The sequence below is a fragment of the Neisseria sp. S1 genome, assembly GCF_048060015.1.
GTDB lineage: Bacteria > Pseudomonadota > Gammaproteobacteria > Burkholderiales > Neisseriaceae > Neisseria > Neisseria arctica.
Genome location: NZ_JBLUPI010000002.1, coordinates 115,344 through 172,031, shown reverse-complemented (window position 1 = coordinate 172,031; position 56,688 = coordinate 115,344). Strand labels below are relative to the sequence as shown.

Here is a 56,688-nt window from a genome sequence, read left to right as displayed (position 1 = left end):
GGACAAGCCGATTATTGTTCAGTATTGGGATTATCTAACAAAAATCCTTAGCGGTGATTTTGGTGAAACCTTTCGAACGCGCACACCTGTTTTAGAAGATTTTTTCCACCATTTCGTTCCTACTTTGGAATTGGCGTTCTGTGCGATTACGATTGCTGCCGTGCTTGGTGTGTCTTTGGGGATTATTGCAGCATTAAAACGTGGAAGTTGGCTGGATTATATGTTGATGGGTGGGGCATTGGCCGGCTATTCAATGCCTATTTATCTCCTTGGGCCGATTCTTACCGGCATCTTTTCACATTATCTCGGCTGGCTGCCGGTATCCGGCGTAATTAATGTCATTAAATATATTGATGTACAGCCGATTTATGGTTCGTGGTTGTTAGGTGCTGCCGCATCCGGCGATATGGGGGCTTTATGGGATGTTGTGAAACATTTTTTATTGCCGTCCATAGCTTTATCAACCATTCCTTTAGCCATGATTGCCCGTATGACTCGTTCGGCCATGCTTGAGGTTTTGGGTGAAGATTATGTCCGTACCGCGAAGGCCAAAGGTTTATCTCCTACCCGCATTATTTTGGTACATGTATTGCGTAATACCATGATCACGGTGATCACCGTAGTAGGTTTGCAAATGGCAACTTTGATGGCAGGGGCGATTCTTACCGAAACTATTTTTAGCTGGCCCGGAGTAGGTACTTGGCTTCTCGACGGTTTTTTCAGCCGGGATTATCCGATTGTGCAAAACGGAATCTTATTAGTGGCTACTGCTTTGATGATAATCAGCCTACTGGTAGATATTACTTACGGTTTGATTAACCCGCGTATCCGTCACGCTTAAAACAGAATAAAAGGACACATACCCATGACTGTATCTGTACCGACACCTTCTGCCTTAGCGGTTAAGCCGCCGAGTGAATGGCAGCAGTTTGTTACAGCATTTTTGAAAAATAAAGGTGCGACGGCAGGTTTGCTGGTGCTTGCTTTACTGGTGCTTTCCTCAGTGTTGGCACCTTGGATTGCTCCTTATGATCCGAATATCCTGCACGCGGGTAAAGAGCAATTGCCGCCGATGTTATTTGGCGGAACATCCGAATTTATTTTTGGAACCGATGATGCAGGACGCGATACCCTGTCTCGGATTTTGCACGGAAGCCGTTATTCGTTATTGATCGGCTTGGCTGCAACCCTGATTGCAATGATTGTCGGTGTATTTTTGGGGTTGGCGGCTGCTTTTTGGCCGAAATCAGCAGGTAAGCTGATAATGTTGTGTAATGATATTCTGATGTCGTATCCCGGCCTTCTGCTGGCGATTATCATTGCCGCCATTCTCGGCCCTTCGATGACCAACACTATTTTGGCCATTTCCCTTGTATGTATGCCGCCTTTCATACGCATTACCCGTGCTACGGTGTTGGTCGAGTTGCAAAAAGACTATGTTACCGCTGCCCGCGTAATGGGGGCGGGTTTGCCGCGTTTGATGCTGATTACGGTTTTGCCCAATTGCATGGGGCCTTTGATTGTGCAGGCTACGATGATTTTTTCTACGGCTATTCTCGAGGCCGGAGCTATCGGCTTTTTGGGCTTGGGTGTGCAGCCTCCCTCGGCAGAGTGGGGAGCGATGCTCGGCAATGCGCGTCAGTATATTCAAAGTAATGTTTGGATGGCCGTTTTCCCGGGATTGGCGATTTTCATTGCGGCTTTGTCAATTAACTTGATGGGTGACGGCCTGCGGGATGCACTCGATCCTAAACTGAAGCAGGTGTCTTAATGGAAGCGAAACCTTTATTAACCATTGAAAACCTACAAGTAGTTTTTGGCCAAGGTGCGCGCGCATTCCGTGCGGTAGACTCCGTAAGTATGAATGTAGCGGCCGGCGACGTGTTGGCGGTAGTGGGTGAGTCGGGTTCGGGCAAGTCCGTATCTATGATGGCGCTTATGGGGCTGTTGCCGAATACGGCAGCTATTCATGCAGATAAAATGCTGTTTAACGGGCAGGATATGCTGAATATGTCTGCACGGGCCAGACGGCAAATCATTGGCAAAGATATCTCAATGATTTTTCAAGATGCCATGATCAGCCTGAATCCAAGTTTCACCATTGAAATGCAGATTGTAGAGGTGCTCAAGGCGCACTTGGGCTTAAAAGGAAAAGCTGCGCGCGACCGGGCAGTAGAATTGCTTGAGTTGGTGGAAATACCTGATGCGCCGAGCCGTTTGAAAGCTTATCCGCATCAGTTATCGGGCGGGATGAGCCAGCGCGTGATGATTGCCATGGCTCTTGCCTGCGAACCCAAATTATTGATAGCGGATGAGCCGACTACTGCTTTGGATGTTACCGTGCAAGCGCAAATTATGGATCTGCTGCACAGATTGCAAAAAGAACGCGGTATGGCCATGATTCTGATTACCCATGATTTGGGTTTGGTGGCACAGCATGCTAAAAATGTGGTTGTGATGTATGCGGGACAAGTGGTAGAGGAAAGTAAGGTGCCATATGTATTTGAACATCCAGCTCATCCTTATACAGAGGCATTGCTGCAGGCCATTCCTGAATTTTCTTTTGGCGAAACACGCTTGAAATCCCTGCCGGGGGTTGTGCCCAGCCAATATGACCGCCCTGCCGGTTGTTTGTTGTCGCCACGGTGCCCTTATGTGCGTGAAGCTTGTATGGTGCCGCCTAAAATGCTGGAAACACCATATGGACGTGTCCGCTGTATTGCCAATGATTTAACCCGATGGAAGGGAATAAAATGAACGAGCAGAATATTGTATTGCAGGCGCGTGAGTTGACCCGACATTATCCGGTGGGCGGAGGTTTAGGCAAGAGTAAGCAGGTAGTTAAAGCGCTTAACGGTATTTCATTCGAACTTCGCGCGGGTAAAACATTGGCCGTTGTGGGAGAGTCCGGATCCGGAAAATCTACATTGGCACGCCAGCTCACGTTGATTGAGTCGCCCAGTAGCGGAACTTTAGCGGTAAATGGTATCGAAACGGCCAAATTATCAGCCGGTGAATTAAAAAAAATGCGCACCGAAATCCAAATGGTGTTTCAAAACCCCTACGGCAGCCTGAATCCGCGCCAAACGATTGCTTTTCAGTTGATGGAACCGCTTGCTATCCATAGCAAGTTGAGTAAAAAAGAGCGTTATGAACGCGCTATGGAAATGATGAAAACAGTAGGTTTGCGTCCGGAACACTCTTCACGCTATCCGCATATGTTTTCAGGCGGCCAGCGTCAGCGTATCGCCTTGGCACGTGCCATGATGCTCAATCCCAAAATCGTGGTGGCGGATGAGCCGACTTCCGCACTTGATGTATCTATTCAAGCCCAAGTGTTGAATTTATTTATGGATTTGCAAGAGCAATACCATACGGCGTATGTGTTTATTTCGCATAATTTGTCTGTAGTTGAGCATATGGCAGACGATATTATGGTGATGTATTTGGGTAAAGCGGTGGAACATGGAGAAAGCCGTGCCATTTTTGAGCAGCCGTTGCATCCTTATACCCAGGCATTGTTATCCGCAGCCCCTAGCCTGAAAGAGCAGAAAGTACAGCTCAAGCTTGCAGGCGAGCTACCCAGCCCGCTTAATCTGCCGACCGGGTGTGCTTTGCATCAGCGCTGCCCATATGCCACGGCGAGGTGTGCAGCGGAAGAACCGGTATTGCGCGAATGGAAAGGCCGGAAAGTGGCTTGTTTGCGGTTGGAGGAAATCGCCGCATAGCTGATAAACCCGCCCATGTAGAAGCTATATTGCTATTTCGATACGGCGACTGAATCGGGCCATCTTACATTTGGATTTAATGCCGTCTGAACAAAGTTTCAGACGGCATTTATGCTTGCAAAGATGTATCGACAAGCTTAAAAGTTGATTGTATTGGCAGGAAAGTGCATAACTAAAGCCTATTTATATATTTGAAAAGTTGGTTTTAGCGTTCGTGGCAGTATGGAATACACGGTAGATAGGTTAAAATACTACCATTTCCAAACAGGGCTTACTTCATTATTTTGAGGTGAAGTTAATGGCTGCCAATTTTAAAAGTATCATTGAGTACTCCTGAGGTGAGAAAGGATTTTTGATATTTTTTATAGAGCGCGTTAGGGTAGCAGGTAGATTTGCCAAGTAAACATCTTGGTTAGGTGGTATGAACAAAACAATACAAGCCGTTTGGTAATTTCGGGTATTCCTGCAATAGTATGGGTTGGCTAAATAGCCATCTGAAAGAAAATTAATGAAATATAAAGACTTAAGAGAATTTATTGCTCAACTCGAGGCACAGCAAAAGCTTAAGCGTATTACCTTGCCGGTATCGCCGCATTTGGAGATGACGGAAATTGCCGATCGGGTACTACGCGCGGAAGGTCCCGCATTATTATTTGAAAATCCCGTAAGGCCAGACGGCAGCCGTTACGATTATCCCGTATTGGCTAATCTTTTCGGTACGCCGGAGCGTGTGGCCATGGGCATGGGGGCGGATAATATCAGCCAATTGCGTGAAATCGGTAAAACGCTTGCTTATCTGAAAGAACCCGAGCCGCCTAAAGGCATAAAAGACGCATTTTCCAAGCTTCCCCTTTTAAAAGACATTTGGAGTATGGCACCGAATGTGGTGAAGAAGGCGCCTTGTCAGGAAATCGTATGGGAGGGCGATGAAGTCGATCTGACCCGCCTGCCGATCCAACATTGTTGGCCTGAGGATATTGCTCCGTTGGTAACATGGGGATTAACAGTTACCCGCGGGCCGCATAAAAAACGCCAAAATTTAGGTATTTACCGTCAACAGCTGATTGGTAAAAACAAGCTGATCATGCGTTGGTTAGCACACCGCGGCGGCGCATTGGATTTTCAGGCACATAAAAAAGCTTATCCGGGTGTTCCTTATCCCGTAGCCGTTGTACTCGGTTGTGATCCTGCTACGATTTTAGGGGCGGTTACCCCCGTGCCCGATACGTTGAGCGAATATCAATTTGCCGGCCTGCTGCGTGGTTCGCGCACAGAGTTGGTGAAATGTATTGGTAGTGATTTGCAAGTGCCTGCCCGCGCCGAAATTGTGTTGGAGGGTGTGATCTACCCGGATGAAACCGCGCTTGAAGGCCCTTATGGCGACCATACCGGTTACTACAATGAACAAGATTATTTCCCCGTGTTTACGGTAGAGCGCATCACGATGCGTGAAAATCCGATTTACCACAGCACCTATACCGGTAAACCGCCTGATGAACCTGCCGTATTGGGCGTGGCCTTAAACGAAGTATTCGTGCCTCTGTTGCAAAAGCAGTTTCCCGAAATCGTGGATTTCTACCTGCCCCCTGAAGGCTGTTCTTACCGCATGGCCGTGGTCAGTATCAAAAAACAGTATGCCGGCCATGCCAAACGGGTAATGATGGGTTGCTGGAGCTTTTTACGCCAATTTATGTACACCAAGTTTATCGTGGTGGTGGACGATGATGTGGATTGCCGGGATTGGAAAGAGGTGATTTGGGCGATTACCACGCGTATGGATCCTGTACGCGATGCGGTGATGGTCGAAAATACGCCGATTGATTATCTTGATTTTGCCAGCCCTGTGAGCGGCTTGGGCGGTAAAATGGGCTTGGATGCAACCAATAAATGGCCGGGAGAAACCGATCGGGAATGGGGTAGGGTGATTGAACGGGATGCCGCTACCGTAGCGAAAGTCGATGCTTTGTGGCAAGAACTGGGCCTTTAAAAAAATACCGCCCGCCGTTATTCGGCCGGGCGGTATTTTTATGAGCAGTAAGTTTTTGGTATCGTTATCGGCGGTTTGCCAAACAGCGGAATATTTTTGGGTTAGTTGATTGCCTGAAAGTGATAAAGCCGTTTGCAGCAGTTTCAGACGGCCTGGCCCGAGCATATACTATCAATGTTTATGTTGTTGTAATAATGAATTATAAAGGTAACAGAATTGATGAATGAACGCGTATTGTTATTGCACGGCTTGCATATGCATGCCTGGGCGATGCGGCCCTTTGCCCGGTTGTTGGCCGGTTTCGGGTGTGATACCGATACGTTTGGTTATTATAGTGTATTACATAATATTCAAAGGCATACCAAGGCTTTGATTGATAAGGTAGAGGCCGATTACGAGAAAGACAATACATTAAAACTACACTTTGTCGGGCACAGTTTGGGCGGCTTGGTATTGCGTCATTTCGCGGCACAGCGGCCTGATTTGGTGCGTGGCCGAATCGTAACTTTGGGCACGCCGCATCAGGGTAGTCAGGCAGCGGTAAAAATTCACGATTGGGGACTGGGCATTCCGGTTTTGGGCGGGTCATTTCTAAGCGGATTGAATGGGGAGGTGCCGCCTTTGCCGGTGGGGATAGAGTTAGGCAGTTTGGCAGGTAATCAACCGTTGGGTTTAGGGCGTTTGTTGCGGCTTGAAGGAGAAAATGACGGCACGGTGGGTGTAGCGGAAACTTGTTTGGAAAACATGGCCGATCATGTGGTCTTGCCGCTTTCGCATACGGGAATGCTGTTCAGTAAGGATGCGGCGGCTCAGTCAGCTTGGTTTTTACGGCAAGGTCGTTTTATGCGTTAGGATATATAAAGTGAATGGTATGCAAAAACGCCGTCTGTTTTCAGACGGCGTTTTGCTTTCAAAAGATAACGAGAGACTTTACGGGTAAGCAATATAGGCATAAGCGGAATGATTGTGGATAGACTCGAAATTTTCGCTTTCCACAATATAGCCGCAAATTCGTTTGTCGGCGGAAAGTGCGGTTGCGACATCTCGCACCATATCTTCTACGAATTTCGGATTTTCGTAAGCCTGTTCGGTAACAAATTTCTCGTCCGGACGTTTCAGCAAGCCGTAAAGTTGGCAGCTGGCTTGGGCTTCCACACAGTCGATAAGCTCTTCGATGCCGACTTCGGAGGAGCACGATAATGTAACGGTAACATGTGAGCGCTGATTATGCGCACCGTATTGGGAAATTTCTTTCGAGCAAGGGCACAGGCTGGTAACGGGGACAAGCACTTTCAATGTATGGCGGTACTGACCGTTCTCGATTTCACCGGTAAGGGTAACGTCGTAATCGAGTAAAGATTTGATGCCGGAAATCGGGGCTGATTTTTGGCGGAAAAACGGGAAAGAGACGCTGATTTTACCGGAGTGCGAATCCAAGCGTTGCAGCATTTCTTCGGTTAACGCTTTTAGGCGTGTGAAACTCAATGGCTCGGTTTGCTCTTCCATTAAAGCCACAAAGCGCGACATATGTGTGCCTTTTTGATCGGCAGGCAGGAAAACGGTCATGGTGAGCCGTCCGACAGTCTGCTGCGTACCCTCGGCAGTAGTGATGCTGATAGGAAAACGTAAATCTTTGATTCCTACCTGGTTAATCGGCATATTGCGTAAATCGGGACTGGATTGCACGTCTGCAATGGCGTTCATGCTGATGGATTTCCTTAAGGGTAACGGCGGATTTGCCTGAACAATACCGCCCAAAATGTGTGCATACGGCTGAAAAACAAGGCCGTCTGAAAATGATTTTAGTTTGCCCGGCCGTTGCGCATGGCAACGTTTTTTTATAATTTTGATTATACGGCGGACCCGTGCCTTTATTTTTAAGGCCGTAGTAAATGCGAGATTATATCACTTGTGCTTTCAGACGGCATTGATTGTTTCTATTTTTCGGATAGTGGTAAAATCCCTTATCTTTATTTTACATATGGGTCGGACGTTATGAAATTTGCTACAGAAGCCATTCATTCCAGTTATGATTGTGATGAGCATAACCGCGCATTGATGCCGCCGATTTATCAAAACAGTATGTTTGCCATGCATGAAATCGGCGAGCAAATACCTTACCGTTACTCCCGCCTTTCCAACCCTACCCGAAAAGTATTGGAAGACACTGTGGCCGCTTTAGAGCACGGTGCGGCCGGTTTCGCTTTCTCCAGCGGCATGGCGGGAATCGATGTCGTGTGGCGTACATTTTTACGCCCGGGCGATACTATTGTGGCAGTAGCCGATATTTACGGCGGCGCATATGATTTGCTGACGGAAGTTTACGCCCAATGGGGCATTAATGTTGTTTTTGCCGATTTAACCGATCCGAATAATCTTGATACGGTTTTAGCTGAACACAAAGTAGCTATGGTCTGGTTGGAAACGCCTTCCAACCCTCTGTTGCGCCTGGTGGATATCGAATTGCTGTCGGCCAAGGCGAAGGCCGCCGGCGCTATGGTGTGTATTGACAATACTTTTGCAACACCATATTTGCAAAATCCTTTGGATATGGGCTGCGATATCGTGTTCCATTCTGCTACCAAATACCTTTGCGGACATTCCGATGTGCTGATGGGTATTGTAGTTGCTAAAGACCAAAAACATGCCTCGCGTTTGCAATCTATGATGGTAAATACCGGTGCCATAGCCGGACCGATGGATTGCGCGTTGGTATTGCGCGGTATTAAAACCCTTCCCGTGCGGATGAAGCAGCATTTGGAAAATGCGGCAGAGTTGGCCAAGCGCTTACAGGCCCATCCTGCCGTAGCCAAGGTCTTTTATCCCGGGTTGGCAGAGCATGAGCACCACGAGTTGGCCAAAAAACAAATGCGCGGTTTCGGCGGTGTCGTGTCGGTTTATCTAAAAAACGATACCAAAGCGGCAGCCAACAGCGTAATTAAAAATATGCAGCTAGTGAAAATGGCATCCAGCTTGGGTGGTGTAGAAAGTTTGGTAAACCACAGCTTTTCCCAATCCCACAGTGGTATGTCGCCTGAAGTAAAAGCAGGATTGGGTATTAAAGAAGGATTGCTGCGTTTTTCAGTCGGTATCGAGGATATCGAAGATATTTGGGCCGATATTTCGAAAGCTTTGGATACTAGCTTGGCATAATATCCGATGAATGTGCGGTGACAAATCTGTTGTTGTGCCATCAATATTTTGGCATTTAAACTAAACATATCCGGTTTGTCATCATTAATAAAAAATGCCGTCTGAAAATTTTTCAGACGGCATTTTTTCTTTTTAGCCAGGTTGGTATTTATACCACGGCTTCTTCTTTTTGTTTTTGGGGTTTCGCCAGATTTTCACGGCTTAAACCGAATGCCAGCAGCAGTGGGCTGGCAACCAAAATAGAAGAATAAATACCAAAAACGATACCGATCGTTAATGCCAGTGCGAAGCCGTGTAGGGCGGCGCCGCCGAAAATCAGCATAGACAATACCATCGCTTCGGTAGAGCCGTGGGTAATAATAGTACGGCTCATAGTGGCGGTAATCGCATTATCAATAACTTGGGGTACGGTTTTGTCGCGCATATTCGGTTTGCGGAAATTCTCGCGGATACGGTCGAATACTACCACCGACTCATTCACCGAATAGCCCAATACGGCCAGAATACCGGCCAGCACGGTAAGCGAAAATTCCCATTGGAAAAAGGCAAAGCAACCGAGGATGATAATTACGTCGTGCATATTGGCAATAATGGCAGAGACTGCAAAACGCCACTCGAAACGCATGGAGAGGTAAATAATGATACCGACAATCACCATGCCCAAAGCAATCAGGCCGTTGGATACCAGTTCCTCACCTACTTGAGGACCGATAAACTCAACTTGGCGTAGTGTAACGTCCGGGTTGTCGGTTTTCAGCAGGTTCATCACTTGATTGGAAAGTTGCGCTGAAGACACACCTTCTTTGTTGGGTAAGCGGATCATGATATGGCGGTTAGTACCCAGCGCCTGAACCTGTACCTCGCCTTCGCTGACAGTATTCAAACGTTGGCGTACCTGGTTGATTTCAACACCTTGTTGGTATTGCACCTCCATTACCGTACCGCCGGTAAATTCAACTGAGAAATTCAAACCGCGGGTTACTAAGAAAAACACCGAAAGGATGAAAGTGATCAGGGAAATCAGGGTAGTGAGCTTACCGTAGCTCATAAACGGAATGTCGCGTTTGATTTTGAACAATTCCATGTTTTACTCCTTACCGGCTGTGGTTTCGGGCTTCCATACCGCACCGATAGAAATGTTTTTAAGGTTGCGGCGGCGGCCGTACCATAGGTTCGCCATAGCGCGAGACACCACTACAGAAGAATACATTGAAGTGAGAATACCCAGACAATGCACCACGGCAAAACCGCGAACCGGACCCGAGCCGAAAATCAGCAAGGCGATACCGGCAATCAGCGAAGTGATATTAGAGTCGACAATGGTTGCCCATGCGTGTTGATACCCCATATTGATGGCTGCCTGCGGTGATGCACCTGCACGCAGCTCTTCACGTATGCGCTCGTTAATCAATACGTTAGAGTCGATGGCCATACCTAATGTGAGGGCGATTGCGGCGATACCGGGTAGGGTGAGCGTGGCTTGCAGCGCCGATAAGATGGCAATCAGGAACAGCAAGTTAGCCGATAGGGCGATAACCGAAAAAACACCGAACATACGGTAATAGATAATCATGAAAACGGCTACGGCCACAAAGCCCCAAAGGGTAGAATGGAAGCCTTTTTCAATATTTTCTTTACCGAGAGACGGGCCAATGGTGCGCTCTTCGATGATTTCCATAGGTGCGGCTAAAGAACCGGCGCGCAGTAGAAGAGAAGTATCATTGGCCTCGGCGGTACTCATGCTGCCTGAAATCTGTACGCGGCCACCGGTAATGACGGTGCGGATAACAGGTGCGGTTACGACTTCGGCTTTACCTTGGTCGATTAGAACCATTGCCATGCGCTTACCGATATTTTGGCTGGTCAGCTCGCCGAAAATCGTACCGCCGGTACCATCAAGATTGATGCTGACGGCAGGAGCGCCCATTTCATCAAAGCTGGGTTGGGCATCATTGATGTTGTCGCCGGTGAGCTCTACCTGTTTGCTGACCAAAGTGGGAACCGGTTTTTCCCCGGCAGTGTAAAGCAGGTCGTAGCCCGCAGGAATATTGCCGGCAAGTGCGGCCTGCATCAGGGCGGGGTCATCCGATACCATGCGTACTTCCAAGGTGGCGGTGCGGCCAATGATGTCTTTGGCTTTGGCGGTATCCTGAACACCGGGCAGTTGTACCACAATGCGGTCTGCTCCCGCCTGTTGGATAACCGGCTCGGCTACGCCCAACTCATTCACACGGTTGTGCAGGGTATTGATATTTTGTTTAACCGAATCTTCGCGCACTTTGTTTAAAACCGCTTCGGAGAGCGTAAGTACGATATCGTTGCCGTTCGGGGTGAGTGTGGCTTCTGGCAAAATGCGGCGCAATTCGGGCAGGGCTTTTTGTACATCCGCGGCATCTTGGAATGGTACGGTCAGGCTGTTGTCGTTTTGGCGTGCGGTGCCTGTACGGGTTTTCAAACGGCGTAGCTCGCGGCGGATATCGCCGGAATAGCGCTCAAATGTTTTTTGCATGGCCGTCTGCATGTCAACCTGCATGGTGAAATGCACGCCGCCGCGTAAGTCAAGGCCTAAGAACATCGGGTTGGCATTAATTTTCGCCATCCATTCGGGGCTGTCGGCCAAGAGGTTCAATGCGGTGATGTAGCCGTCACCCAGAGTGTTTTCGATAACATCGCGGGCACGTAATTGGGTTTCGGCATCGCGAAAGCGTACTTTAAGCGAATTGTCGGCGATAAACATACCGTCGTTGGCAATGCCCGCGGCTTGCAAGGCAGAGGCAACGCGTTGCTCGGTCTGTGTGTTAATCGCAATAGATTGGCGGTTGGTGGATACCTGTACGGCCGGCGTTTCGCCAAATAAGTTGGGCAGTGTGTAAATCACGCCCAAAATCAGGGTCACGGCAATCAGCAGGTATTTCCATAATGGATAGCGGTTCATGGTAAACCTTTACTGGATAAAAACGAACAGCCGCAGCTTATGGCTGTCGGCATTTTATATGGCGGCGGTTTCGGCGGGCCAAACTTCTGAAAAAGCTTGTCGGACGGCTGAAGTGCAAAAGCCGTACGGCTAAATTGAGGCATATCGAAACGGTGCATGGCCGATAAAATGTAAACAGCCACCGTGCGGCGGCTCTCAAAGGCGGCGGATTATGCCGCTTTGCTGGAAACGGCGTTGCGCTCAACTTCTACAATCACGCCTTTTGCGATTTCTACATTAAAGAATTTTTCGCTCACGTTGGTGATGGTACCGGTAAAGCCGGAAGCCAAAATCACGCGGTCACCGCGTTTCAATTCGGCCAGCATGGCTTGGTGTGCTTTGAATTTCTTTTGTTGCGGGCGCATGATCAGGAAGTAGAATACAACCAAAATCAAAATCAGCGGAGCAAACTGCATCAGCAAATTCGGTTGGGCGGCGGCGTCGGCTGCGTAAGCAAAGTCAATCATGTGTCGTCCAGTCTTTCTATTATAAATGGATAAAAATGCTAAGCGGTTTGTCTGTACCGCTTAAAATAGGCTATTCTAAAGGGATAGAGGTATTTTTCCAAGTAATTTCCATGATTATTAACCCTATTTATCCTGTTTGTCGGATGCCGTCTGAAAAGGGCGGGAGCAAGGAGCAAGCGTGCGTGCGTGGATAAGACGGCTTTTGGGCAGAAAGCCGCGCTTGTTGTGGATAGGCCATCCACTGTTTTTACAACATGATCCGGGTACGGATCATCCCGAAGCAGCGGCACGCATCGGAGCTATAGAGGCCGAGCTGCTCCGTCAGAAGATATCGCCGCGGATCCGCCGTGCGGAGGCGGCGGAAGTGACCGACAAACAATTGGCTTTGGTTCATACCAGTAAATATTTACAGTATCTTGAATCAGTTAGGCCGCAACCGGGCAAAATATACCGGCTTGACGACGACACGGTGATGAGCAGTGAAACGCTCGCTGCTGCGCGTTATGGTGCAGGTGCGGTCGTGCAGGCGGTTGATACGGTATTGTCGGGACGCTCCCCGCGTGCGTTTTGTGCAGTCAGGCCGCCGGGGCATCATGCTGAAAGTGCCAAAGCAGGTGGCTTTTGCCTGATTAATAATGTTGCTGTCGGCGCTATGCGCGCGATTGCCGAACATCGTTTGCAACGTATTGCGATTGTCGATTTCGACGTGCACCATAACAACGGCACACTGGAAATTTTTAAAGATGACCCGCGTGTGATGTTGCTGAATAGTTGTGCTCCTGATCTGTATCCGTTTCCTGATGAAGGCGTTGGCGGGCGCAATCCTCATATCCATAATATTTTTCTGCCTTCCGGCAGTGGCAGCCGTGAAATGCGTGAAGCTGTCCGCCGCTTGTGGTTGCCGCAATTGGCGTTATTCAAACCGCAATTGCTCCTGCTTTCGGCAGGATTTGATGCGCATCGTAAGGACGAGAGCGGTAGTTTGAATTGGCATGAGGCTGATTATGCTTGGCTGACGCATAAGCTGGTGCAGGCGGCGGGCGAAGAATGCCGCGGTGTGGTGTCGGTATTGGAAGGCGGTTATCATTTGGAGAGCCTGGCCAAAAGTGTGGCCGCCCACCTGTATGTGTTATCCGGTATGGGAAAACCTGCCTGTGCGGTTGCTTACGACAAATGGCTGCGTCGTACCGCTAAAAAAGAAGGCCGTCTGAAAAAATGATGGCTTGAGGGAAGAAGTTTCAGATGCCGTTTGAAAAAATTTCAGACGGCATTTTTATTTGTAGGCAATGGTTTGGCCGCTTCGGGATTTTTAAGCAGGTAGCAAATCGGAAAACTGCATACAAAATCTCAATATATCTTTATCTTTTATTGAAATCAGCGGCCGGAGTGCCGCAATTGTCCGTACATGGTTTAGGTTTGGCGTAATAGCTTTGATAAAACAGTGTGTTAGAATCGGTTTGGCAGCAGTGCGCTTTTTGCACAATAAATTGTTATAATCAAACCTTTTGCCGCTTTTATTCAGACGGCCTTTGATGTTTTCTTCCCCGAATATACTTATGATTCCGAATGCAATAAGCAGCGTTTGTACCGTAAGCCGTTTCAGAAACGGCAGTACCGAAAATACCGATGATATTCTTGCAGAAGAAACCCCGGTAGCATTGGTGTATAACGGAATCGCCCATGTGGTATTGATGGCTACTCCCGCCGATATAACGGAATTGGCACTTGGTTTTAGTCTGAGCGAAGGCATTCTGACCCATGTCGGAGAGCTTTACGATGTGGAAACCAAAAACGGTTGTAACGGTATTGAAGTTCATTTGGAGATTGCCTCGGCGTGTTTCCGGTTGTTGAAAGAACGTCGCCGTAATATGAACGGGCGTACTGGCTGCGGTTTGTGCGGGGTGGAAAGTTTGGAGGCGGTCAGGCCGGATTTGCCTGAAGTAGCGCGCGGCCATATCGTTCAAGCACAGGATATACAGGCGGCATTGCAAACCTTTGACAAATACCAGACCTTGCGCGCGCAAACAGGTGCGGTGCATGGTGCGGCTTGGGTAGAAGAAGGCATTATTGTCAAATTATTTGAGGATGTGGGCCGCCATAACGCGCTCGACAAGCTGTTGGGCTGGGGTGCGAAAAACAATATTGATTGGCAGCGGGGCTGGGTGTTGGTGTCCAGCCGTGCCAGTTATGAGATGGTGGCTAAAGCAGCGGCAATGGGCGTGGGACTATTGGCCGCAGTTTCGGCGCCCACAGCCTTTGCCGTACGTTTGGCCGAACAAGCCGGCATGACATTAATCGGCTTTGCCCGGGAGCATCAATATACGGTTTATACCCATCCTGATTATATTCAGACGGCCTGTTCCGGCGAAACAAAGCAGGCCGTCTGAAACGAGCCTTTGCAAAACACATACACAAAGAAAAGATTATGAGCACAATATCCATCAAACCGATTACCGAAATTCAAAAAGGCTTGTTCCATACACCGTTTTGGTTGGCACCCGAAAGCAACCTTTTTGCCGAACGCAGTACCCGTTTTCAAGAGTTGGCGCAAAATGAAGCCAGCGAATGGCGCGTGTATCTTGAATTATTAGGCAAGTTGAGTACGGCGCAGCAGGCGGTTTACGACAAACACAGCTTCGTGCTGCCCGATTTATACCAAGGGCAAACCATTTTGCCGCAAGCAGCCCTAGGCGAGGTGCCTGCTGATTTTTACGGTGTGTTGGCCGATTTAGTGGCGGAGACAGGCCGTATAGGTGTGACGAAAGCCGTACAGGCAGAGTTGGATAAATTAGCCGCATTGTCCCGTGAGCAAGCAGAAGAATTAGCTAGGCGCGTGTTAACCAAAAATGAAACCGATGCCGACCGCTCGGCTTTGGTATGGGTGCGGGCGGCCTTGCAGGTTATTTGGACGGCATGGGCGGCGCAATTGACCGAAGACCATGTTCCGCCGGTGGAAGAGCGCGTAAACTGTCCCTGCTGCGGCACAGAAGCGGTAGGAAGTGTAGTGTTGATTAAAACGGATTTGGCAGGTTTTCGCTATATGCATTGTCCTCATTGCAACAGCCGCTGGAATGCCCTGCGTGCAAAATGTACCACTTGCGGTGACAGCAGCGGCATGCGTATTCAGGAAATCGATCCGGAGGAAACACCCGGGCTCAGCCCGGTACTGACGGGCGCAAGAGCCGAAAGCTGTGAGGCGTGCCATAGTTACCGTAAGCTTTACCGGCAAGACAAACAACAATATGCCGACCCGGTAGCAGACGATCTAGCCTCGCTGGCTTTGGATATTTTAGTAGGTGAGTCAGGCTATCAGCGCGGAGGCGAAAACCCCTTTTTGATATTGGGTTCGGAATAATTTTTTTTATATTGGCAGATAAAACGCCGGTATATGCTGTTGGAAAGTAAAAGCGCGTAAGCCCGTTGTATCCGGCGGAAGATATGAGGTTAGAATGGCATAGCAGGATTTTTACTTATTCTTTGTGTCCCCGCTTTATTTTTTGGAGAACCGCCATGAGCGACCTCATCAAGCAGCCCGTATCCGACCGCGCCGAATATAACGCCTACTTTCCTTCGGAATATTCACTCAGCCTTTATACCAGCCCGAAAACCGATTTTAAAGGTTTCAAATTTTCCGAGCCTTATAAGGGGGAAAAATATAAAGTTTTGATGATTGCTACCGATGAGCGGTATGTAAAAATGCAAAACGGAAAACTTTTTTCTACCGGCAACCATCCGGTCGAAACGTTGTTGCCGATGCTCCATATCCATGAAGCCGGATTTGAAATCGAAGTCGCTACTTTATCGGGAAATCCCGTTAAGTTTGAAATGTGGGCGATGCCGAAGGAAGATCAGGCGGTAGCCGGTATTTTTGAAACTTATCTGCCGAAGTTACAGAAGCCGCATAAATTGGCCGATATTATTGAATCGGTAACCGATGAGGATTCTCCTTACATTGCCGTATTTGTGCCCGGTGGTCATGGTGTACTTAATGCTATTCCTGAAAGTAGTGAGGTGGCGCGTGTTTTAAATTCGATGCTGGATAAAAACCGCTATATCATCACTTTGTGTCATGGTCCGGCAGCATTGGTGTCATTGGCAGATGAGCAGGGCGCCTTCCCGCTCAAAGGCTATGAGTTGTGCGTATTTCCCGACTCACTTGACGAAGGTGCCAATATTGATATCGGCTATATGCCCGGTCGTTTGCCGTGGTTGGTAGCGGAACGCTTACAGGCTTTGGGCATGAAAGTAATGAATGAAGACATTACCGGTAAAGTATGCCAAGACCGCCAACTGTTAACCGGAGATAGTCCGCTGGCCGCAAATAATTTAGGAATCCTTGCCGCGGATGTATTGTTGGATGCCGTTACCAAATTGGATTAATGTTTCTTTCGGCGTGGTCGATGCGCCGCTTTCGTCACTATGATATCCGGTTATGATCATTATCATAAAATAAGGAGCCGTCTGAAAATTTTCGGGCGGCTTTTTTTATGAGAGCAACATAGATCATGATTTTATAGGCAATGCAAATTCTGCCGAACTGTCCGTCGGGAATGAAAGAAATATAATGGTGTTTTTTATATTGCGATATACAAATGCCGTCTGAAAAATTTCAGACGGCATTTTATTTCAATAAAGAGAATATTTAAGCTGCATAGTGTTTGCGGCGGGCGGCATCATATTCTTTTGCATAAGTTTCCAGAGCGCTGATACAGCCGTCGATATCATCGGCTCCTGCTAAAAATAAAATCGTACGCAACGTAGCGAGTTCCCTGTCTGGAGAGAGTGGGGCGCAGTAGTGATTGGGAAAGGCAAGCGGACAGAGCCACAGTTTTTCTTCGGGTCGGTAAATGCCTATAATTTCATTGCGGCTGCCGTTGCGGTGTAGCACAAACTGAATGGCCGAGCTGGCCGCAACGGTATGAACAGAGAACTCGAGATTCTGGATTTTCATGCGATATTCCTTATCCTGTTTAGCACTTTATCATGGGCGGCAATTGGGAATAAATCACCCATAGGGGCTGCCGATACAGCAGCCGGATAACAAAAAACACCCTGCATTTCGGGAAACAGGGTGTGATGCCCATATTTGCCGTCGAAAAATCAACAGCCGCATCTGCACGCGCATTCCACCTTGCCGGCAATAGGCAGGTTGGCATGGTTTCCCAACTCGTGATGCAGAGCTAATCTTATGCCTGCGTTACAGGCTTGTCAACATAGGCGTATCTCACTCAAGGCTACTGGCTCTGCCTAGCCTTAACGTTTGCTAACAGATATAATGCTTAGCCGACATTAAGACATTAAAGAGAGTTGTCCGAACGGTTCAAAAGTTTGGCAACTGCTGCGCTCATGCTATGAACAGTTTGATAACTTTGATTACCGTACTCTCGCCGCTTTTTGCCGGATTTTTTATAAGTGTGCCCAAACAATATCAGCCCTTATTGGATAAAGCCCTGTCGTGGCTGGTATATGCCATATTGTTGCTGATCGGCGTGTCGCTTTCCCAAGTTGAGAATTTAGGCGCGCAAATCAGCACTATTTTCATATCGACCGTTTGCCTGTTTATAGCCGTGATCGGGATGAATTTGCTGGTTTTAATGTGGTATGACCGCCGTTTTCCATGGAAGGTGGAGGGAAGCAACAAAAAAGCCGATATTAGCTTAACGGGCAGTATCAAGCAGCTCGGTTGCGTGTTAGCGGGTTTTATGCTGGGTAGGATACTCAGCCGTGATTGGCTGCCGCCGGAAAACTTGGGTACTTATTGCCTGATGTTGATGGTATTTGTCGTGGCGGTACAATTACGAAGCAGCGGTATTACCTTGCGGCAGGTGCTGATTAATAAGCGCGGCGTGCAAACCAGTATATTGATTACGCTTTCTTCTTTGGCAGGAGGTTTGCTGTTTGCCGCCTTGCAATCCGAAGTTTCATGGAGTAAAGGTTTGGCATTGGCATCTGGGTTTGGCTGGTACTCGCTTTCCGGCATTGTGATGACCGAAGCCTACGGCCCGATATGGGGTAGTGTGGCACTGTTGAATGACCTGGCCCGCGAATTTTTTGCTTTGGTATTTATTCCGTTGCTAATGCGCCGCCATCCGAGTGCAGCTGTGGGGGTGGGCGGTGCGACCAGTTTGGATTTTACTTTGCCGGTTATTCAACGTTCCGGCGGTTTGGCGGCAGTTCCGTTGGCCATCAGTTTCGGGTTTATCATCAATATTATTTCCCCGGTTTTGATGGTTGTTTTTTCCGCCATGAAATTTTGAATAACCGCACATCTGTGCCGCTTGCGTGAAGAAAGCGAATTTGGCACAATTTATTTCATAAAAATCAAAAGTAAACGAACCTATGCCACGCATCCAACGACATGAAAAAATCATTGCCCTCGTGCGCGAACACGGTTTTATGCCGATTGACCGATTGGCGCGCGATTTAGACGTTACACCGCAAACCATCCGCCGTGATATTAACCAGCTTTGCGAAGAAAACATTTTACGCCGTTACCATGGTGGTGCGGCTTTGGGCGAAGGGATGGAGGGAGATGATTATCTTGCCCAAAAGAATAAATTGCAAAACGAAAAGGCGCATATTGCCGATTTGATTGCAGCTGAAATCCCCGATAATGCTTCATTGTTTATGAGTATCGGAACAACCATTGAAGCAGTAGCAATGGCTTTGGTGAAAAATCATAAAAATCTTTGCATTATTACCAATAATATCCATGTGGCGGCGATTGTATCCGGGCGTAGCGATTATACGGTCATTATTACTTCGGGAGTGGTGCGCCCGGTAGACGGTGGTGTGACGGGCGTAGCTACGGTAGATTTTATTAACCAGTTTAAAGTCGATTACGCCGTATTAAGTGCGGCCGGTGTGGAGCAGGACGGCTCGCTTTTGGATTTTGACTATAAAGAAGTTAGTGTGATGCAGGCGATGATGGAAAATGCCCGTATGCGCTATTTGGTGTTGGATCACCGTAAATCGGGGCGGAATGCTTTGGTAAGGATGGGAGACGTTACCGAGTTTGACTGTGTGTTCAGCGACCGCAAACCGTCAGACACTATCCGTCAAAAGCTGGATGAACATGGCGTACGCTGCCATATTGCCGAACGGGATGTTTGAAAAGATTCATACTGTGCTTTAAATTAAAAAATAAAATGTAAATAATGCCGTCTGAAAATATTTTTCAGACGGCATTATTTATCTTGGAGAATTTTTCGGTTTTGCCGCCGGCCGGGGTGGTGATTATTTGTTGTAGCCTTACTATCATGAAAATGAGCGGCTGCCGTGACAAATACTAAAAGCCCGTATTGGTGGAACCGAATAATTAGCTGCATTTTCTAGAGGTAGGTGAACCTTCATAGGGGAGGTGATTTATATTTGCACTGACGAGCCGGTTATCGGGCAGCGTTTCACCGTCTTGCTGGATGAGAGATATTATGTCGCGCGGGAAGCCGCCGTTAGAATATTGTTAGATTAGTGCCAGATTGGTTTTCTCACCGATGGCAGAGAATATAAGAAAAACGCGCTTAAATGCGCGTTTTTTGGACGTTATGAATTTTACAGGCTATGCGGTCTGTTTTTTATAGCGCGGGTCTGCCAGTAAGGCTGTTTGCAAACCGCTTTTTAAAGGCTGTAAGGCATCAATATCGTCACAAGCATCCATTATTAATTGGTATACGGCCATAAAATCTTTTTCGGGCAAATCGGCGATGGAAAACGTGCAGCAGGAAAACTCGCCCTCGAATTGTTCGGCATAATCCGGAGCCACATCGGCCATATGCGGCAACATATAATCAAACAAAAGCACCGATATGCGGTTGGGCAGCAGATGTTTAACCAGCTGGCCGTTTGCCATATTGATATATAAGTAATCAGGAGCGCTCATTCTGATTCACCAATAAATAATTGGCTTTTATTCCGTTTCCAGTATGCTTCGGCTTCAGCCTGTCCGTAAACTACCTGCTTTTAGCGTGTATTTTTACCGGCTGTATTTTGAAGCTGTACCGCAGAAACTTTGATTTCGATTTTCCATGCCGGATTCGCCAAGCCGGCGGCTACACAGGCGCGAGCCGGAGTGCGTTGGGGATCAACCCATTGGTCCCATACCGCATTCATTGCAGCGTAATCGGCCAGATCAGGCAGGTAGATTGTGGCTTCTAAAATATGGCGCTTGTCGGAGCCGCATTTTTCCAGCCATTTATCGATTTGTTTGAGTACATCTTGAGTTTGTTCGGTAATGTCCGAACTGTCTGTTTCGGGAACCATACCCGATAAAAACACAAAACCGTTGGCAACGGTAGCTTCGGAGAGGCGCGGGGTTTGTCCGTGATAGGTAATGTTCATATATTTCCTTTACATATAAGTTAAATCATGGCAGTTATGGTAACATAAAGAAAGATTGAATCAGCATATTTTTCAGATGGCCTCTATGAGTAAAAACGATTATCCGGTTACGCCCTCTATACGTTTTTTGCGGGCGCATGCTATTGATTTCGAGCCCAAAATGTTTGTTTATATGGAGCACGGGGGAACGGCGCATTCGGCGCAGCAGTTGGGTGTCCCCGAGCATGCGGTGATCAAAACTATTGTGTTGCAAAATGAGCGTAAAGAAGGTGTGCTGGTGTTGATGCACGGCGATAAAGAAGTTTCTACCCGCAATTTGGCGCGCCAGTTGGGAATGAAACATCTGGAATTGGCCGATGAAAAACAGGCCAATAAATGGACGGGGTTTTTATTCGGAGGCACCAGCCCGTTTGGCACGAAAACCACTTTGCCGGTTATGGTGGAAAAAACGATTTGGGATCTGGATATGATTTATATCAACGGCGGCAAGCGTGGGTTTTTAGTAGCGATCAGGCCTGAAGCTTTGCGTGTGCTTAATCCGAAAACGGTGGAGGCGGCCGCCTGAATGTTGTTGGCGCGGTAATATATTTATTATGGATAATTAATAAAGGAGAAAATAATGGATTACAGAATAATAGGCCATCCGGGGCAAGCGCCGAAAGACGATAGCCGGCTGCGCACTTATGCCATCATTGTTTATGCCTTGTATGCCGCCTCGTTGATTATCGGCTTTACTTTGTTGGCCGGGGTGATTATGGCTTATCTGAAGCGCAACGATGCGGTGGGTACACCTTATTATGATCAGTTTGCCTACCTGATTAAAACGTTTTGGGTTACTGTGGCAGGGTTGTTTATCGGTGTGTTGACAATAGGGGTTTTGGTAGGCGGTCTGATTTTGGTACTGGTAAGTATTTGGTTTGTTTACCGTGTAGTGGCCGGTTTTATCAAGCTTTACGACCATCGCCCTATATCCGCCGATAGTTGGTTTTAAGGCAGGTTTGCTATTTGTAAGAGAGTATGATTGCCCATGCATTTGTATTTAAAATTTGATGCCGTCTGAATGTTTCAGATGGCATCATTGCTTTGTATGCGTTACTGTTCTATAAAACTAGAATAGTAAATTTTACAAAATGTGTTGCGCTCAGACAGGCCGCCTGAAAAATATGTACATGGATTATCTGGCGTAGATATGGAATTTCCTCTTACATGTTTTAGATAAAAATATCATCGGCCGTTTCACAATTGCCCCGCCTAATTTCTTGCTTGCATTCCCTATAAATTTAATTGATAATAATTATAAATAAAAATTAGCCGCCTGAAATATGATTGGTTGAATACGGTCATGCTGAAAATATGGTTGACGGCTAATTATTTGATATTTTCTTGCGGGCTTATCTCAGCCCTGTATCTGCCAAGCACATAATACAGAATCCAATTGTTTCTTGATGTGGAATTTTACAATGTCCCGTTTGCCGGTATCCCGTCTGAATAAAGGCGAAGTGGTTTATATCGAATCTATCGAACCCAATCCTGTTTTCGGCAGCCTTGATGAGCTGGTTGGCCGTCGTCTTGCCGATCTGGGTTTTTCCAACGGTACGCCATTGACGCTGGTGGCAAAAGGCTTATTCGGACGAGGGCCTTTCGCCGTGCGCTTGGGCAATCAATCACAATTTTCTCTACGTGAAGCAGAAGCGGCCAAAATTATTTGCCGTCCAACCAAATAAACTTTGCCGGATTCAGATGGCTAGAATTTTATGCCGTCTGAAAAATCATTATGAATACATATTATTATGCTTTGGTCGGTGCGCCTAATTGCGGTAAAACTGTGCTTTTCAACGCCCTTACAGGGGCAAATGCCAAAGTGGCCAATTATCCGGGTGTAACGGTTGACCGCCGCGAGGGCGTCTTCGTGCGTGACCGTAATATCCGGATTATTGATTTGCCAGGTACATACAGTTTGAGAACCACAAGCCCGGATGAAACAGTAGCACGCGATGTGCTTTTGGGTAAGCTTGGGCGTCGCCCCGATGCGGTAGTGGCAGTAGCGGATGCAACCAATTTACGCATGACGATGCGAATGATGCTGGAATTAAAAACACTCGGTCTGCCGATGATGATTTCTCTTAATCTCAGCGATGTCGCTTATGCGCGCGGTTTGAGGATTGATGTGGCCAAACTCAGCAGCCTGCTTGGCGTGCCGGTATTGGAAACCGCTGCCATCCGTCATCACAGCGTAGAGGCTGTTAGGGAAACTCTGGCTACCTTGCCGCGAGTGGAAACCGTTGATTTTGATGCGGAGAAAGCTAAAGAGCGGTTGGATGAGCTGGACAGTAACGCCTTATACGAAGAAGTGGAAAGTATTTTACGCCAAGTGGTGCATACCGAGATGGCTTTGCCCAGATGGCACCGCCGTCTTGATGGCTTGGTACTGCATCCCGTATGGGGTTTAATCATTTTGGCATTTATTTTGCTGATGGTTTTTCAAGCGGTGTATTCTTGGTCTGAGCCCTTAATGACGGCGATTGAAGACGGTTTTTCTATGCTGGGCGAATGGGTGGCTTCGGCATTGCCGCCCGGGTTGCTCACTGATTTGCTGATAAACGGGGTGATTGCAGGTATGGGCAGTGTATTGGTGTTTTTACCTCAAATCACCATATTATTTGCCTTCATTCTGCTATTGGAGGATTCTGGCTATCTGCCTAGGGCGGCGTTTTTGCTTGATAATCTGTTGTCCCGTACCGGGCTGTCGGGTCGTGCGTTTATTCCGCTGCTGTCGAGTTTCGCCTGTGCCGTACCCGCGGTGATGTCGGCACGAACCATTCAAGATCCGCGCGAACGTTTGGTTACGATTGCTATCGCGCCGATGCTGACTTGTTCGGCGCGTTTGCCGGTATATGCGCTGATTATTGCGGCAGTGATTCCGGCACAAACCGTTTGGGGTGTTTTTAATCTTCAGGGTTTGACTCTGTTTGCACTGTATGTGGTTGGCATTGTTTCGGCAGGGCTAACCGCATTTATGTTGAAACGCATGGCTAGACGCAGAGGGAATGTCCAGCAATTTCCTTTGTTGATGGAGTTGCCTACTTTCCGAACGCCGAATTTCAAACATATCGTGATTAGCCTGTGGGATAGGGTAAAAGCCTTTTTAAAACGCGCCGGTACGGTAATTTTTGCTTTAAGCGTGATATTGTGGGCATTGGTTAGCTTTCCCGCTGCGCCTGAGGGAGCAAGCGCACCGGCGATTGATTATAGTTTTGCCGGTATGTTGGGGCATCTGATTGAGCCGATATTTGCCCCGCTGGGTTTTACTTGGCAAATGTGTATTGCCATGATTCCGGGTATTGCTGCTCGGGAAGTGGTGGTGGCCGCGTTGGGGACGGTTTATGCCGTAGGGGCGGCGTCTGAAGATGCGGCGCAACAGGCATTGATCCCGATTGTGCATAATAATTGGGGACTGCCCACCGCTTTTGCATTCTTGGCATGGTATGTTTACGCACCGATGTGTATGGCGACGATGGCGGTTATCAAACGCGAAACCAAATCCGCCCGCCAAACTTGGCTGATTGCGGGCTATCTGTTTATGTTGGCCTACTTTTTTGCTTTTGTGGTGTATCAGGTTTCATCGAGGATTTTATTATGATTCAAGAATGGGTAGTCGGGCTGCTGGTGTTGGGGGCGGTGGTCTTTGTAGTACGCCGTTTTGTTTTCAAGCCGAAATCTTCTTCTGCTTGCGGCAGTTGCCGCGGTTGTAGCGGTAAAGACGGCGGTTGCCATTAGATTTTATAGGCTGTGGTTGTATTAATGTTTTGTTTGAATAATAAGGCCGTCTGAAAATCCGTTTCAGACGGCCTTATTATTTTGTATGACAGATAAGCATAGCGGTTATAAAAATTTTCCACTTGCCTCTATGGATACGGAGATTTACCAATCCGGATACATACGCCCGGGATTAAAAATACCGGACGGGTCGAAAGTTTGTTTCAAACGGCGATGGATTGCTTCGACAGGTTCGGATAGCGGGGTGAATACGGTTTCGCCGTGTTTTTCTCCGCGAAAGAGTGTCGCATGACCGCCCGCTTGCTGTGCGGCTGTGCGTATAGTTTGCGCTTTGGCTTCCGTACGATACCAGCGTAAGCCGCTACCCCATTCCATAGCACTTAAGCCTTCCAAAGGCAAAGGAGAGGCCGTGTCGGGCACGGAAACACGCCACAAACGTTGGGTGTCGCTAAGGGAGAAGGCAGGGTGGGTTTGTTCGCGTACCGAGTGCCATAGCGCATCGGCGGCTGCGGCTTCAAGTTGCAAACCGCCGATAATGCCGACGGCAGTTTGAACGCCCGCTTCGGTGCCGCTTAAGCGCAGGCTTAATACGCCGTCTGCCCAGAAAGAAGCGGAAAGCGGTAAAGGTTGCCCCATTAAGGCATTGAGTTTTGCAATAGCTTCGGTTTCACTGATTTCGAATTGTAATGTGGTTTCGGCAAACGGTTTGGGCAATACTTTGATGGATAGATCGGTGATTAAACCCAAAGTGCCGAGCGAGCCCGCCATTATCTTGGCAACATCATAGCCCGCTACGTTTTTCACGACTGTTCCGCCGAAGGCCAAATGTTCGCCTTTGCCGTTGAGCATTTTTACACCCAATACAAAATCTTTGATGGCTCCGGCATGGGATCTGCGGGGGCCGGCCAATCCGGCGGCGACAGCCCCTCCCAATGTTGCGCCTTCGCCGAAATAGGGTGGTTCGAACGGCAGGATTTGGTTGCGCTCGGCTAAAGCGGTTTCGATTTCCGCCAGCGGAGTACCGGCGCGTGCGGAAATCACCAGCTCTTCCGGATCATAGGCGGTAATGCCGCGGTAGGCGCGTGTATCAAGTATTTGGGCATTATCGGGGCGGCGGCTCTCTCCGTAAAAGTCTTTGCTGCTGCCGCCGCGGATAATCAGCGGCGTATGGTTTTGCGTTGCTTCGAGGATTTGCCCGCGTAGGGTAGTCAGTATGTGTTCCATAGTTTTCAGACGGCCTTTTCAATTTAATCTTTGGATACCGCAATCGTATGTTTGATGTGTTTTAAATTCGCCACGATGGTAAAAGTCATGATGACCAACATGGCCCACGAGCTCCATTTGCCGATGTGTACGAGCGACCATACACCGCTTTGGTTGGGATATTGCCAAATACCTGCAAATGTACTGATGTTTTCTGCCAGCCAGATAAAAAATCCGATTAATACGAAAGCCAATAACAGAGGCATTTTCCTTTCGTGGTCGTAAGGGGTGAAATATATTGTCGTACGCGCATACAGCCCTAAAATAAAAGCAGCCAGATACCAGCGGTAATCGCTTATATAGTGGTGGCTGAAGAAATTTATATAAATTGCGGCAGCCGCCAGTGCAGCAAGCCAGTAAGGCGGGTGGCTTCTGACTTTCAAATCGAACAGCCGCCATGCCTGAATAATATAGCTGCCGACGGCCGCATACATAAAGCCGGTAAACAGAGGGACTCCCCACAATTTGGTATACGCAAAATCGGGGTAAGTCCATGATTGGATGCCGCCTGAAGTTTTAAACACTTCAAGCATAAAGCCGATGATATGAAACAGCGTGATGGCTTTCAATTCATCGCGGCTTTCCAAACCGAATTTGAGCATAGCGGCCTGCACTGCCAAAGCAAATACCAGCAACAAATCATAACGGGGTATGCCCAGCCAGCCATTGCGCGGAATGGCAAACATGGCGATAAAAAAACAAACCTGCAAACAGACAGGCTCTGGCTTCTTTCAGGCCGAAAAACCAAAATTCTAGTATAAAGCGTCGCCAGCCCTGTAAAGCAGGATTCGGCGGGTGTCGGGTCAGCTAATTGTCTAATCGGTTCGGCATGGGTCGTATTTTTCAGACGGCCCGTATACGGTTATATACACCGGGTTGGCAGGCCGTCTGAAAATGAGCATATCGGGCGGTTAAAAGCGTTCCAATTCGGGAAATTTCATGGTTCCGCGCGGAATATGCATTCTGCCGTACTCGGCACAGCGGTTTTTAGTGGGAATGGCTTTGTCGGCATTGAGCAGACCGCTCGGATCAAATGCAAATTTTATGCCCCAAAAGGCTTCGCGTTCGGCTTCTGAAAATTGAACGCACATGCCGTTGATTTTTTCTACGCCTACGCCGTGTTCGCCGGTGATTGTGCCGCCCAGCCGTACGCATTCTTCCAAAATATCGGCACCGAAGGCTTCGGCGCGAGGCCATTCTCCCGCTTGGTTGTCGAAAAGAATCAGCGGATGCATATTGCCGTCGCCCGCATGGAAAACGTTAATACATTTCAAGCCGTATTTCTCTTCAAGCGTGGTGATGTGGCGCAGCAGTGTGCTGATGTGGCGGCGTGGTACGGTACCGTCCATGCAGTAGGAATCAGGAGCGAGTTGGGCGGCGGCGGGGAAAGCGTTTTTTCTGCCCGACCAAAAAACCAGCCGTTCGATTTCGTTGCGTGATACTTGGATGCGGATGGCGCCGCTTTTCTCAAATACTGCAATCATACGGCCGATTTCTTCGGCTACTTCTTCGGGGGTGCCGTCTGATTCGCAAAGCAAAATGGCTTCGGCGCGTGTGTCGTAGCCGATGTTGAGGTAATTGTCGATGGCGCGGGTGGCCGGGCCGTCCATCATCTCGAGTCCGGCAGGGATGATACCGGCGGCAATTACCGCAGCGACGGCATCGCCTGCTTTACCCATATCGTCAAAGCTGGCCATAATCACTTGTGCCGTACGCGGCTTGGGAACCAGTTTTACAACCACTTCGGTTACTACGGCAAACATGCCTTCGCTGCCGATGAAGACAGACAGTAAATCCAAACCGGGTGAGTCGTAAGCTGCGCCTCCCAGTTCGATAATGCTGCCGTCCATGGTGACGGCGCGCACTTTCAGCACGTTGTTTACTGTTAAGCCGTATTTCAAACAATGTACACCGCCTGAATTTTCACCGACATTGCCGCCTATGGTGCAGGCCAGTTGGCTGGATGGGTCGGGTGCGTAATACAGTTGGTGAGGGGCGGCGGCATCGGAAATCGCCAAATTGCGTACCCCGGGTTGTACCGTAGCGGTTCGCGCCTGAGGGTTAATTTCTAAAATCCGGTTGAATTTGCCCATAGCCAATACGATGCCATCGGGCGTGGGCATGGCGCTGCCGGTTAAGCCCGTACCGGCTCCGCGAGGTACGACGGGCACACCCAAACGCATACAAGTTCTCAAAACGGTTTGTACTTCGGCTTCGGTTTCGGGCAAAACCACGCCTAAGGGCAGTTGGCTGAAAGCAACCAAACCATCGCACTCGTATGGTGTGATTTCTGCTAATTCGGTAAGAAAGCGGATGCCTTGCCATTCGCGGTGTAATGCGGCTTGCAGGGTTTCACGCTGTTGAGGTGATAGAGGCGTGCGCGGGCTGGGTTCCATAAAGATTCCTTTGTTACCGTGCCGTTTGGGCAACGGCAGGAAAGTATCGTTATTATTTTTAGGCTGCGGGTCATACGAACGTGCGGATAATCGGATACGGCGGAGATCTGCAGAGTCAGGTTGCCGAACCATCCGCTAAAATAATAATCCTAACATAATATCCGTGCGGCCTGAATATTCAGACGGCCTACGGTACTCAGGTAAGATAGCCTCTATTTGTGTACGGCCGCTCCCTTCGCCTTGAAACCGCCTGCGAATCGGGTGATAATCGCATACCCTTCCTAAAAATCAGACAAAGGTATTCCAATGGCTTCCCAACTGGCAAACGCCATCCGTTTTCTTTCCGCAGACGCAGTTCAAAAAGCCAATTCCGGCCACCCCGGTGCGCCGATGGGCATGGCCGAAATGGCCGAAGTGCTGTGGACGCAATTTTTAAATCATAATCCGGCTAATCCGAAATTTTACAATCGTGACCGTTTCGTTCTTTCAAACGGCCACGCCTCAATGATTTTATACAGTCTGCTGCACCTTACCGGCTACAATGTTTCGATTGATGATCTGAAAAACTTCCGCCAACTGCACAGCAAAACTCCCGGCCATCCCGAATACGGTTATACCGACGGCGTGGAAACTACTACCGGCCCGTTGGGGCAGGGCATTGCCAATGCCGTAGGTATGGCTTTGGCCGAGAAAAAACTGGCTGCCGAATTCAATAAAGACGGTCTGAATATTGTCGATCATTACACCTATGTATTCTTAGGCGACGGCTGCCTAATGGAAGGCGTATCGCACGAGGCCTGTTCGCTCGCCGGTACGCTCGGTTTGGGCAAGTTGATTGTTTTGTACGACGACAACAATATCTCTATTGACGGTAAGGTAGACGGCTGGTTTACCGAGAATATCCCGCAACGCTTCGAAAGCTACGGCTGGCATGTCGTACCGAATGTCAACGGTCATGATACCGATGCTTTGCAGGCCGCTATCGAAGCCGCGCGTGCCGAAACCGGCAAGCCTTCCATTATCTGCTGCAAAACCCTTATCGGCAAAGGTGCGGCTACCAAAGAAGGCAGCCATAAAACCCACGGTGCACCTTTGGGTGTGGACGAATTAGAAGCTACGCGTAAACACCTGGGTTGGAACTACGCCCCGTTTGAAGTGCCGCAAGATGTTTATGCAGGCTGGGATGCCAAAGCTAAAGGTGCGAAGCTTGAAGCCGAATGGAACGAATTGTTTGCCCGTTATCAGGCAAAATTCCCTGCCGAAGCGGCTGAGTTTGTCCGCCGTATGGAGCACCGTCTGCCTGAAAACTTTGACGCCTATGTTGCCGAAGCTTTGGCCGAGGTATGCGAAAAACATGAAAAAATCGCTACCCGTAAAGCCAGCCAAAACAGTATCGAAGCTTTGGCCAAGGTATTGCCCGAATTTGTGGGAGGCTCTGCCGACTTAACCCCTTCCAATCTGACCGATTGGTCGCAAAGCACCGCGATTACACGTGAAACCGGCGGCAATTATATCCATTACGGTGTGCGCGAATTTGGTATGGCGACGATTATGAACGGTTTGGCGTTGCACGGCGGTGTGAAACCTTTTGGGGCGACTTTCCTGATGTTTAGCGAATATGCCCGCAATGCGCTGCGTATGGCCGCTCTGATGAAAATCAACCCGATTTTTGTGTTCACCCATGACTCCATCGGCTTGGGCGAAGACGGCCCGACACACCAACCGGTAGAGCAAACCGCCACCTTACGCCTGATTCCGAATATGGCGGTATGGCGCCCGTGTGATACGGCCGAATCTTTGGTAGCGTGGTCGGAAGCGGTCAAAGCAGCGGATCATCCGAGCTGCCTGATTTTCAGCCGTCAAAACCTGCCTTTTGTCGCCCGAAGCCAAGAGCAGCTGTCCGATATCAAGCGTGGCGGTTATGTGATTAGTGCTGCTAAAGGTAAGGCGCAGGCCGTCATTATTGCGACCGGTTCGGAAGTCGAGTTGGCCTTGAATGCCCAAACGGCTTTGGCTGAACAAGGTATCGCGGTTAATGTGGTTTCCATGCCGTCTACCAACGTGTTTGACAAACAGGATGCCGCTTACCGTGCTGCCGTATTGCCCGAAGGTTTGCCGCGCGTGGCGGTTGAGGCCGGTGTGAGCGACGGATGGTACAAATATGTCGGCTTAAACGGTAAGGTCGTCGGTCTCGACCGCTTCGGTGAGTCCGCACCTGCCGAAGAGCTGTTTAAGGAATTTGGCTTTACCGTGGATAATGTGGTTGCCGCGGTGAAATCGGTTTTGTAATTACCTATATTGTATTTACAGCGCGGTAAAACGGTATCGTTTGGTTATCCTTGCGCCGTAAACAAAAAAAGCACCTGTTGGGCAGGTGCTTTTTTGATTTAACAATTTATTTAACCGGATAAAGCACAGGCCGTCTGAAAAATTTTCAGACGGCCTGTGTTTCATTATGGCTCGTTTTGAAATCTCTTTACGGTTATGAGCTCAAATATTGGTATTGTTTTTACTTTTATCTGCCAGCATCGCGCTGAGCCCGGCTAAATGGCTGCGGCCTTCAGCTTTGCTGACAATCGGTTCCCCGCCTTTTCGACCTAAGATTTTTAAGTCTTCTTGGGGCATTTCTTCGATAAAGCGGCTGGGTTCGGGAAATTGCCAAGTGCCTTGTTTTTTGCGTTTGATGCAATGGGTAAGGGTAAGTTGGCGTTTGGCGCGCGTAATGCCGACATACATCAGACGCCGTTCTTCTTCGATATTCCCTTCTTCGATGCTGTCTCCGTGCGGAAATAACCCCTCTTCACAGCCGACCAAGAATACAAACGGATATTCCAAACCTTTTGAGGTATGCAGGGTCGACATTTTTACGGCGTCGATTTCTTCTTCGTCGCGCCCTTCAAGCAGAGTCATTAAGGCGATGGTTTGTGCGATTTCGATGATGTTTTTGCCGTCTTCTTCACCCTTGCGCGCAAGCCACGTACTCAGATCTTGCACATTACGCCATTTGATTTCGCCGGCTTTGCCTTCTTCGCCATTGAGAAGGTGGGCTTCGTAGCCGATTTCGTCAAGCAGGTTTTGTATCAGTGTGCCTGCATCCGTGTTTTCGGCGCGGCTGCGGTAGCTTTCCATCATTTGCATAAACTGCTCTACCGCCTCACGGTTTTTGTTGTTGAGTTCGGCTAGGGCGTCTTTATTTAACGCGGCTTGGTAGAGACTGCCGCCGTGGCTATGGGCATAGGCGTTCAGACGGCCTAAGGTTGTGTCGCCGATACCGCGTCTGGGTGTGGTAGCCGCACGCAAGAAGGCAGGGTCGTCATCCGGATTGGCAATGAGGCGGATATAGGCAAGTATGTCTTTGATTTCGGCTTTATCAAAAAAACTTTGGCCGCCAGAGAGTTGGTAAGGGATATGTGCGGCACGCAAGGCCTCTTCAAAAACACGCGATTGGTGGTTACCGCGGTAGAGAATGGCAAAATCGGCATAGTTTATTTTGCCTTCGCCCACGATTTTTTGCTTGGCAATCTGGCTGACTACCCATTCTGCCTCGTGTTGTTCGTGTTGGCAGGCAACAACTTTGATTTGTTCGCCCATTCCGAATTGGGACCACAGTGTCTTGGGAAACAGCTTGGGATTGTTTTGGATAACTTGGTTGGCCACTTTCAAAATACGGGCGGTAGAGCGGTAATTTTGCTCGAGTTTGATGATTTTGAGCTGTGGGTAGTCGGTTTGCAGGCTGCGGAGGTTTTCCATATTGGCGCCGCGCCAAGCATAAATAGATTGGTCGTCGTCGCCCACTACGGTAAACAAGCCCTCTGCTCCCGTGAGCAATTTCATGAGGGCGTACTGGCAGGTATTGGTATCTTGGCATTCGTCTACCAATAAATAACGCAGGCGCCGCTGCCATTTCAGCCTGATTTCGCTGTTTTGTTGCAGCAATACGGTAGGCAGACGGATTAAATCATCGAAATCAACGGCCTGATAGCTCTCCAGCGTAGCTTGATAACTGGCATACAGCGCGGCCATTTGCTTTTCCCATTCGTTGGAAGCCGTCCGAAGCGCTTGTTCGGGCGTTTTTAAATCATTTTTCCATAAAGAAATCCGCTGTTGTGCTTTGAATACCGCATCCCGCCCGCTGCTGCCGAGTATTTCATTGATAATTTTGGCCGTATCTGCCGCATCTAAAATCGAGAAGTTTTTTTTGTAACCGATATTCGGGGCTTCTTCACGCAGCATTTTCATGCCTAATGAATGGAAAGTGCAGACGGTTAAACCGCGCGTCTGCTTTTTACTAAGCATACCGCCGATGCGCTCTTGCATTTCTTTTGCGGCTTTATTGGTAAATGTAATCGCGGCGATACTATGCGGTGCGTAACCCGCACGGGTAATCATATAAGCGATTTTTTCGGTAATCACCCGCGTTTTACCGCTGCCCGCACCGGCTAAAACAAAAAGCGGGCCGCCAAGATAATGAATGGCTTGTTGTTGCTGTGGATTGAGTTTCATTAGATAAAAATATGGCCGAGCCAAATATGGGCCGTCTGGAAAATAAGTAGGTGATTATAGCATTGGCAGAACCGGCTTTTCGGGTAATACTATAAAATTGACGAAGCGGGCAGGTTGTATCGAAGAAGGTGATTTATTCTTGTTTGAATTGTATAATCAGATGTTTATTTGAATAATTTTCCCATATGGCCAAACGCCTGCACACCCATTACGATAATTTGAAAGTAGCGCGGGACGCTTCGCCTGAGGCGATTCGTAGCGCATATCGTGCGTTGTGCAAACAATATCACCCAGATCAAAATTCCCACCCCGATGCACACCGTATCATGAGTTTGGTTAACCGCTCTTATCAGGTGCTTTCCAATCCTGATAGCCGCCGTGCACATGACCGCTGGATTGAAGAGCAAATCCTTGCTTCGCAAGATGGCAAAATCTCCAGCCCGATGCCGGGCGGTTTTCGCAAAGTGCAAGAGCCGTTACCTTATGCTACGTTGGCAGCTTGGTTGGCCGTTTTGACTATGCTGATTGTCGGATTGGCATATTATGCGGCTTTGCAACGCGAAGATGCGCCTGTTGTGCCGCAAGATAATATACCGGTACGGCAGCGATAGCATCTAATTTTGTGTTTTTCTTCAAAAGGCCGTCTGAAAATCAATTTAATTTAAGGTTGATGTTTCAGACGGCCTTATCTGATTTCGGTATAATTTAAGCCGTCTGAAAAACTTATGCAGTAAGGAGCTTTTATGGCCGCACCGCCGGAAGCCAAATATACCGAAGAAACCGTTTTATGGGTGAAGCAGCATACGCCCAAACTGATTACTTTTGCTATTTCGCGCCCCGATACTTACCGTTTTTCGGCAGGACAGTTTTCGCGTTTGGGCTTTATAGATGGAGAGGGTTTTATTTGGCGTGCATACTCTGTGGTTTCCGCTGAATATGCCGATACATTGGAATATTTCGCTGTTTTAATCGAAGGCGGGCCGATGAGTGCGAAGTTGGCACAAATGCAGGCTGGCGATACGGTATTGTTGGATAAAAACGCGACGGGTTTTTTATTGCCCGAGCGTTTTCCCGATGGCAGCGAGCTGATTATGTTATGTACCGGTTCGGGCATTGCACCGTTTTTATCGATTTTGGAACAACCGGAAATTTGGCAGCGTTTCGAACGTTTGGTGTTGGTTCATTCAGTATCTTATGCTGACGAGTTGATTTTTAATGAACGTATTGCTGAATTGAAATCGCATCCGTTGATTGAAGACTATTTCCACAAGCTGTTTTTTGTATCGCTTACTACCCGGGAAGAGGGCGGAATGCTGCATGGGAAGAGGTTGCCGGAATGGTTGAAAAACGGTGGATTGGAGAAAGTGTTGGGCTTTACTTTTACACAAGCCGAGAGCCGTTTTATGATTTGCGGTAATCCGGAAATGGTTAAAGATACTTTTCAGGCGCTGCTTGATTTGGGTTTTTCCATGCACCGTAACCGAGTGCCGGGTCAGATTATGATGGAAAACGGATTTTAAATATAGTTGATTGTTTTTATTATTGTTATAGATTCAAATTGCCGGGGCGTATGCATACCCGGCAGTTTTTTATGGTTAATTCTGCTTACAAACTTAAATTTCTCACATAATCAGACGCCTTTCTGGGAAACCAAATATCCAAGATAAATATTTAATTTTAAATGAAATAAAAAGTTTCACTTTGATAGATATTGGGTATTTTTTATATTTTATTCTATATTCCAATGGGATATTTAAATATATTATGAATGCAATTAATATCGGGGTGGAAAAGTCATTAATATTTACATATCATATAAATATTTAATTGTTATATATTTATATATTTTGAAATTTAATTTCAAATAATCTGTTGAAATGGGTAATATAATCCCCGAGTAGATACTCATTTCATTTAAAAGGAAGTATTTTTTAAGGAGAGTATTATGAAAAAAGTAATGTTGACTCTTGCTTTGATGGCAGCTACCGGCTCAGTGTTTGCTATGGGTGCCAAACCTGCTCCTGCAGCTCCTGATTATGACGGTTCAGGTGTTTGTACCCGCGAGTATGATCCGGTACCGTATGTAGCGAAAGATGGCCGTACTCTTACTGCTCCTAATCCTTGTGTAGCTGCCAAGTGGAAAGCCCAAGGCATTTAATTTTAAAGATATCGAAAGCCGTGTTTTACACGGCTTTTTTATGCTCCGTGAAAGCGGGGCGTTTGTATTTGAGAGAGCCGTGCGATAGGAATACGGGGGCGGGGCGGTATGTGGAGAAAGCAAGTTTGCCATAGTATTTTTCAAGATGGATTTGTTTGAAAAATGTTTGATTTCAGACGGCTTTCTACAAATCAGATTAGAGAGGTGCTGATAGGGAAATAGATTTTGACTGTTGAGCGGTTTGATTAGAAAAGAAACGAGTTATTTAAATTCAATGTTATGATAAAAATGACTTACGCAACATGACGGGCATGTTTTGATAAGCGATAAGAAATAAGCAGTGATAGTTAGATGGAGAAACAGTCGGATTGAACCAATCCGATCATAGGAGAAAACGATGACCGTACTTCGACAATTTACAGATATGCAGCCTATTATCCAAGCACCGATGGCAGGCGTACAGAGTGCACGTTTGGCGATAGCGGTATGCCTTGCCGGTGGGATTGGTTCTTTACCGGCGGCTATGTTGAATCCCGAACAATTAACCCAAGCATTAGCCGAAATAAAAAAACAGGCTGGCGGACATGTCTATAATGTAAACTTTTTTGCCCATCAAACCCCTGCAATTACCCAACAGCAAACGGAAGTATGGTTAGCGGTTTTAAGGCCGTATTTTGATGAGTTCGGCTTGAGTGAGGCCGATATTCCCTTCGGGGGTGGGCGCAGGCCGTTTGATGAAGATGCCCTGGCGGTAGTGGAAAGTTTTCGCCCACCGGTGGTGAGCTTTCATTTCGGATTACCCGGGAAAAAGCTTCTGGAGGCCGTTAAAGCAACCGGAGCGGAAATATGGTCAAGTGCGACAACTGTTAATGAAGCCCGTTGGCTTGAGGCCAATGGCGCAGATGTTGTAATTGCCCAAGGGTGGGAAGCGGGCGGCCACAGAGGTGTATTTTTGGAAACAGACCTCAGCCGCCAACAAGGTTTGTTTACTTTATTGCCGAATATTGCCGCATCGGTGAGTATTCCCGTGATTGCTGCCGGTGGTATCAGCCATGCTGCTGCTTTGAGAGCCGCTGTTGAGTTGGGCGCAGTTGCAGTACAGGTGGGGACGGCTTTTTTACTGGCGGATGAAGCCGATACTTCGGCTGCCCACCGAGCGGCTTTGCAAAGTCCGCAAGCTGAGGATACGGTGGTGACCAATTTGTTCAGCGGGGGCTTTGCACGCGGTATTGCCAACCGATTTATGCGTGAGGCCGGCCCTATTCATTCTTCCGCATTACCTTTCCCTTTGGCAGGTGCGGCGGCAGGAGTGTTGAAGGCGGCAGCGGAGAAGGCCGGCAGTAGTGACTTTTCTTCATTTTGGGCAGGACAGGGAGCGCCTTTGGCAGTGGGCGGCAGTGCGGCGGAAATTTTAAGCAGGCTTAATGGCTTCAAATAATATATGTCCAAATAAATAGTATCCTGAAGGGGAATCCGGTGCGGTAAACGCTCGTTTGTATAGGCCTGCCGGATTGTCGGTATCGGCGGTAAATTGGCAGGCTGAGGTTTAAAGGATCGGATTGTGAACGCTATATGGGCTTTGCAATCGGGTTTAAGTTTAAGTAGCACTGGTAAAATATTTCAGACGGCTTTTAAAATTATTGTAGGCCGTCTGAAAAATCATTTTGAAAGATAGAAAGAGTCGGAATGTCGGTTAATCATTACGAAAATTTTCCGGTCGGATCGCTGGTGTTGCCACGCCGTTTGCGCCGTCCTATTCATGCTATTTATGCGTTTGCGCGTACGGCTGATGATATTGCCGACGAGGGTAACCAGTCTGATGAGGTGCGCTTGCGAGGTTTGGCCGATTTGCGGGCTGAGTTGGATTTGATTTCACGGGGAGAAGTGCCGTTAACGGTATTGATGCAGCGCTTGCAGTGTGAAGCGGTAGTGCCTTTTTCGATGCCGTTGCAACCGTTTTATGATTTATTGGCGGCATTTGAGCAGGATGTGGTGAAAAAGCGTTATGAGGATTTTGGCGAATTGGTAGATTATTGCCGTAAGAGTGCCAATCCTGTCGGACGGATGATGCTGCATCTTTATGGTGAGCGCGACAGCCGCAGTATTGCGCAAAGCGACGGTATCTGCACGGCTTTGCAACTGATCAATTTTTGGCAGGATGTTGCGGTCGATTGGCAAAAAGGGCGGGTGTATCTTCCTCAAAATGATTTGCGTCGCTTCGGGGTAGACGAAGCGGTAATTGCCGAGGGTAGGGCCGATTTGGCTTTCCGACGTTTGATGGCTTATGAGTGCGAAAAGGCGCACAATATGCTGAAGGCAGGCTCGCCGTTGGGCAAAACGCTTAAAGGGCGTATCGGTTTCGAGTTGCGCATGATTATTCTCGGCGGGCAGAAGATTCTGCAGAAAATTGAGGAAAACCAGTATGACGTATTCAATAAAAGGCCGGTTTTAACGATTAGAGACTGGTGGGATATTGTGCGGAGAGCGCTGTTGAAAAAATAATGATATATCTAAAAAACAGGCCGTCTGAAAAGATATTCAGACGGCCTGTTTTTTTTAGGAGGATGTTTATTTTTGGCAGTGTGTACAGTAGAAGGTGCCGCGCTGGCCGATGGTTTCTTTTTGTATGGGGCTGCCGCATTGGCGGCAGGGTTGGTTATGACGGCCGTAAACGTTGTATTCCTGTTGGAAGTAGCCGCATTGCCCGTCGCTATTAACGAAGTCGCGTAGTGTGCTGCCGCCCGTTTCGATGGCGCGTTGCAGAATGGTGCGGATGGCTTCGGTGAGCCGTTCGCTTTCTTTTTTGGTAATTTTGTTGGCGGGCCGTTTGGGTGAAATACCTGCTTTAAACAGGCTCTCGTTGGCATAAATATTGCCGACACCCACTACGACGGCGTTATCCATCAACGCAAGTTTGACGGCACGTTTTTGGCTGTGTAGTTTCCGGTATAGATAGTCGGTGTTGAATTCTGCCTCTAAAGGCTCTGGCCCCAATCCGGTCAGGAGCGGGTGATGCTCGGGTGCGCCGGCAAACCATAAAACAGCCCCGAAACGACGCGGATCGTGATACCGTAAAACGGTACCGTTGGCGAAGGTAAAATCTATATGATCGTGTTTGCCGGGCTGTTCGATATGCGGATCGCCTTCGGTGAAAATGCGCAAACTGCCCGACATGCCTAAGTGTATCAGTAAGATACCTGTATCGAATTGCACCAACAGATATTTCGCGCGGCGGTTGCAGGCGCGTACGGTTTGGTTTTGCAGTGTGTCGCCAAGATGATCGGGTACGGGCCAGCGTAATTTATTTTGCCGGATTGTAGCGGCAGCCACGGTTTGGTTATTGATGTGCGGGCTTATACCGCGTAAGGTAGTTTCGACTTCGGGTAATTCGGGCATGGTTTCGCTCGTATTTGTACGGTTGTTTTCAGACGGCCTTGAGATGCAAATGGTAGCGTTCGGCCATATCATAGAGAATCATGGCGGTCAGCCCCCAAATATCATAATGCAGATAGGGCAAAACAGGTACTTCCAAGGATTGGTGGCTGTATTGAAAAGTGCGGGTGGAATAGTTTTCCCGATTTAAGGCAAAATCCAGCGGCAGATAAAAAATTTCAGCCACTTCTTCAGGGTTGGGTTGCGTTTTGGGATTGTCGGAACAGATGGCGGGAATGGGGGAAACTGAATAGCCGGAAGGAGTGTAGTAAGGTGGCAGCTGAGGAAAGGTTTGCCAATATTGGGGGGCGATGCCGGTTTCTTCATCGGTTTCGCGTAGTGCTGTGACGGTAGGGCTGTCATCCGTATCATCACAGCGCCCGCCGGCCAAGGCGATTTGCCCCGTGTGACGGCGTAAAGTATCGGCTCGGCGGGTAAGTAGTATCTGCCATTGGCTTTCTCGGCGTACTACGGCCAGCAAAACCGCGGCATCATGGTAGCCGCCTTCGCTCAGCATGCTGTTTCGTCGTGCTTGAAAAGGCGCGGGATATTGTGCGGCACAATGGAAAAAACGGCTGAGTTCAGCGGTATTCATGATAAAAATGATTGCTTGGTTTGATAGCGGAACCGTCTGAATATAGCATACTTTGCGATTTGGTATATTCAGACGGCCTGTTTGTTATGGTATATCCGATAACGTCATTCGAAAACATGTCATTATGGTGGTTTGGGCTTTGGACTTTGGCAGCGGCTGGCTTTAAATATATAAAATCCTGCAAAAATTTTTCCGCAGCTACGCGCATATATTGCGCTTATGATAAAGTATGGCGGTTACCGTTGCTATTTTCAATTTAGGAATTGTAGATTTAGGAATGCAATTTATGTTTTTTGGGAAAACCCGTATCCGTCCTGTGTGCGCAATATTGGCACTCTGTTGCAGTATCAGTGCTTATGCGGCTGTTGGAGAGGTTTCCGTTGTTATGCCGAAGGAAACCGTTGTCGTTCAAAAAAAGCGTTTCGCTAATTTTAGTGAGCAGGAACGGGCGCAGGAGCAGCAACGTCGCAGCGATATTATCCAGCGCACCAATCAGATGTTTACTTTATTGGGCGCGGAGATGGCATTGCAAAAAGGCGATGCGGGAACGGCCTTGGCTACTTATATGGTTATGCTTGACCGTATCCGGAGTTCGGAAGTGGCCGAGCGTGCAATGGAAATGGCTTTAAGCCTGAATGCTTATGAGCAGGCAGAGGCTATTTTTCAAAAGTGGCGTGAAATTGAACCCGAACCCGGCGCGGCTCAAAAACGCATGGCCTGGGGCCGTAGCTTGATAGCAGGTGATATCGAGTATGCGCGAAACAACTTTAACGATGTTCTCAGAGATGCGGATGAGGAGCAGACGCGCCGGATATTTCTGCTTCTATCTCAAATGAGTGTGCAGCAACCTGATTTGGCTAAGAAATTGGGCAGTTCGGTACACCGCTTCGCTTCTAAATATCCCGATATGCCCGAAGCAGTCATTGCAGATGTGATTTTCAGTGCCCAAAATCAAAATAGCAGTGATGCCGTACGGGCTTTACAGAAACTGGCCGAGCTGGATGCCGATATTCGTCCGCCTACGGAATTGACTTTGCGGCTGATCGCCCAAAGAAACCCCGAAGTATTGAATCGTTTTTTTACCGAAACCGATACCCGTAATCTTTCGCCGGTATGGCAGGAGTTGGAAATCAGCAGTATGATTAATTCCGGCAATACCGAAGAAGCTTATAATCTTCTGCAAAAGCTTCTTGCACAGAATCCGAATGCTGATTTGTATATTCAGGCGGCATTATTGGCCGTGCAGCGTGACAACGGTGTGTCGGAAGTAAATACCTATCTTGAAAAAGCTTATAGCTTCGGAACACATGAGCAGAAAAACCGGGCCGCCGTCATTGGTGCTATGCGCAGTGCCGATGCTAAAGACTATACCGGTATGCAGGTTTGGTTGGACAGAATTGATGCGCCGGAATATATATTCGATAGGGAAGTTTTGCGTGCTTCAATGGCAGCCGAGCGCGGTGATTGGCGTCAGGCTTTGGTAGTATCGAAACAAGCCCGCCGTTTGCCGGCGCAGCAGGGGCGTTTTTTTACCGCTTCTGATCTATTGAGGGTGCAGCTGTTTGCTATCGGAATGCACGATCAACCCCGTCAAGCGATTATTGAACTGAATTCTTTGCTGGCTCAAGCAGAAAAACAGCAAGATGCTGATGAGCAAGTGGCTGATGTTTTGTACCAACGTGCATTGATTTATGCGGATAAATTGCAGCAGCCGCAAAAAGCCATCGTGGATTTACGCCGTTACTTGGCATTCAACCCCAATAGTGCAGGCGGTATGAATGCACTTGGCTATACTATGCTTTCCTTACCCTCAGCGGATGCAGAAGAAGCATTTTCTCTGATACAGGCAGCATATCATTTAGAGCCGGAATCGGCTGCAATTAATGATAGTATGGGCTGGGCATATTTCCGCAAAGGTGATCCGCAAGCAGCACTGCCGTATTTGCAGTATGCGTTTGAGCAATACCCGGATCCTGAAGTAGGTGCTCATTTGGGCGAAGTGTTATGGGTTTTAGGTGAGCGGGAAAAGGCCAAACAAATATGGGCCGAGGGGTTTGCCAAAAAAGGCAATAAGGCGGTTTTAGAAGATACTTTAAAGAGATTGGGGGTACAGAAAAATACTTTGCCCAAAGTTCAGTCAAACTAAAAAGTAGTAAATATTACGTTTAATTTTTCAGACGGCCTATTGCGTGAAATAATGCCGTCTGAAAAAAGAAATAAAAATTTATGATGAAAAGTAAAAGCTTATTCAAATTTTGCACCATCGGCGCGGCTGTATTTTCTTTGGCAGCGTGTGCCGGTTTGCAACCGGCGACTACACAGCAGTGGAGTCCCCAGCAAGAATATGCGGATTTTAATGCGGAAGGTCGTTTAGCTGTGCGTATGGATGGGAAAGGCTCTTATGCCAACTTTGATTGGACCCAGCAAAAATCTGTACGAACCATCAATGTAAATACGCCTTTAGGCAACACTTTGGGGCAATTGTGCCAAGATAACAACGGTGTGTTGGCCGTAGGTAGCGACGGCCGTATATATGAGGCTGAGGATGCCTCCAAATTGAGCAAGCAATTACTGGGTTTCTCGCTTCCTTTGCAATACCTTGACGTATGGGCGGCAGGACAATGGGTAGCCGGAACCCCCCATCAAATTTTACAGGATGGCCGTTTACAGCAATTTGGGTGGATTATTTCGCGCCAGCTTAATTCAGACGGCCAAGTTAGAATTTTGCAATTAGAGGATCAAAAACTGAGCTTGCGTTTGATATTTGATTATTTTGATTACACTAAGTCGGAATCTGCTCCGGTACAGTGTGAAATCAGGAATCGTGCATGAAACAGAAAGTTCCCTCGAATGCTCAGGCATTTCTCGCCCCTGCCAAGTTGAATCTTGATCTGCGCATTACCGGACGCAGGCCAGACGGCTATCATAATCTTGAAAGCATATTTTGCTTGATAGGTTTGTACGATACTGTGTTTTTGGCATTGCGTGAAGATTCCCTGATTCGGCTTCATACGCCTACAGATGATTTGCCCCCCGAGCAAGATTTGGCTTATAGGGCTGCCGTATTGCTGCAACAATATTGTGGGATTAGGCAAGGAGTAGATATTTGGTTGGATAAAAGAATTCCTACGGGAGGAGGGCTAGGGGGAGGCAGCTCTGATGCGGCTACTGTTTTAATGGCCTTAAATAAATTATGGCAATGTGCAATACCACGTAAAAAATTGATAGACCTAGGCTTGTCTTTGGGAGCCGATGTTCCTTTTTTTATTTTCGGGCAAAATGCGTTTGCCAAGGGGGTCGGAGAAGATCTGATATCAATGGATATACCGAATAATTGGTATGTGATAGTCAAACCCGATGTTCATGTCAGTACCGCTATAATTTTTTCGCATCAAGGCTTGACACGTGATTCCAAACCCAGCATAATGCCGACTTTCCAAACATTACAGCCTTTTCGTAATGATATGCAGGCAGTGGTGTTTGAAAGTTATCCTGAGGTAAAAGAAGCTTATCAATATTTAAAAGAATATGGTAGGCCTCAGATGACCGGATCCGGTGCTTGTTTGTTTTTGTCTTGTTCAAGCCGGCAGGATGCTGAAGCTATATACAGCCAAATTTCAAACCAATATCAAGCATATTGCGTAGCAGGCTTATCAAAGCATCCATTGTTTGATATATAAAGTTTTGAAGTGTTGGGGAGTCGTCAAGCGGTTAAGACACTGGATTTTGATTCCAGCATGCGAAGGTTCGAATCCTTCCTCCCCAGCCACCCAGTTTTGGGGCGTCGTCAAGTGGTTAAGACTCTGGATTTTGATTCCAGCATGCGTAGGTTCGAATCCTACCGCCCCAGCCAAAATAAAAGCGTGTAAGAAAACTTGCACGCTTTTATTACGTTTTAGCAGTATGCCTGCCTGATAGGTAAGCGTTCGAAATATACTAATAAAATATTTGCCGCAGCGCATTGAGTGCCAGAGACGGATTGATAACCTCTGCAAGGTTATCCTGCCGTAGCAAAAGAGCTTATTTACCATAAATAAAGTACAGTTAGACTTTAAGACTCTTGTCTGCTTGCGTATAATGAGCGGCTGGTATCCAGCTTAAGCGGAAGGAAGCAAATGTTTCCTGTTGAAATTTCTAATATTCGTGGTGAAGATATGGCTGCATATGACAGTTTGATGGTATTTACCGGTAATGCCAATGCGGAATTGGCTCAAAAAGTGGTCAAACACTTGGATATTACCTTAGGTAATGCTTCGGTTAGCAAGTTCTCTGATGGCGAAGTGGCCGTTGAATTATTGGAAAACGTACGTGGTCGGGATGTATTTATTTTGCAGCCTACTTGTGCGCCGACTAATGATAACTTAATGGAAGTACTGACTATGGCAGATGCCCTCAAGAGGGCTTCTGCCGGACGTATTACGGCGGCAATTCCGTATTTCGGGTATGCTCGTCAAGACCGCAGGCCACGTTCGGTGCGTGTGCCTATTTCAGCTAAGTTAGTTGCTAATATGTTATATTCGGCAGGTATTGACCGTGTATTAACTGTTGATTTGCACGCCGACCAAATTCAGGGTTTTTTTGATATTCCTGTTGACAACATCTATGCCACACCGATTTTGATTAATGATATTCAGCAGCAACGTATTGAGAATCTGACAGTGGTAAGCCCGGATATTGGAGGGGTGGTTCGTGCTCGCGCGGTTGCTAAAGTTTTAAATAGCGATTTGGCGATTATTGATAAACGACGCCCTAAAGCAAACGTAGCTGAAGTAATGAATATTATTGGTGATATCCAAGACAGAACTTGTTTGATTGTTGATGATATGATTGATACTGCTAATACTTTGTGTAAAGCAGCTGCTGCTTTGAAAGAACGCGGTGCTTCACGTGTATTAGCTTATGCAACCCATCCTGTGTTTTCAGGCGAAGCAATCAGCCGTATCGCTTCTTCTGCAATTGACCAGGTTGTTGTTACCGATACTATTCCTTTGTCGGAAGCTGCACGTAAGTGTGATCGTATTCGTCAAGTTACGATTGCAGGACTTTTGGCTGAAACGGTCCGCCGTATCAGTAATGAAGAATCTGTTTCTTATCTTTTCAATGAAGATCTGTTAACAGCAGGCAATATGTATTTGCCTTAATTCCCTTAGTCGCCTTAAGCTGGTCGCGGCCGATGGTGATATTTTAATTTAAATTTGGAGTAATATTTATGTCATACGAAATTCAAGCTACTGTTCGTGAAGCTCAGGGCACTGGTGCGAGCCGCCGCCTGCGTCGCGAAGGTAAAACCCCCGCTGTTTTGTACGGTGACAATCAAGAAGCGGTGGCAATCGCTGTCGATCACAAAACCGTATATTACGCTTTGGAGAAAGAGTCTTTTCATACGGCTCTAATTAAGCTTGCTTTGGAAGGTAAAACTCATGACGTTATCGTGCGTGATTTTCAAATGCATCCTTTCCGCCAAGAGGTACAACACATCGATTTTCAGGTAGTTGATGCAGCCAAGCCTGTAAAAATCCGTGTGCCTTTGCATATTGTTAATGCAGAAACTTCCCAAGCAGTTAAGTTGCAAGGCGGCCGAGTGTCTTTGCTTGCAACTTCGGTTGAGGTGGTTGCCTTGCCGAAAGATATTCCTGCAGCTTTAGATTTGGATTGTGCCTCTGTTGTAGCTGGCGATATCTTGCATTTATCAGATATCAATTTCCCGGAAGGTGTTCAAAGTGTTGCATTGAAGCGCAATGAAAATTTAGCCGTTGCAACTGTAACTGGTAAAAAACGCTAATAGAAAGGCGTCAATTTACTGTTAAATTTTCGTAGAAAAGATCCTGCCGCATGACGGTAGGATCTTTTTTATGGATGAGATAATAGCAATCGCCAGGTATGAGCTAAGTTACTTCGCGTTGAATCTATGATTTAAGGTAGTTGATGCTTAATTTGTACCATTGGTTAAATCTAACCGTATTGTGGTGCATATCTACTTATTTTATTCTCTAAGAGCGGAGTGAATTTATTTAAATAGCATAAATAAATTGAATTGAAATTTATATTTAGAAATTTAAATTTATGAGAAGGGAGTTTAGAGAATCCCTTCGAAGAGATAGGATATTTATATATGTAGTTAATAGTAATTTAAGTGGTAATGTGGCAAATTATACACTTTGGGTTCACAATATTTACCTTTTATCTCATTAAGCGTAAAAAATATTGAATATAATGTTATGCTGTACTAATTAAAATGGCTTATCTTGTTATGTTTTGAATTAAGTTTTTTAATGAAATGACATTGACCCTCTCTCTTCAAATTAAGAGAATTGATACAAATATATATTAACGAAAATATTCCAATCGGGTATGATGGACATATCTGATAGATATTGGCATAACCCAAATACTAAGTTGCGAATTTATGCAAAAGTTTCCATCTATGATAAGTGGTGTTTTAAAGCATTCAGTAGTTTCAATCTGCCTGATGCTTGCCACTCAAACTCTTTCTGCTAAAGGGCTTCAAGATATCTTGAAGTATGCTTTGGTTTCTGATCCTTCATTGTTAGAGGCGAAAGCCAATGAAAATGCCGCTAAAAGCACCACAAAAGCAACCCGTGCCGGGCACTATCCGGTATTAACGCTTACAGGTACGCAAGTAATTACCCAAAAGCATAAATATGATAGTAATGATCGTAATAACGGTTTGGGTGTACGGGGTACTATGAATATCTATTCATGGGGAGGTATTGAAGCTTCGGTAAGGCGTGATAAAAATAAAGAGGTGTATCAGAAATATAAATATTTTGAAACACAAGAACAACTAGGTGGTGAAATCGGTAAGTTATATCTTACTGCATTACGAGCAAAAGAAACATTATTAATCAATCAGAAAAGTTTAGATCGCCATAATAATTTACTTAAAGATTTAAGCGTTATTGCCAAATATGATACTGGGCGCCGTTCGGAAGTTGTAGAGGCCCGAGCTCGGCAACTACAGGTAGCTACTACAATTGCCCAGCAACGTCGCACGATGGAGCTGGCGCTTAGCCGCTTATCCAAATATACAAACCAGCCGGTTACTGCAGATGATTTGCAAGATCCTTTTGCCAGTGATTCAGTAACTTCTTTGACCGGAAATTATAAAATTGACGGTAGTCATCTCAATCCTTCCTATTTGGCTCAACAGGCAGAAAGAGAAAGTGCTAATGCGGAATTGGCTGTTGCTAAGGCTGCCCGGTTACCGGCATTGAATCTTGAGGGTGTGCTGACCAAAGACAGTAAAGAACTATATATGAACATGTCTTGGAATGTATTGGATGTCGCAGCCCGCCATAATGTTGCAAAAAATGCAGCAACTTTAATTGCGGCAGAATCTAAATTGGAGCAAATTGCACGAGAAGTTCAAGAAAAAGCACGGACTGCTGCAATTGATATGCAGCAAAGCGAACAGCGTGCAGATATTACTGCTGAACATATTGTTGCCCAGAAAGAAGTAGTTCGTGCATATGAATTGCAATTCAAAATTGCCCGTCGAACGCTTACCGATGTGTTGGGTGCTTATACTGAATTAGCAAGTATCGAGCAAGAATATGTAACAGCTCGCAATGATTTTCGTGATGCCGCCTTGGAGTATTTGGTTGCGCAGTCGCAAGTGGCCAATTGGGCAGGTGTTAAGCAAGAGAAGTAACTAAAGTTTATTTTGAAGACTGAATAAAATTATGAAATCAATTATCGAACACATTGCCTTAACTACACGTTTGTTGGGTGCTCCGGTATCTGAAGCGGCATTATCTGCAGAAGTCATTCGGGATAAAAAGCTTAATGTTAATTTTCATTCGCTTACAGAAGTGCTTCGAAGCCATGGTTTTGAGAATACTTTATCTAAGCGGAAGCTTCAGGATATCCCATCATTGGCTGTGCCGGTAGTATTGATTCTTCATAATGAAGAGGCTGCGGTTGTTACTCAAATTGAGGGCACAGGGCAAGAACGTCAATATCATGTGCGTCAGGCTGATGGCTTGGCTCAAGTTTTAAGTCACCAGCAGCTTTCAGGGTTGTATTTAGGTTATTGTTGGTTTATCAAGCCTAAAATGGTATCTGATGCCCGTTCAGAATTGCCTGAATATCATTTGCCGAAGTCATGGTTCTGGAAAGTGATATGGCGCTTCCGCGGATATTATTATCAGGTAGTTTTGGCAACATTTATTATCAACTTTTTGGCTTTGGTTAGCTCTTTGTATGTAATGAATGTTTATGACCGGGTGATTCCGAACCAAGCTTATGAAACGTTGTGGGTGTTGAGTATAGGCGTAGTTTTGGCAATTACATTTGAATTTATAGCCAAAATGATCCGTAGCCACTTAACTGATATTGCAGGAAAAAAGGCAGATTTAATTATTAGTTCTGCACTTTTTCGCCGTGTAATGGCTTTGCGTTTGGCTGATCGGCCGGCATCTTCAGGTTCTTATGCCAACAACTTGCGCGAATTTGAGGCTGTCCGTGAGTTTATGACCAGTGCAAGTTTGCTTACTTTGGTTGATTTGCCTTTCTTGATTTTGTTTATTACGGTTATTGCTATTGTGGGTGGTAAGTTGGCTTTAGTACCGACTATTATCATTCCGATTGTTGTACTCGTAGGCTTTTTAGTACAACGTCCTATGGCAAGACATATCAATGAATCAATGAAAGAGTCTTCTCAACGTTCCGGATTGGCAGTAGAAGCAATTGAGGGAATTGAAACTCTCAAAACGAACAATGCTACTTCTTGGGCGCAACAGCGTTGGGACGAATATACAGCCAAGACTTCGGCCTCATCCATTAAGGTTAAAGACACCAGTAATTTTGTCGTTAATTTTGCGGTTGCAATGCAGCAGCTTAATACGGTTGGATTGGTTTTATTAGGTACTTATTTGATCCATGCAGATAATCCGTCAGACCGCATTACTATGGGTGCGTTGATTGCTTCTGTTATTTTATCAGGACGGGCTTTGGCGCCTCTAGCACAAATTGCCGGTTTGGCAACTCGTTTTCAACAAGCAAAATTAGCTTTGGAGGGAGTAAACAATATTGTCGAACGACCGATTGAACGTAATCCTGAACGTAAGTACATTACTTTGGATCATATTCAAGGAGGTATTACTTTTGACAATGTTTCTTTTGAATACCAAGAGGAAACAGGGGCAGCTGTTAGTGATTTGAAATTGACAATCCGCCCCGGTGAAAAAGTGGGTGTATTAGGGCGTATCGGTAGCGGCAAAAGTACAATGTTGAAACTTGCCAGCGGTTTGTATGACGCACAGAAAGGTAATGTAACACTGGATGGCGTAGATATGCGTCAGCTTGATCCTAACTTTTTGCGCAGTGAAGTCACATTATTGAGTCAGTCTCCTCGTTTATTCTTGGGGACGCTGCGTGAAAATATGGATTTGGCGCGCTTGGATGGTTACTCCACCGACCAAGAGTTGTTAGTAGCTTTAAAACGTTTTGGCTTAGACCGCATCATTCGTAACCATCCGCGGGGATTGGATATGCCTTTGGGTGAGGATGGTTTGGGTTTATCAGGTGGTCAAAAACAAATTATCGCATTGGCGCGTATGACTTTACGCTCTCCTAAAGTCGTACTTTTGGATGAACCGACTACAGGCTTAGATCAAGCTACAGAACGTATGGCTTTAAATACCTTGGCTCAGTGGGGTAAAGATAAAACTATGGTATTGGTGACCCACCGCCCGCAAGTTTTACAAATCGTGAACCGTATTGTCGTGATGGATAACGGTAAAGTGGTTATGGATGGTCCGCGTGATTTGGTATTGAAGCAATTAATGCAAAACGAAGAAAAAGCTGCAGGCCAAAAGCAGCAGCGCCAACGTGTAGAGGCGCAAACAACCGTTGAAAGCCAGCAGGCCTAATATTCAGACGGCCTTTGAATTTTATAATTAAGGTATACAACATTATGAGCAGTGAAAACAATGTCAAATCAAAAGATCTTCCGTTGATTAATGATTTGAATGCCGCTTTGCAAAAAGAAAAGCATAGTGGTCAGTTTTGGGTCATTATTCTATTTTTTGTATTTTTAGTGGTCTTTGTCATTTGGGCTTACAATAGCCCGATTGAGGAGGTCACTCGAGGCCAGGGTAATGTGATTCCCAGCAGCCGCGAGCAGGTAATACAGAGTATTGATCCTGGCGTGATTACTGAGATGCGGGTAAGAGAAGGCGATATTGTTGAAAAAGATCAAATTATTTTAAAACTTGATGATACGCGCAGTTCGGCTATTTTTCGTGAAAGTGAAGCCAAGGTGCAGAACCTGGAAGCTATGGTAGCCCGCTTAAAAGCCGAAGCCTATGGTGCTGAGTTAACTTTTCCGAAGGGAATCAGTGAAGAGTTGAAACAAAGGGAGCAGGCGGCTTTTGTGGCTCGTCGTCGTGCAGTAGTTGATGCCATCAAGGGATTAAGCACCAGCAAGGCAGCTTTGGATCGTGAAATTAGTATTACGGCCCCTATGGTGGCACAAGGTGTTGTATCTGAAGTTGAATTATTGCGTATGCAGCGAGAGTCCAGTGATTTGGCATTACAAATAGATGAGCGCCGTAATCGTTATATGGCTGATGCGAATAATGAGTTGGTTCAGGCAGAATCCGAATTGGCTCAAGCTAAAGAAAATATGGCAATGCGGGCAGATCCGGTGGATCGCTCTCTTATACGCGCACCGATGCGAGGAATTGTAAAAGATATTAAAATCAATACTGTAGGTGGTGTGGTGAATGTGGGGCAAGATATTCTCACAATCGTACCGCTTGATGATAAATTATTAGTTGAAGCTTATATCCGTCCTCAAGATGTGGCGTTTATTAGTCCCGGACTTCCGGCAGTAGTTAAAATCAGCGCATATGATTATGCGATTTATGGTGGTTTGGAGGGTAAAGTAACTTTAATCAGCCCGGATACTATGAGCAGTTCCAATCAGCCGCAAGCAAATGATATGAAGCTGGATCCGAACCAAGTTTATTATCGAATCCTCGTGCAAACCGACACCAATAGTTTGAAAGATAAAAACGGAAAAGATATGCCGATTATTCCGGGTATGGTTGCTACAGTAGATGTAAAGACAGGGGAAAAAACTGTATTCCAATACTTGATCAAGCCGATTACCCGTATGAAACAAGCTTTACGTGAACGTTAATTGAATCTAGCAGAAGATTTATTTTGATACTTTAAACCCCTTATTAACCTCGATATTAGGTTGATAAGGGGTTTTTATTAGAATTAATAAATTAATTTTAAGGATTGGGTAGTCGTAAATGATTTTTATTGTCCGTTGGTCTAGATAGGAGAAGATATTTATTGGCTAGAAATATATGAAAACAAATTTTATATTTTAAGGCTAAGAGAGCGTTGTATATTGGGTATAAGGTGTAAGATCTAAACCACATGTTTTAGATTACATGTTTTTTAGATTATAGATATGGTGAAATTTGGGATGTAAAAAACAGCCGTAGTTTACTGATTACGGCTGTTTTTATTTTGCAGGCTTTTTCATTAGCTCTGTATGGCATGCTGCCCGGTAAGTAGGTAGTGAATAGTTTCTTGTACACTTTTAATAGCATTACCGAATGGTAAGGGATCTTTGCCTCGGAAGAATAGGCCTTTATCAACTTCACCGCGCCAAGCTGCAGCCAATTTGAGATCGATACAAAATTGTCCGACTTTTTCAAGTCCATCTCGTAAACCGCATACGGAAAGGCAGTTAATACCTTGTGTACAGCGGCGGGGATCAGCTTTTGCATTGGCTTGTAAAATGCTTTCGCGCTTCATGTAGCTTTCGAGGAATTTAGTTTTTACGCCACGGGCAGGCAAGCCGGCTACAGACATGAATTCAACTACTTGTTCTGTTTCAGCTCCTGCTAAGGTTTTTTTAAAATTAATATGGGCATCACCTTCTTGAGTTACGGCAAAAGCTGTGCCGATTTGTACTGCCGATGCGCCCCATTCTTTCAGGGCAGTTTGGATTTTTTGGAAGTTAGCCATACCACCTGCTAAAACGAGCGGGATTTTTTCGCTTTCCAAGCCGAGGTTTTTAAAAACCTCAAAGGTTTCTTCGATAACCCGTTTGAATTCAAACTTTTCATCATTTACGCCGTCAACCGTCATTGCGCCTAAGTGGCCGGCCGCATGTGCAGGATGTTCTATAACAATAGCGTCAGGTAAAACCCCTTTTTTCATCCAGCGCCTCAAAACAATATTGATACCGCGTGATTCTGAAAGAATCGGCAATAAGGCAATATTTCTATAGCCTTCGGTCATCTCCGGAAGATCTAGCGGCAGGCCCGCTCCCATAACAATGGCATCTGCCCCGGATTCACACGCTTGGCGTACTAAGGCTTGATGATCTTTAACGGCTTTCATAACGTTGACGGCAATCATACCGCGGCCTTGTGATTCTGCTTTGGCCTTTTTGATTTCGCGATCAAGTGCGATACGGTTAAGTTTGTCGTATTTTTCTTCGGTAGGATTAATTTTGGATTCGATCAGCAAATCATCATGCAGATGGCGTAAATCTACGCTGGCGATGGTTCCCACGCCGTTTTCACGGGCTACGGCACTGGATAAGCTGGAGGCAGAAACGCCTACGCCCATTCCGCCTTGTACGATAGGAATCAGACTTTTCCCACGGATAACCAATGGTTCAAAAGAATGTTGCATGATTTTTCCTCTGTAGGTGCTTTTCTAGATGCGGTGTGATTGAATAGGTATTATACTCTAAAAATTACGAAAATTAGAGTATAACTATAGTTTTTATCACAATTTGTCTGATTTTTTATAAGTAAATTTTTTATTTATTTATAAAACAATATTTTATTTTTTAGAGGTATTTTCAATAGGCCGTCTGAAAACTGAGCGTAAGTTGTTGAAACGGATTATTTTTACCAGCTGATACCATCTATAGAGTCAACCTGTTGGATTCTACGGGTATTTAAATCTATGGCTGTAAGCGCGCCGCCCCATAGGGCGCCTGTATCCAAAGAAATCACGCGGCAAGCATCTAAATAGCCTAATGCAGACCAATGGCCGAAAATGATAGTGTGGCTTAAATGACGGCGATCAGGTGCTTCAAACCAGGCGCGTAAGCCGGCAGGCATGTCGGCAGGATTGCCTTTAAAATCATAATCAAGCTCGTTGTTGTAGCTGATTGCGCGCATTCGTGTCATTACATTGGTAATCATGCGCAGGCGTTCTGCTCCGCTTAGTTTCGGACTCCAGCTTCGTGGTTTGTTGCCATACATCTCGGCAAAATAGGTGGAGGGGTTGGGGCTGCGTAATTCGTCTTCGACTTCGGCTGCCAGTGCTATAGCATCAGTAACACTCCATTGAGGCAATAATCCTGCGTGAACCAATAGATAATTGTTCTCGGTAATTAAGAGCGGTTGTTGGCGTAGCCAATCGAGTAACTGACGGCGAGCGGGGTGTTTCAGGATAGGTTCTATTGTATCGCCGCGCTTAATTTTGCCATAACCGTATGATACGGCTAGCAGATGCAAATCGTGGTTACCTAATACGGTGCGTACGCTGCTTTCGTGCCGTTTGGCAAATTGCAAACACTCTAAGGATTTAGGACCTCGGTTAACGATGTCCCCGGTAAGCCAAAGGGTATCGCTGCCGTGATTGAATCCGATTTTGGCCAGTAGGGTTTCTAGTTCGTCATAGCAACCTTGTAAGTCGCCGATTGCATAATGTGCCATAGTGAGATAGGGTGAAAAATGTTTATATCATTGTTTATTTGATATTTTTATTCAAGGAAGTAATAAAGGCTGCGCGGCGGTATGCACAGCCTTTGAAGTTTTGAGTATGGCAGGCTTATATTACAAATCCAATACCAAAACAGCTTCTGCTTCTACTTGTACGCCTTTGGGCAGGCTGGCTACGCCTACTGCGGCACGTGCGGGGAATGGTTGGGCAAAGTATTCCGCCATTACTTCGTTGAAAATAGCAAAATTACCCAAATCGGTGAGATAGGCGTTAACTTTTACAATATCCTTCAACGAACCGCCAGCAGCTTCTGCTACGGCTTGCAGGTTTTTAAACACTTGATGGGTTTCGGCGCGGAAGTCGCCCTCGCCAACTACGGTCATTGTGGTTGGATCAAGCGGAATTTGTCCGCTCATATAAACGGTATTGCCGGCACGTACAGCTTGTGAATATGCACCGATGGCTGCGGGTGCTTTGTCGGTATGGATGATGGTTTTACTCATATTCAATCTCCTAGTGTGAAATTATGTAGGATTATCTTATAAATAATCAGCTTTGACTATGTTTCGGCAGTTTGGGCTTTCAGACGGCTTATTTTCTTTATCGTATAGGCCGTCTGAAAATTATGCAGGGTATCGGTTATAGAAAATATTGCAGTAAATCATTTAAAAAACGTTTACCTTGCTCAGTGGGGCGAAAGTAAAGAGGGTCGGTATCCAACAAGCCTTTGGTTTGTGCGGCCCGAATTTGCGTACTGATTTGCGCCGGAGAAATACCGGTACGCTCTTGCAGCCAAGAGGCAGGCACACCCTCGCTCAAACGTAGGGCATTCATCATAAATTCAAATGCCAAATCTTCTTTGGCAATGGTGCGGCGCTCAATGGCGTCTGCAGGGTTATTTTCCATTGCCGTCTGATAATCTTTCGGATGACGTCGTCGAACGGTACGCTCAATATGGGTCGGATAGGAAATTTTACCGTGTGCGCCTGCTCCAATTCCGATGTAGTCTCCAAACTGCCAATAATTGAGATTGTGGCGGCATTGGTAGCCGGGGTGGGCGAATGCGGAGGTTTCATAGTGAATGAATCCTGCTTCTGCTAACCTGTCGTGTACGGCATCTTCAATATCCTGTGCAGCTTCATCTGCCGGCAGCTCAGGAGGCGGAGTATGGCCGAAGGGTGTATTGGGCTCCATTGTGAGATGGTACGCGCTGATGTGCCGAACACCTGTCGCAATAGCGGTTTCTATGTCGTTTAGGGCCGCTTGAACGGTTTGGGAGGGTACGGCGTACATTAAATCGATATTGACTTTATCGAATAGTTGAAGAGCCGTCTCGATGGCGGTGAGGGCTTCGCGGCTGTTGTGAATGCGGCCTATCGCAGTAAGAGCACTATCATTAAAACTTTGTACGCCGATTGAAAGCCGCGTGATACCTGCATCTTTAAAGCCTTGGAACTTTTCCCGCTCAAAGGTGCCGGGGTTGGCTTCCAAAGTAATTTCGGCTTGCGGCTGTAATTTCACCAGAGCGCGGATACCGCTGAGAAGGCGATCAATAGAAGCAGCTTGAAATATGCTTGGTGTGCCGCCGCCGATAAATATGGTTTCCACCGGGCGTCCCCAAATATTAGGTAACTCGGTTTGTAAGTCGGTTAGGAGGGCATCAATATAGCTGTTTTCATTCAAGCCCGCTTTTGCCTGATGCGAATTGAAATCACAATATGGACATTTGCGTATACACCAAGGAATATGAATGTAAAGTGATAGCGGTGGCAGGGTGCTGAGTTGGCCGGGTGTGTTAAAGCTGACTGGTATCATTGGTGGCTCGAAATTTGAACCTTCCCCATATTTTCTGAGCCCGGTTTCATAAACAAACGGGCGAGATAATATCGGGGGTAAGGCGGGATAATGGTTATTCAGACGGCCTTGGCAGAAGGGTAGAGCAGGTCGATTTTCTTTTTTAATTCTTGTAATGCCAGGCCGCGGTGGCTGATTTGGTTTTTAAGTTCGGGCGTAAGTTCGGCAGCCGTACAGCCTTGCTCCGGTAAATAAAAATGCGGGTCGTAACCGAAGCCGTTTTCACCTTTCGCTTCTGTTTGCCAAGTGCCGCGCCAAATACCTTCGGCAATAATGGGTTGGGGATCGTGTTCGTGTCGAACCAATACTAAAACACAAACGTAATAGCAGCTTTGATCCTCTTTACCGGCAAGTTCCGTGCTAAGTTTGAGATTATTGGCCGCATCGGATTTAGGATTATCTCCGGCAAAACGTGCTGAGTAGACACCGGGGGCGCCGTTTAGGGCATTAGCGCAAATACCGCTGTCGTCTGCCAGGGCTGGCAGGCCGCTGTGGCGGCTGGCATGGCGGGCTTTGGCTAATGCATTTTCTATGAATGTTCCGTATGGTTCGGGACATTCGGGGACGTTGAATTCGGATTGCGGAAGAATATCAATCGATCGCCCGGCAAACCAGCGGGAGAATTCCTTTAATTTTCCAGAGTTACTACTTGCCAATACAATTTTATTCAGCATTTTTATACTCCTGCGCACGTTGTGCTGCGATAGCTTGCAGCATGGCTTTTTGGCGGATATAAAGAGCCAAACAGGCAATTTGTCCGAATACGGCGCCGAATGCAAATAAAAAGCTGGCTACGGCAAATTGCTTGCTTTCGATGGAAAGCAGATAGCTGCCCAGTAGCATCAATGCCATGAAGAGGCCGGTAAAGAAGGCGATACCGATTAAATAGGTTTTACGTGCTTTCATATTTAGAAAAAGTATCTGAATAAAAGGGTATTTATTTATGTCTGCTAATGAGGAAAGGCCGTCTGAAAAATTGTTTTCAGACGGCCTTGTCGATTTTTACTTAGCGCAATTCGGTATACAGGCGGCTGATCCAAGTACCTGCATCATTGCCTTGATAAACGCTACCGTCCTTATTGAGTAGGCTTAAGCGGGTGCCGCCGTCAACAGGTTCGGCGTAAACGATCAGTTCGGGAGCTGCCGCTTTAGGTTCGGTAGTTTTACCCTTACCTAACAGGCGTTTGAACAAGCCGGGTTTTTTATTAGCTACAGCGTCGCTTTCCTGAGGTGCGGCTTGTACCAAGTAAGCGTGTCTTGAAAGATTTTGGCCGACAACGGTCAGGCCGATACGGTCAAGAGCCAGTGCGGTGCGTCGCCAATTGCGCTCTTGCGAACCGGAAAGCAATACAGTATTGCCTTCCAGCTTGGCCAGTTCGGCGGCGCCGTTGCGCTTGGCAGAGGCGTCGGCTTTACCCAATTCTTTCTCAACCTGCTGGGCATCTGCACCTAAATATTGCATGAAGCGGGCTAGGAAAGCTGCTTCAAGATTCGGATCGTTGGGGCGGGGCTGCCATATGGTAGTGTCTTTATTTTTGTCACCGTAAACTTCTTGCATGCCTCTGTGGCTGAAGAAGATATCGGTTGTACCATTGCGACCTTGCTCCATGCGGATGATGAATTTATCGCGCTCGCTGGTAGAGTAGATACCGCCGAGGCCGACTTTTTCAAATAGGCTGCGTAGTCGGTCTTGTGGAATTTTGGCACGGTTTTGGGCCCATTCTGTTTCCATCTGACCGATAGCAGGCTCTTCAGAGCGGATATCGAAGCCGTTTTCTTGCCAAAATACTTTCAGCAAAGGCCAAATTTCGGCAGGTGATTTACCGTCTACCACTAACCAACGTTGGCTGCCGTCCCGTTCCAAATGAACGCCTTTTACATCTTGCAATACGGTTTGGCTTCCGGCTGTTTGCTGGGTATTCGTACGATTTAGGTCACTTGCACGAACGGCACCGGAACCGGCAGGCAGTTGGTAAATATTGCCTTGGTTGGGATTAGTCAGATCGGGTGGAACTTCTAGATTAACGATTTTGCGGTTTTGGGTTTGGTAATCTAAAGCAGGCAGTTTGTCTTTGCTGCCGGCACAACCCGCCATACTTAATACGGCGGCTGCGATAACAACAGGTTTCAGAGCAGTTTTCATAGGTGCTTCCTGTAAGTTAAATCAATTTGGCTGCAACAAGCGCGTCACGAACTTTGGTTTGGCCTTCTGCCGAAAGCTCAATAATCGGCAGGCGGACATGTGCATCGCATTTTCCCAATTGTGACACCGCCCATTTAGGGGCAGCAGGGCTGGGTTCGCAAAACATAACGTCGTAAACGGGAATGAGCTG

Annotated in this window: 53 protein-coding genes, 2 tRNA genes and 1 riboswitch (2 of these 56 running past the window's edge); of the genes, 34 read left to right on the top strand and 21 right to left on the bottom strand. The window is 46.9% G+C overall.

Going from position 1 to position 56,688, the window contains the following annotated elements; genetic code table 11:
* From ACEPPX_RS02435 to ACEPPX_RS02410, 6 genes are all read left to right on the top strand, one after another.
* A protein-coding gene (locus ACEPPX_RS02435; protein WP_047761260.1) for an ABC transporter permease crosses the window boundary here: on the top strand, positions 1–841 show its 3' portion. Its footprint begins 173 nt before the window's first position; 841 of the gene's 1,014 nt are visible here — the last part of the coding sequence; its start codon lies off the left edge, out of view; its stop codon occupies positions 839–841.
* 24 nt (positions 842–865) lie between these two features.
* Positions 866–1,771: an ABC transporter permease gene (locus tag ACEPPX_RS02430; RefSeq protein ID WP_416622811.1), complete on the top strand. Its 906-nt coding sequence runs from the start codon at positions 866–868 to the stop codon at positions 1,769–1,771.
* Positions 1,771–2,757 carry an ABC transporter ATP-binding protein gene (locus tag ACEPPX_RS02425; RefSeq protein WP_416622810.1) on the top strand — a complete coding sequence of 329 codons (987 nt, stop codon included), beginning with the start codon at positions 1,771–1,773 and terminating at the stop codon, positions 2,755–2,757. The genes ACEPPX_RS02430 and ACEPPX_RS02425 overlap by 1 nt, the downstream gene beginning before the upstream one ends.
* Complete coding sequence (locus tag ACEPPX_RS02420; protein ID WP_416622809.1) at positions 2,754–3,728, top strand: dipeptide ABC transporter ATP-binding protein; 975 nt, start codon at positions 2,754–2,756, stop codon at positions 3,726–3,728. Before ACEPPX_RS02425 ends, ACEPPX_RS02420 begins: the two co-directional genes overlap by 4 nt.
* A 508-nt stretch (positions 3,729–4,236) precedes the next feature.
* Entirely contained in the window at positions 4,237–5,715 is a 1,479-nt protein-coding gene (gene ubiD, locus ACEPPX_RS02415) for a 4-hydroxy-3-polyprenylbenzoate decarboxylase (protein WP_416622808.1), read from the top strand.
* A gap of 219 nt (positions 5,716–5,934) precedes the next feature.
* Positions 5,935–6,567 carry an esterase/lipase family protein gene (locus ACEPPX_RS02410; RefSeq protein ID WP_416622807.1) on the top strand — a complete coding sequence of 211 codons (633 nt, stop codon included), beginning with the start codon at positions 5,935–5,937 and terminating at the stop codon, positions 6,565–6,567.
* Between the two features lie 78 nt (positions 6,568–6,645).
* Here the strand turns inward: ACEPPX_RS02410 and folE2 are convergent, their stop codons facing one another.
* A complete protein-coding gene (gene folE2, locus ACEPPX_RS02405; protein ID WP_047761267.1) occupies positions 6,646–7,419 on the bottom strand; it encodes a GTP cyclohydrolase FolE2 in 774 nt (257 codons plus the stop codon).
* Positions 7,420–7,710: 291 nt separating this feature from the next.
* Between folE2 and ACEPPX_RS02400 the strand changes: the two genes are divergently transcribed.
* Entirely contained in the window at positions 7,711–8,868 is a 1,158-nt protein-coding gene (locus ACEPPX_RS02400) for a trans-sulfuration enzyme family protein (RefSeq protein WP_416622806.1), read from the top strand.
* 148 nt (positions 8,869–9,016) lie between these two features.
* Here the strand turns inward: ACEPPX_RS02400 and secF are convergent, their stop codons facing one another.
* The 3 genes from secF to yajC all read right to left on the bottom strand — a co-directional run bounded on the left by secF (position 9,017) and on the right by yajC (position 12,309).
* On the bottom strand, positions 9,017–9,952 hold the full coding sequence (secF, locus tag ACEPPX_RS02395) for a protein translocase subunit SecF (protein WP_047761269.1): 936 nt from the start codon (positions 9,950–9,952) through the stop codon (positions 9,017–9,019).
* A 3-nt stretch (positions 9,953–9,955) separates the two neighbouring features.
* Entirely contained in the window at positions 9,956–11,803 is a 1,848-nt protein-coding gene (gene secD / locus ACEPPX_RS02390; RefSeq protein ID WP_416622805.1) for a protein translocase subunit SecD, read from the bottom strand.
* 209 nt (positions 11,804–12,012) lie between these two features.
* The gene (gene yajC, locus ACEPPX_RS02385) at positions 12,013–12,309 is read right to left on the bottom strand and encodes a preprotein translocase subunit YajC (RefSeq protein WP_416622804.1); all 297 of its coding nucleotides are present in this window, start codon (positions 12,307–12,309) and stop codon (positions 12,013–12,015) included.
* A 178-nt stretch (positions 12,310–12,487) separates the two neighbouring features.
* Here yajC and ACEPPX_RS02380 point away from each other — a divergent pair, with 178 nt between their 5' ends.
* The 4 genes from ACEPPX_RS02380 to hchA all read left to right on the top strand — a co-directional run bounded on the left by ACEPPX_RS02380 (position 12,488) and on the right by hchA (position 16,689).
* Complete coding sequence (locus tag ACEPPX_RS02380) at positions 12,488–13,528, top strand: histone deacetylase family protein (RefSeq protein ID WP_416622803.1); 1,041 nt, start codon at positions 12,488–12,490, stop codon at positions 13,526–13,528.
* A gap of 337 nt (positions 13,529–13,865) precedes the next feature.
* The gene (gene fdhD / locus ACEPPX_RS02375; protein ID WP_416622802.1) at positions 13,866–14,696 is read left to right on the top strand and encodes a formate dehydrogenase accessory sulfurtransferase FdhD; all 831 of its coding nucleotides are present in this window, start codon (positions 13,866–13,868) and stop codon (positions 14,694–14,696) included.
* A 38-nt stretch (positions 14,697–14,734) separates the two neighbouring features.
* The gene (locus ACEPPX_RS02370) at positions 14,735–15,664 is read left to right on the top strand and encodes a formate dehydrogenase accessory protein FdhE (RefSeq protein WP_416622801.1); all 930 of its coding nucleotides are present in this window, start codon (positions 14,735–14,737) and stop codon (positions 15,662–15,664) included.
* Positions 15,665–15,819: 155 nt separating this feature from the next.
* Positions 15,820–16,689, top strand: coding sequence for a glyoxalase III HchA (hchA, locus tag ACEPPX_RS02365; protein WP_416622800.1), 870 nt, complete (start codon positions 15,820–15,822; stop codon positions 16,687–16,689).
* Between the two features lie 262 nt (positions 16,690–16,951).
* Here hchA and ACEPPX_RS02360 read toward each other — a convergent pair whose 3' ends face one another.
* Positions 16,952–17,260 (bottom strand): hypothetical protein, encoded by a 309-nt coding sequence (locus tag ACEPPX_RS02360; RefSeq protein ID WP_047760428.1) that lies wholly within the window; start codon positions 17,258–17,260, stop codon positions 16,952–16,954.
* Positions 17,261–17,381: 121 nt separating this feature from the next.
* Positions 17,382–17,490, bottom strand: a riboswitch (SAM-I-IV-variant riboswitch).
* A gap of 170 nt (positions 17,491–17,660) precedes the next feature.
* Between ACEPPX_RS02360 and ACEPPX_RS02355 the strand changes: the two genes are divergently transcribed.
* Positions 17,661–18,566 carry a lysine exporter LysO family protein gene (locus tag ACEPPX_RS02355; protein ID WP_416622799.1) on the top strand — a complete coding sequence of 302 codons (906 nt, stop codon included), beginning with the start codon at positions 17,661–17,663 and terminating at the stop codon, positions 18,564–18,566.
* Positions 18,567–18,648: 82 nt separating this feature from the next.
* The gene (locus tag ACEPPX_RS02350) at positions 18,649–19,422 is read left to right on the top strand and encodes a DeoR/GlpR family DNA-binding transcription regulator (RefSeq protein ID WP_047760426.1); all 774 of its coding nucleotides are present in this window, start codon (positions 18,649–18,651) and stop codon (positions 19,420–19,422) included.
* A gap of 445 nt (positions 19,423–19,867) precedes the next feature.
* Here ACEPPX_RS02350 and ACEPPX_RS02345 read toward each other — a convergent pair whose 3' ends face one another.
* Together ACEPPX_RS02345 and ACEPPX_RS02340 are read right to left on the bottom strand one after the other, a co-directional pair.
* Entirely contained in the window at positions 19,868–20,188 is a 321-nt protein-coding gene (locus tag ACEPPX_RS02345; RefSeq protein WP_416622798.1) for a hypothetical protein, read from the bottom strand.
* 80 nt (positions 20,189–20,268) lie between these two features.
* Entirely contained in the window at positions 20,269–20,646 is a 378-nt protein-coding gene (locus ACEPPX_RS02340) for a RidA family protein (RefSeq protein ID WP_416622797.1), read from the bottom strand.
* 85 nt (positions 20,647–20,731) lie between these two features.
* On the opposite strand from ACEPPX_RS02340, the gene ACEPPX_RS02335 reads away from it, so the two are divergent.
* From ACEPPX_RS02335 to ACEPPX_RS02315, 5 genes are all read left to right on the top strand, one after another.
* Complete coding sequence (locus ACEPPX_RS02335; RefSeq protein WP_416622796.1) at positions 20,732–21,211, top strand: YbaK/EbsC family protein; 480 nt, start codon at positions 20,732–20,734, stop codon at positions 21,209–21,211.
* A 54-nt stretch (positions 21,212–21,265) separates the two neighbouring features.
* A complete protein-coding gene (locus ACEPPX_RS02330) occupies positions 21,266–21,637 on the top strand; it encodes a DUF4870 family protein (RefSeq protein WP_416622795.1) in 372 nt (123 codons plus the stop codon).
* 469 nt (positions 21,638–22,106) lie between these two features.
* Positions 22,107–22,370 carry a FeoA family protein gene (locus ACEPPX_RS02325; RefSeq protein WP_416622794.1) on the top strand — a complete coding sequence of 88 codons (264 nt, stop codon included), beginning with the start codon at positions 22,107–22,109 and terminating at the stop codon, positions 22,368–22,370.
* A gap of 50 nt (positions 22,371–22,420) precedes the next feature.
* Positions 22,421–24,286 (top strand): ferrous iron transporter B, encoded by a 1,866-nt coding sequence (gene feoB / locus ACEPPX_RS02320; protein ID WP_416622793.1) that lies wholly within the window; start codon positions 22,421–22,423, stop codon positions 24,284–24,286.
* Positions 24,283–24,423 (top strand): FeoB-associated Cys-rich membrane protein, encoded by a 141-nt coding sequence (locus tag ACEPPX_RS02315; protein WP_075968073.1) that lies wholly within the window; start codon positions 24,283–24,285, stop codon positions 24,421–24,423. Before feoB ends, ACEPPX_RS02315 begins: the two co-directional genes overlap by 4 nt.
* A 144-nt stretch (positions 24,424–24,567) precedes the next feature.
* Here ACEPPX_RS02315 and glcE read toward each other — a convergent pair whose 3' ends face one another.
* The 3 genes from glcE to ACEPPX_RS02300 form a co-directional block, all read right to left on the bottom strand.
* The gene (glcE, locus tag ACEPPX_RS02310) at positions 24,568–25,647 is read right to left on the bottom strand and encodes a glycolate oxidase subunit GlcE (protein WP_416622792.1); all 1,080 of its coding nucleotides are present in this window, start codon (positions 25,645–25,647) and stop codon (positions 24,568–24,570) included.
* Positions 25,648–25,670: 23 nt separating this feature from the next.
* Positions 25,671–26,396, bottom strand: coding sequence for a DUF817 domain-containing protein (locus tag ACEPPX_RS02305; protein WP_416622791.1), 726 nt, complete (start codon positions 26,394–26,396; stop codon positions 25,671–25,673).
* A gap of 201 nt (positions 26,397–26,597) precedes the next feature.
* Positions 26,598–28,214: an FAD-linked oxidase C-terminal domain-containing protein gene (locus ACEPPX_RS02300; protein ID WP_416622790.1), complete on the bottom strand. Its 1,617-nt coding sequence runs from the start codon at positions 28,212–28,214 to the stop codon at positions 26,598–26,600.
* A gap of 174 nt (positions 28,215–28,388) precedes the next feature.
* Here ACEPPX_RS02300 and tkt point away from each other — a divergent pair, with 174 nt between their 5' ends.
* A complete protein-coding gene (tkt, locus tag ACEPPX_RS02295; RefSeq protein ID WP_416622789.1) occupies positions 28,389–30,371 on the top strand; it encodes a transketolase in 1,983 nt (660 codons plus the stop codon).
* Positions 30,372–30,572: 201 nt separating this feature from the next.
* Here the strand turns inward: tkt and rep are convergent, their stop codons facing one another.
* Positions 30,573–32,585: a DNA helicase Rep gene (gene rep, locus ACEPPX_RS02290; protein WP_416622788.1), complete on the bottom strand. Its 2,013-nt coding sequence runs from the start codon at positions 32,583–32,585 to the stop codon at positions 30,573–30,575.
* 185 nt (positions 32,586–32,770) lie between these two features.
* Between rep and ACEPPX_RS02285 the strand changes: the two genes are divergently transcribed.
* From ACEPPX_RS02285 to hpnC, 5 genes are all read left to right on the top strand, one after another.
* Entirely contained in the window at positions 32,771–33,196 is a 426-nt protein-coding gene (locus ACEPPX_RS02285) for a J domain-containing protein (RefSeq protein WP_416622787.1), read from the top strand.
* Positions 33,197–33,328: 132 nt separating this feature from the next.
* The gene (locus ACEPPX_RS02280) at positions 33,329–34,105 is read left to right on the top strand and encodes a ferredoxin--NADP reductase (RefSeq protein WP_416622786.1); all 777 of its coding nucleotides are present in this window, start codon (positions 33,329–33,331) and stop codon (positions 34,103–34,105) included.
* Between the two features lie 425 nt (positions 34,106–34,530).
* Entirely contained in the window at positions 34,531–34,743 is a 213-nt protein-coding gene (locus tag ACEPPX_RS02275) for a hypothetical protein (RefSeq protein WP_416622785.1), read from the top strand.
* A 397-nt stretch (positions 34,744–35,140) separates the two neighbouring features.
* Positions 35,141–36,181: an NAD(P)H-dependent flavin oxidoreductase gene (locus tag ACEPPX_RS02270; protein WP_416622784.1), complete on the top strand. Its 1,041-nt coding sequence runs from the start codon at positions 35,141–35,143 to the stop codon at positions 36,179–36,181.
* A gap of 248 nt (positions 36,182–36,429) precedes the next feature.
* Positions 36,430–37,245, top strand: coding sequence for a squalene synthase HpnC (hpnC, locus tag ACEPPX_RS02265; RefSeq protein WP_416622783.1), 816 nt, complete (start codon positions 36,430–36,432; stop codon positions 37,243–37,245).
* Between the two features lie 66 nt (positions 37,246–37,311).
* On the opposite strand, the gene mutM is transcribed toward hpnC, so the two are convergent.
* Both mutM and ACEPPX_RS02255 read right to left on the bottom strand, forming a co-directional pair.
* Positions 37,312–38,139, bottom strand: a complete 828-nt coding sequence (mutM, locus tag ACEPPX_RS02260; RefSeq protein WP_416622871.1) for a bifunctional DNA-formamidopyrimidine glycosylase/DNA-(apurinic or apyrimidinic site) lyase — start codon at positions 38,137–38,139, stop codon at positions 37,312–37,314.
* A 28-nt stretch (positions 38,140–38,167) separates the two neighbouring features.
* Positions 38,168–38,770: a CoA pyrophosphatase gene (locus ACEPPX_RS02255; RefSeq protein WP_416622782.1), complete on the bottom strand. Its 603-nt coding sequence runs from the start codon at positions 38,768–38,770 to the stop codon at positions 38,168–38,170.
* Positions 38,771–39,056: 286 nt separating this feature from the next.
* On the opposite strand from ACEPPX_RS02255, the gene ACEPPX_RS02250 reads away from it, so the two are divergent.
* The 10 genes from ACEPPX_RS02250 (at position 39,057) to ACEPPX_RS02205 (ending at position 49,937) form a co-directional block, all read left to right on the top strand.
* Entirely contained in the window at positions 39,057–40,916 is a 1,860-nt protein-coding gene (locus ACEPPX_RS02250) for a tetratricopeptide repeat protein (RefSeq protein ID WP_416622781.1), read from the top strand.
* Positions 40,917–40,996: 80 nt separating this feature from the next.
* Entirely contained in the window at positions 40,997–41,602 is a 606-nt protein-coding gene (locus ACEPPX_RS02245; protein WP_416622780.1) for an outer membrane lipoprotein LolB, read from the top strand.
* Entirely contained in the window at positions 41,599–42,450 is an 852-nt protein-coding gene (ispE, locus tag ACEPPX_RS02240) for a 4-(cytidine 5'-diphospho)-2-C-methyl-D-erythritol kinase (protein WP_416622779.1), read from the top strand. Before ACEPPX_RS02245 ends, ispE begins: the two co-directional genes overlap by 4 nt.
* A gap of 13 nt (positions 42,451–42,463) precedes the next feature.
* Positions 42,464–42,539 (top strand) — tRNA-Gln (locus ACEPPX_RS02235).
* An 8-nt stretch (positions 42,540–42,547) separates the two neighbouring features.
* Positions 42,548–42,623, top strand: a tRNA-Gln gene (locus tag ACEPPX_RS02230).
* Between the two features lie 301 nt (positions 42,624–42,924).
* Entirely contained in the window at positions 42,925–43,911 is a 987-nt protein-coding gene (locus ACEPPX_RS02225) for a ribose-phosphate pyrophosphokinase (protein ID WP_152667030.1), read from the top strand.
* A gap of 68 nt (positions 43,912–43,979) precedes the next feature.
* A complete protein-coding gene (locus ACEPPX_RS02220; RefSeq protein ID WP_416622778.1) occupies positions 43,980–44,552 on the top strand; it encodes a 50S ribosomal protein L25/general stress protein Ctc in 573 nt (190 codons plus the stop codon).
* Between the two features lie 687 nt (positions 44,553–45,239).
* On the top strand, positions 45,240–46,442 hold the full coding sequence (locus ACEPPX_RS02215) for a TolC family protein (protein WP_416622870.1): 1,203 nt from the start codon (positions 45,240–45,242) through the stop codon (positions 46,440–46,442).
* A 31-nt stretch (positions 46,443–46,473) separates the two neighbouring features.
* A complete protein-coding gene (locus ACEPPX_RS02210; protein ID WP_416622777.1) occupies positions 46,474–48,663 on the top strand; it encodes a type I secretion system permease/ATPase in 2,190 nt (729 codons plus the stop codon).
* A 44-nt stretch (positions 48,664–48,707) separates the two neighbouring features.
* Positions 48,708–49,937: an HlyD family type I secretion periplasmic adaptor subunit gene (locus ACEPPX_RS02205; RefSeq protein ID WP_047760403.1), complete on the top strand. Its 1,230-nt coding sequence runs from the start codon at positions 48,708–48,710 to the stop codon at positions 49,935–49,937.
* A gap of 356 nt (positions 49,938–50,293) precedes the next feature.
* On the opposite strand, the gene ACEPPX_RS02200 is transcribed toward ACEPPX_RS02205, so the two are convergent.
* From ACEPPX_RS02200 to dapA, 8 genes are all read right to left on the bottom strand, one after another.
* Entirely contained in the window at positions 50,294–51,457 is a 1,164-nt protein-coding gene (locus ACEPPX_RS02200) for an NAD(P)H-dependent flavin oxidoreductase (protein WP_416622776.1), read from the bottom strand.
* 221 nt (positions 51,458–51,678) lie between these two features.
* Positions 51,679–52,494, bottom strand: a complete 816-nt coding sequence (locus ACEPPX_RS02195) for a symmetrical bis(5'-nucleosyl)-tetraphosphatase (RefSeq protein ID WP_416622775.1) — start codon at positions 52,492–52,494, stop codon at positions 51,679–51,681.
* Positions 52,495–52,614: 120 nt separating this feature from the next.
* A complete protein-coding gene (locus tag ACEPPX_RS02190) occupies positions 52,615–53,004 on the bottom strand; it encodes a RidA family protein (protein ID WP_416622774.1) in 390 nt (129 codons plus the stop codon).
* 136 nt (positions 53,005–53,140) lie between these two features.
* Positions 53,141–54,316: a radical SAM family heme chaperone HemW gene (hemW, locus tag ACEPPX_RS02185; protein WP_416622773.1), complete on the bottom strand. Its 1,176-nt coding sequence runs from the start codon at positions 54,314–54,316 to the stop codon at positions 53,141–53,143.
* 98 nt (positions 54,317–54,414) lie between these two features.
* Positions 54,415–55,029 carry an RdgB/HAM1 family non-canonical purine NTP pyrophosphatase gene (gene rdgB, locus ACEPPX_RS02180; protein ID WP_416622772.1) on the bottom strand — a complete coding sequence of 205 codons (615 nt, stop codon included), beginning with the start codon at positions 55,027–55,029 and terminating at the stop codon, positions 54,415–54,417.
* Positions 55,019–55,261 (bottom strand): NGO_0222 family membrane protein, encoded by a 243-nt coding sequence (locus ACEPPX_RS02175; RefSeq protein WP_047760397.1) that lies wholly within the window; start codon positions 55,259–55,261, stop codon positions 55,019–55,021. The genes rdgB and ACEPPX_RS02175 overlap by 11 nt, the downstream gene beginning before the upstream one ends.
* Positions 55,262–55,361: 100 nt before the next feature.
* Positions 55,362–56,498: an outer membrane protein assembly factor BamC gene (gene bamC / locus ACEPPX_RS02170; protein ID WP_416622771.1), complete on the bottom strand. Its 1,137-nt coding sequence runs from the start codon at positions 56,496–56,498 to the stop codon at positions 55,362–55,364.
* A 16-nt stretch (positions 56,499–56,514) separates the two neighbouring features.
* Positions 56,515–56,688: the end of a 4-hydroxy-tetrahydrodipicolinate synthase gene (gene dapA, locus ACEPPX_RS02165; protein ID WP_416622770.1), read on the bottom strand. The gene runs 702 nt beyond the window's last position; 174 of the gene's 876 nt are visible here — the last part of the coding sequence; its start codon lies off the right edge, out of view; the stop codon is at positions 56,515–56,517.

What these genes read in the sequence shown, in the direction of transcription:
- feoB (WP_416622793.1), top strand. Translation starts at nt 22,421, where the DNA reads ATGAATACATATTATTATGCTTTGGTCGGTGCGCCTAATTGCGGTAAA.
- hemW (WP_416622773.1), bottom strand. Translation starts at nt 54,316, where the DNA reads ATGATACCAGTCAGCTTTAACACACCCGGCCAACTCAGCACCCTGCCA.
- rdgB (WP_416622772.1), bottom strand. Translation starts at nt 55,029, where the DNA reads ATGCTGAATAAAATTGTATTGGCAAGTAGTAACTCTGGAAAATTAAAG.
- ACEPPX_RS02420 (WP_416622809.1), top strand. Translation starts at nt 2,754, where the DNA reads ATGAACGAGCAGAATATTGTATTGCAGGCGCGTGAGTTGACCCGACAT.
- ACEPPX_RS02350 (WP_047760426.1), top strand. Translation starts at nt 18,649, where the DNA reads ATGCCACGCATCCAACGACATGAAAAAATCATTGCCCTCGTGCGCGAA.
- folE2 (WP_047761267.1), bottom strand. Translation starts at nt 7,419, where the DNA reads ATGAACGCCATTGCAGACGTGCAATCCAGTCCCGATTTACGCAATATG.
- fdhD (WP_416622802.1), top strand. Translation starts at nt 13,866, where the DNA reads ATGATTCCGAATGCAATAAGCAGCGTTTGTACCGTAAGCCGTTTCAGA.
- ACEPPX_RS02355 (WP_416622799.1), top strand. Translation starts at nt 17,661, where the DNA reads ATGAACAGTTTGATAACTTTGATTACCGTACTCTCGCCGCTTTTTGCC.
- ACEPPX_RS02360 (WP_047760428.1), bottom strand. Translation starts at nt 17,260, where the DNA reads ATGAAAATCCAGAATCTCGAGTTCTCTGTTCATACCGTTGCGGCCAGC.
- ACEPPX_RS02330 (WP_416622795.1), top strand. Translation starts at nt 21,266, where the DNA reads ATGGATTACAGAATAATAGGCCATCCGGGGCAAGCGCCGAAAGACGAT.
- ACEPPX_RS02205 (WP_047760403.1), top strand. Translation starts at nt 48,708, where the DNA reads ATGAGCAGTGAAAACAATGTCAAATCAAAAGATCTTCCGTTGATTAAT.
- ubiD (WP_416622808.1), top strand. Translation starts at nt 4,237, where the DNA reads ATGAAATATAAAGACTTAAGAGAATTTATTGCTCAACTCGAGGCACAG.
- ACEPPX_RS02275 (WP_416622785.1), top strand. Translation starts at nt 34,531, where the DNA reads ATGAAAAAAGTAATGTTGACTCTTGCTTTGATGGCAGCTACCGGCTCA.
- ACEPPX_RS02255 (WP_416622782.1), bottom strand. Translation starts at nt 38,770, where the DNA reads ATGAATACCGCTGAACTCAGCCGTTTTTTCCATTGTGCCGCACAATAT.
- ACEPPX_RS02340 (WP_416622797.1), bottom strand. Translation starts at nt 20,646, where the DNA reads ATGAACATTACCTATCACGGACAAACCCCGCGCCTCTCCGAAGCTACC.
- glcE (WP_416622792.1), bottom strand. Translation starts at nt 25,647, where the DNA reads ATGGAACACATACTGACTACCCTACGCGGGCAAATCCTCGAAGCAACG.
- ACEPPX_RS02250 (WP_416622781.1), top strand. Translation starts at nt 39,057, where the DNA reads ATGTTTTTTGGGAAAACCCGTATCCGTCCTGTGTGCGCAATATTGGCA.
- ACEPPX_RS02220 (WP_416622778.1), top strand. Translation starts at nt 43,980, where the DNA reads ATGTCATACGAAATTCAAGCTACTGTTCGTGAAGCTCAGGGCACTGGT.
- ACEPPX_RS02370 (WP_416622801.1), top strand. Translation starts at nt 14,735, where the DNA reads ATGAGCACAATATCCATCAAACCGATTACCGAAATTCAAAAAGGCTTG.
- ACEPPX_RS02285 (WP_416622787.1), top strand. Translation starts at nt 32,771, where the DNA reads ATGGCCAAACGCCTGCACACCCATTACGATAATTTGAAAGTAGCGCGG.
- ACEPPX_RS02225 (WP_152667030.1), top strand. Translation starts at nt 42,925, where the DNA reads ATGGCTGCATATGACAGTTTGATGGTATTTACCGGTAATGCCAATGCG.
- ACEPPX_RS02425 (WP_416622810.1), top strand. Translation starts at nt 1,771, where the DNA reads ATGGAAGCGAAACCTTTATTAACCATTGAAAACCTACAAGTAGTTTTT.
- mutM (WP_416622871.1), bottom strand. Translation starts at nt 38,139, where the DNA reads ATGCCCGAATTACCCGAAGTCGAAACTACCTTACGCGGTATAAGCCCG.
- secF (WP_047761269.1), bottom strand. Translation starts at nt 9,952, where the DNA reads ATGGAATTGTTCAAAATCAAACGCGACATTCCGTTTATGAGCTACGGT.
- ACEPPX_RS02270 (WP_416622784.1), top strand. Translation starts at nt 35,141, where the DNA reads ATGACCGTACTTCGACAATTTACAGATATGCAGCCTATTATCCAAGCA.
- hchA (WP_416622800.1), top strand. Translation starts at nt 15,820, where the DNA reads ATGAGCGACCTCATCAAGCAGCCCGTATCCGACCGCGCCGAATATAAC.
- ACEPPX_RS02315 (WP_075968073.1), top strand. Translation starts at nt 24,283, where the DNA reads ATGATTCAAGAATGGGTAGTCGGGCTGCTGGTGTTGGGGGCGGTGGTC.
- ACEPPX_RS02195 (WP_416622775.1), bottom strand. Translation starts at nt 52,494, where the DNA reads ATGGCACATTATGCAATCGGCGACTTACAAGGTTGCTATGACGAACTA.
- ACEPPX_RS02430 (WP_416622811.1), top strand. Translation starts at nt 866, where the DNA reads ATGACTGTATCTGTACCGACACCTTCTGCCTTAGCGGTTAAGCCGCCG.
- ACEPPX_RS02245 (WP_416622780.1), top strand. Translation starts at nt 40,997, where the DNA reads ATGATGAAAAGTAAAAGCTTATTCAAATTTTGCACCATCGGCGCGGCT.
- ACEPPX_RS02200 (WP_416622776.1), bottom strand. Translation starts at nt 51,457, where the DNA reads ATGCAACATTCTTTTGAACCATTGGTTATCCGTGGGAAAAGTCTGATT.
- ACEPPX_RS02300 (WP_416622790.1), bottom strand. Translation starts at nt 28,214, where the DNA reads ATGGTTCGGCAACCTGACTCTGCAGATCTCCGCCGTATCCGATTATCC.
- yajC (WP_416622804.1), bottom strand. Translation starts at nt 12,309, where the DNA reads ATGATTGACTTTGCTTACGCAGCCGACGCCGCCGCCCAACCGAATTTG.
- ispE (WP_416622779.1), top strand. Translation starts at nt 41,599, where the DNA reads ATGAAACAGAAAGTTCCCTCGAATGCTCAGGCATTTCTCGCCCCTGCC.
- ACEPPX_RS02325 (WP_416622794.1), top strand. Translation starts at nt 22,107, where the DNA reads ATGTCCCGTTTGCCGGTATCCCGTCTGAATAAAGGCGAAGTGGTTTAT.
- ACEPPX_RS02280 (WP_416622786.1), top strand. Translation starts at nt 33,329, where the DNA reads ATGGCCGCACCGCCGGAAGCCAAATATACCGAAGAAACCGTTTTATGG.
- ACEPPX_RS02190 (WP_416622774.1), bottom strand. Translation starts at nt 53,004, where the DNA reads ATGAGTAAAACCATCATCCATACCGACAAAGCACCCGCAGCCATCGGT.
- ACEPPX_RS02215 (WP_416622870.1), top strand. Translation starts at nt 45,240, where the DNA reads ATGCTTGCCACTCAAACTCTTTCTGCTAAAGGGCTTCAAGATATCTTG.
- ACEPPX_RS02400 (WP_416622806.1), top strand. Translation starts at nt 7,711, where the DNA reads ATGAAATTTGCTACAGAAGCCATTCATTCCAGTTATGATTGTGATGAG.
- ACEPPX_RS02335 (WP_416622796.1), top strand. Translation starts at nt 20,732, where the DNA reads ATGAGTAAAAACGATTATCCGGTTACGCCCTCTATACGTTTTTTGCGG.
- tkt (WP_416622789.1), top strand. Translation starts at nt 28,389, where the DNA reads ATGGCTTCCCAACTGGCAAACGCCATCCGTTTTCTTTCCGCAGACGCA.
- rep (WP_416622788.1), bottom strand. Translation starts at nt 32,585, where the DNA reads ATGAAACTCAATCCACAGCAACAACAAGCCATTCATTATCTTGGCGGC.
- secD (WP_416622805.1), bottom strand. Translation starts at nt 11,803, where the DNA reads ATGAACCGCTATCCATTATGGAAATACCTGCTGATTGCCGTGACCCTG.
- hpnC (WP_416622783.1), top strand. Translation starts at nt 36,430, where the DNA reads ATGTCGGTTAATCATTACGAAAATTTTCCGGTCGGATCGCTGGTGTTG.
- ACEPPX_RS02345 (WP_416622798.1), bottom strand. Translation starts at nt 20,188, where the DNA reads ATGAGCGCTCCTGATTACTTATATATCAATATGGCAAACGGCCAGCTG.
- bamC (WP_416622771.1), bottom strand. Translation starts at nt 56,498, where the DNA reads ATGAAAACTGCTCTGAAACCTGTTGTTATCGCAGCCGCCGTATTAAGT.
- ACEPPX_RS02410 (WP_416622807.1), top strand. Translation starts at nt 5,935, where the DNA reads ATGAATGAACGCGTATTGTTATTGCACGGCTTGCATATGCATGCCTGG.
- ACEPPX_RS02210 (WP_416622777.1), top strand. Translation starts at nt 46,474, where the DNA reads ATGAAATCAATTATCGAACACATTGCCTTAACTACACGTTTGTTGGGT.
- ACEPPX_RS02175 (WP_047760397.1), bottom strand. Translation starts at nt 55,261, where the DNA reads ATGAAAGCACGTAAAACCTATTTAATCGGTATCGCCTTCTTTACCGGC.